The organism is Oceanisphaera psychrotolerans (genome assembly GCF_001870485.1).
In the GTDB taxonomy this organism is placed as follows: domain Bacteria; phylum Pseudomonadota; class Gammaproteobacteria; order Enterobacterales; family Aeromonadaceae; genus Oceanimonas; species Oceanimonas psychrotolerans.
In genome coordinates, this window is record NZ_MDKE01000020.1 from 1 (window position 1) to 50,528 (window position 50,528).

Annotated in this window: 42 protein-coding genes, 1 tRNA gene and 4 pseudogenes; 18 read left to right on the plus strand and 29 right to left on the minus strand. The window is 59.0% G+C overall.

All coding sequences use genetic code 11. The features are described from left to right. On the plus strand, positions 1–356 hold a 356-nt coding region (locus tag BFR47_RS08220; RefSeq protein WP_139215134.1), incomplete at its 5' end, for an FAD-dependent oxidoreductase. Between the two features lie 21 nt (positions 357–377). Here the strand turns inward: BFR47_RS08220 and BFR47_RS08225 are convergent. Next, positions 378–1,031 carry a GntR family transcriptional regulator gene (locus BFR47_RS08225; protein WP_071472613.1) on the minus strand — a complete coding sequence of 218 codons (654 nt, stop codon included), beginning with the start codon at positions 1,029–1,031 and terminating at the stop codon, positions 378–380. A 312-nt stretch (positions 1,032–1,343) separates the two neighbouring features. Between BFR47_RS08225 and mtnN the strand changes: the two genes are divergently transcribed. From mtnN to BFR47_RS08250, 5 genes and pseudogenes are all read left to right on the plus strand, one after another. Next, positions 1,344–2,042: a 5'-methylthioadenosine/S-adenosylhomocysteine nucleosidase gene (gene mtnN, locus BFR47_RS08230; RefSeq protein WP_071472614.1), complete on the plus strand. Its 699-nt coding sequence runs from the start codon at positions 1,344–1,346 to the stop codon at positions 2,040–2,042. 5 nt (positions 2,043–2,047) lie between these two features. Beyond that, positions 2,048–2,992: a cobalamin biosynthesis protein gene (locus tag BFR47_RS08235; protein ID WP_071472615.1), complete on the plus strand. Its 945-nt coding sequence runs from the start codon at positions 2,048–2,050 to the stop codon at positions 2,990–2,992. After that, positions 2,985–3,815, plus strand: coding sequence for a cobalamin-binding protein (locus BFR47_RS08240; protein ID WP_071472616.1), 831 nt, complete (start codon positions 2,985–2,987; stop codon positions 3,813–3,815). Before BFR47_RS08235 ends, BFR47_RS08240 begins: the two co-directional genes overlap by 8 nt. A gap of 64 nt (positions 3,816–3,879) precedes the next feature. Continuing rightward, positions 3,880–4,508, plus strand: a pseudogene (locus BFR47_RS08245) (trimeric intracellular cation channel family protein). Between the two features lie 948 nt (positions 4,509–5,456). Then, positions 5,457–7,121 carry a cytochrome-c peroxidase gene (locus BFR47_RS08250; RefSeq protein WP_071472617.1) on the plus strand — a complete coding sequence of 555 codons (1,665 nt, stop codon included), beginning with the start codon at positions 5,457–5,459 and terminating at the stop codon, positions 7,119–7,121. A 98-nt stretch (positions 7,122–7,219) separates the two neighbouring features. Here BFR47_RS08250 and tyrS read toward each other — a convergent pair whose 3' ends face one another. Continuing rightward, positions 7,220–8,416: a tyrosine--tRNA ligase gene (gene tyrS / locus BFR47_RS08255; protein ID WP_071472618.1), complete on the minus strand. Its 1,197-nt coding sequence runs from the start codon at positions 8,414–8,416 to the stop codon at positions 7,220–7,222. Between the two features lie 168 nt (positions 8,417–8,584). On the opposite strand from tyrS, the gene BFR47_RS08260 reads away from it, so the two are divergent. After that, positions 8,585–9,874 (plus strand): peptidoglycan DD-metalloendopeptidase family protein, encoded by a 1,290-nt coding sequence (locus BFR47_RS08260; protein ID WP_071472619.1) that lies wholly within the window; start codon positions 8,585–8,587, stop codon positions 9,872–9,874. A 13-nt stretch (positions 9,875–9,887) separates the two neighbouring features. On the opposite strand, the gene BFR47_RS08265 is transcribed toward BFR47_RS08260, so the two are convergent. Genes BFR47_RS08265 through BFR47_RS08280 form a run of 4 tightly spaced genes read right to left on the minus strand, consistent with a single transcriptional unit; the run spans position 9,888 to position 11,689 of the window. After that, the gene (locus tag BFR47_RS08265) at positions 9,888–10,313 is read right to left on the minus strand and encodes an HIT domain-containing protein (protein WP_071472620.1); all 426 of its coding nucleotides are present in this window, start codon (positions 10,311–10,313) and stop codon (positions 9,888–9,890) included. Next, positions 10,310–10,633, minus strand: a complete 324-nt coding sequence (locus BFR47_RS08270; protein WP_083399066.1) for a glutaredoxin family protein — start codon at positions 10,631–10,633, stop codon at positions 10,310–10,312. Before BFR47_RS08270 ends, BFR47_RS08265 begins: the two co-directional genes overlap by 4 nt. A 17-nt stretch (positions 10,634–10,650) precedes the next feature. Beyond that, on the minus strand, positions 10,651–10,995 hold the full coding sequence (erpA, locus tag BFR47_RS08275; RefSeq protein ID WP_071472621.1) for an iron-sulfur cluster insertion protein ErpA: 345 nt from the start codon (positions 10,993–10,995) through the stop codon (positions 10,651–10,653). Positions 10,996–11,050: 55 nt separating this feature from the next. Next, positions 11,051–11,689: a DUF6776 family protein gene (locus BFR47_RS08280; protein WP_071472622.1), complete on the minus strand. Its 639-nt coding sequence runs from the start codon at positions 11,687–11,689 to the stop codon at positions 11,051–11,053. Positions 11,690–11,868: 179 nt separating this feature from the next. Between BFR47_RS08280 and hemL the strand changes: the two genes are divergently transcribed. Further along, complete coding sequence (gene hemL, locus BFR47_RS08285) at positions 11,869–13,155, plus strand: glutamate-1-semialdehyde 2,1-aminomutase (RefSeq protein WP_071472623.1); 1,287 nt, start codon at positions 11,869–11,871, stop codon at positions 13,153–13,155. A gap of 6 nt (positions 13,156–13,161) precedes the next feature. On the opposite strand, the gene BFR47_RS08290 is transcribed toward hemL, so the two are convergent. The 3 genes from BFR47_RS08290 to hrpB all read right to left on the minus strand — a co-directional run bounded on the left by BFR47_RS08290 (position 13,162) and on the right by hrpB (position 18,480). Further along, entirely contained in the window at positions 13,162–13,587 is a 426-nt protein-coding gene (locus tag BFR47_RS08290; protein WP_071472650.1) for a VOC family protein, read from the minus strand. A 130-nt stretch (positions 13,588–13,717) separates the two neighbouring features. Then, positions 13,718–16,045, minus strand: coding sequence for a penicillin-binding protein 1B (gene mrcB / locus BFR47_RS08295; RefSeq protein ID WP_071472624.1), 2,328 nt, complete (start codon positions 16,043–16,045; stop codon positions 13,718–13,720). A gap of 2 nt (positions 16,046–16,047) precedes the next feature. Then, positions 16,048–18,480 carry an ATP-dependent helicase HrpB gene (hrpB, locus tag BFR47_RS08300; RefSeq protein WP_071472625.1) on the minus strand — a complete coding sequence of 811 codons (2,433 nt, stop codon included), beginning with the start codon at positions 18,478–18,480 and terminating at the stop codon, positions 16,048–16,050. A gap of 64 nt (positions 18,481–18,544) precedes the next feature. Here hrpB and thpR point away from each other — a divergent pair, with 64 nt between their 5' ends. Further along, positions 18,545–19,072 (plus strand): RNA 2',3'-cyclic phosphodiesterase, encoded by a 528-nt coding sequence (gene thpR / locus BFR47_RS08305; RefSeq protein WP_071472626.1) that lies wholly within the window; start codon positions 18,545–18,547, stop codon positions 19,070–19,072. Positions 19,073–19,096: 24 nt separating this feature from the next. Here the strand turns inward: thpR and sfsA are convergent, their stop codons facing one another. Next, on the minus strand, positions 19,097–19,825 hold the full coding sequence (gene sfsA, locus BFR47_RS08310) for a DNA/RNA nuclease SfsA (protein WP_071472627.1): 729 nt from the start codon (positions 19,823–19,825) through the stop codon (positions 19,097–19,099). A 282-nt stretch (positions 19,826–20,107) separates the two neighbouring features. On the opposite strand from sfsA, the pseudogene dksA reads away from it, so the two are divergent. The 7 genes and pseudogenes from dksA (at position 20,108) to panD (ending at position 25,633) form a co-directional block, all read left to right on the plus strand. After that, a pseudogene (dksA, locus tag BFR47_RS08315) lies at positions 20,108–20,561 on the plus strand (RNA polymerase-binding protein DksA). Between the two features lie 15 nt (positions 20,562–20,576). Further along, a complete protein-coding gene (gluQRS, locus tag BFR47_RS08320; protein WP_071472628.1) occupies positions 20,577–21,500 on the plus strand; it encodes a tRNA glutamyl-Q(34) synthetase GluQRS in 924 nt (307 codons plus the stop codon). A 72-nt stretch (positions 21,501–21,572) separates the two neighbouring features. Further along, positions 21,573–22,931 (plus strand): polynucleotide adenylyltransferase PcnB, encoded by a 1,359-nt coding sequence (pcnB, locus tag BFR47_RS08325; RefSeq protein ID WP_245748859.1) that lies wholly within the window; start codon positions 21,573–21,575, stop codon positions 22,929–22,931. Further along, on the plus strand, positions 22,928–23,416 hold the full coding sequence (folK, locus tag BFR47_RS08330) for a 2-amino-4-hydroxy-6-hydroxymethyldihydropteridine diphosphokinase (RefSeq protein ID WP_071472630.1): 489 nt from the start codon (positions 22,928–22,930) through the stop codon (positions 23,414–23,416). The genes pcnB and folK overlap by 4 nt, the downstream gene beginning before the upstream one ends. A 12-nt stretch (positions 23,417–23,428) precedes the next feature. Beyond that, positions 23,429–24,223, plus strand: a complete 795-nt coding sequence (gene panB / locus BFR47_RS08335) for a 3-methyl-2-oxobutanoate hydroxymethyltransferase (RefSeq protein WP_071472631.1) — start codon at positions 23,429–23,431, stop codon at positions 24,221–24,223. A 9-nt stretch (positions 24,224–24,232) separates the two neighbouring features. Then, complete coding sequence (gene panC / locus BFR47_RS08340) at positions 24,233–25,078, plus strand: pantoate--beta-alanine ligase (RefSeq protein WP_071472632.1); 846 nt, start codon at positions 24,233–24,235, stop codon at positions 25,076–25,078. A gap of 168 nt (positions 25,079–25,246) precedes the next feature. Further along, positions 25,247–25,633 (plus strand): aspartate 1-decarboxylase, encoded by a 387-nt coding sequence (gene panD, locus BFR47_RS08345; RefSeq protein WP_425433998.1) that lies wholly within the window; start codon positions 25,247–25,249, stop codon positions 25,631–25,633. A gap of 60 nt (positions 25,634–25,693) precedes the next feature. Here the strand turns inward: panD and BFR47_RS08350 are convergent, their stop codons facing one another. The 5 genes and pseudogenes from BFR47_RS08350 to mpl all read right to left on the minus strand — a co-directional run bounded on the left by BFR47_RS08350 (position 25,694) and on the right by mpl (position 30,071). Next, positions 25,694–26,467: an ABC transporter permease gene (locus BFR47_RS08350; RefSeq protein WP_071472633.1), complete on the minus strand. Its 774-nt coding sequence runs from the start codon at positions 26,465–26,467 to the stop codon at positions 25,694–25,696. After that, positions 26,464–27,384: an ABC transporter ATP-binding protein gene (locus BFR47_RS08355; protein ID WP_071472634.1), complete on the minus strand. Its 921-nt coding sequence runs from the start codon at positions 27,382–27,384 to the stop codon at positions 26,464–26,466. Before BFR47_RS08355 ends, BFR47_RS08350 begins: the two co-directional genes overlap by 4 nt. Before the next feature lie 84 nt (positions 27,385–27,468). Then, positions 27,469–27,999, minus strand: coding sequence for a hypoxanthine phosphoribosyltransferase (gene hpt / locus BFR47_RS08360; protein ID WP_071472635.1), 531 nt, complete (start codon positions 27,997–27,999; stop codon positions 27,469–27,471). An 83-nt stretch (positions 28,000–28,082) separates the two neighbouring features. Further along, positions 28,083–28,714 (minus strand): annotated as a pseudogene (locus BFR47_RS08365) (flavin prenyltransferase UbiX). Beyond that, the gene (gene mpl / locus BFR47_RS08370) at positions 28,707–30,071 is read right to left on the minus strand and encodes a UDP-N-acetylmuramate:L-alanyl-gamma-D-glutamyl-meso-diaminopimelate ligase (protein ID WP_071472636.1); all 1,365 of its coding nucleotides are present in this window, start codon (positions 30,069–30,071) and stop codon (positions 28,707–28,709) included. Before mpl ends, BFR47_RS08365 begins: the two are co-directional and overlap by 8 nt. Before the next feature lie 195 nt (positions 30,072–30,266). Here mpl and ppa point away from each other — a divergent pair, with 195 nt between their 5' ends. Then, entirely contained in the window at positions 30,267–30,797 is a 531-nt protein-coding gene (gene ppa / locus BFR47_RS08375) for an inorganic diphosphatase (protein WP_071472637.1), read from the plus strand. A gap of 336 nt (positions 30,798–31,133) precedes the next feature. Then, positions 31,134–31,925 carry a TIGR03899 family protein gene (locus BFR47_RS08380; protein ID WP_071472638.1) on the plus strand — a complete coding sequence of 264 codons (792 nt, stop codon included), beginning with the start codon at positions 31,134–31,136 and terminating at the stop codon, positions 31,923–31,925. Between the two features lie 64 nt (positions 31,926–31,989). Here BFR47_RS08380 and cysG read toward each other — a convergent pair whose 3' ends face one another. From cysG to BFR47_RS08450, 14 genes and pseudogenes are all read right to left on the minus strand, one after another. Beyond that, positions 31,990–33,387: a siroheme synthase CysG gene (gene cysG, locus BFR47_RS08385; RefSeq protein ID WP_071472639.1), complete on the minus strand. Its 1,398-nt coding sequence runs from the start codon at positions 33,385–33,387 to the stop codon at positions 31,990–31,992. 162 nt (positions 33,388–33,549) lie between these two features. Continuing rightward, complete coding sequence (locus BFR47_RS08390) at positions 33,550–34,317, minus strand: phosphoadenylyl-sulfate reductase (protein ID WP_175514082.1); 768 nt, start codon at positions 34,315–34,317, stop codon at positions 33,550–33,552. After that, entirely contained in the window at positions 34,307–36,010 is a 1,704-nt protein-coding gene (gene cysI, locus BFR47_RS08395) for an assimilatory sulfite reductase (NADPH) hemoprotein subunit (protein ID WP_071472641.1), read from the minus strand. The genes BFR47_RS08390 and cysI overlap by 11 nt, the downstream gene beginning before the upstream one ends. Continuing rightward, positions 36,010–37,809, minus strand: coding sequence for an assimilatory sulfite reductase (NADPH) flavoprotein subunit (locus tag BFR47_RS08400; RefSeq protein ID WP_071472652.1), 1,800 nt, complete (start codon positions 37,807–37,809; stop codon positions 36,010–36,012). Before BFR47_RS08400 ends, cysI begins: the two co-directional genes overlap by 1 nt. 239 nt (positions 37,810–38,048) lie before the next feature. After that, positions 38,049–42,260, minus strand: a complete 4,212-nt coding sequence (rpoC, locus tag BFR47_RS08405) for a DNA-directed RNA polymerase subunit beta' (protein ID WP_071472642.1) — start codon at positions 42,258–42,260, stop codon at positions 38,049–38,051. An 85-nt stretch (positions 42,261–42,345) separates the two neighbouring features. Then, positions 42,346–46,373, minus strand: a pseudogene (gene rpoB, locus BFR47_RS08410) (DNA-directed RNA polymerase subunit beta). Positions 46,374–46,597: 224 nt separating this feature from the next. Then, positions 46,598–46,960 carry a 50S ribosomal protein L7/L12 gene (gene rplL / locus BFR47_RS08415; RefSeq protein ID WP_071472643.1) on the minus strand — a complete coding sequence of 121 codons (363 nt, stop codon included), beginning with the start codon at positions 46,958–46,960 and terminating at the stop codon, positions 46,598–46,600. Positions 46,961–47,014: 54 nt separating this feature from the next. Continuing rightward, positions 47,015–47,518 (minus strand): 50S ribosomal protein L10, encoded by a 504-nt coding sequence (gene rplJ, locus BFR47_RS08420; protein WP_071472644.1) that lies wholly within the window; start codon positions 47,516–47,518, stop codon positions 47,015–47,017. 240 nt (positions 47,519–47,758) lie between these two features. After that, positions 47,759–48,457 (minus strand): 50S ribosomal protein L1, encoded by a 699-nt coding sequence (gene rplA, locus BFR47_RS08425; RefSeq protein ID WP_071472645.1) that lies wholly within the window; start codon positions 48,455–48,457, stop codon positions 47,759–47,761. 4 nt (positions 48,458–48,461) lie between these two features. Then, positions 48,462–48,890, minus strand: a complete 429-nt coding sequence (gene rplK / locus BFR47_RS08430) for a 50S ribosomal protein L11 (protein ID WP_071472646.1) — start codon at positions 48,888–48,890, stop codon at positions 48,462–48,464. A 128-nt stretch (positions 48,891–49,018) separates the two neighbouring features. Next, on the minus strand, positions 49,019–49,561 hold the full coding sequence (nusG, locus tag BFR47_RS08435; protein ID WP_071472647.1) for a transcription termination/antitermination protein NusG: 543 nt from the start codon (positions 49,559–49,561) through the stop codon (positions 49,019–49,021). A 9-nt stretch (positions 49,562–49,570) separates the two neighbouring features. Next, entirely contained in the window at positions 49,571–49,942 is a 372-nt protein-coding gene (gene secE / locus BFR47_RS08440) for a preprotein translocase subunit SecE (RefSeq protein ID WP_071472648.1), read from the minus strand. Positions 49,943–50,006: 64 nt separating this feature from the next. Then, positions 50,007–50,083: transfer RNA gene (locus BFR47_RS08445), tRNA-Trp, on the minus strand. A gap of 52 nt (positions 50,084–50,135) precedes the next feature. Continuing rightward, positions 50,136–50,528 (minus strand): EF-Tu C-terminal domain-related protein (locus BFR47_RS08450; RefSeq protein ID WP_483869862.1); only part of this gene is annotated, 393 nt, incomplete at its 5' end.

Genomic DNA, 50,528 nt, shown 5'->3' on the forward strand with positions numbered 1-50,528 from the left:
TCGACCATTCGAAAATTGTGCCCTACCTGCATCGCGCAGGAGAAGAGCTTTTCGGACATCTTGGCAGGCTGGAATGGTCCCATCAATGGAGCGGTTACTTTGCGGTGACGACTGACCACTTGCCTCATGTACACGAGCCGGAAAAAAACCTCCATATTGCTGTCGGTTGCAACGGTCGTGGCATTGCCGTATCCACCGCCCTGGGTAAACAATTGGCCAGTCGCGTGCTGGGGGCAACAGCGTCAGAGCTGGCCGTACCCGTGACATCAATACGGCCGGTTCCTTTCCATCTGTTTCGTGGTCTCGGTGTAAAGGCTGCCACCTGGTTCAAGCGACTCCAAGACAAGCTGGACTGAACCACAGCATCAGGGAGCCGGTTATTTCAGATGATGGCGGAAGTAACCTTGAACTTCACGACGTGTCTGCTCGATATGCTTGCGTAACAAGGAAACGGCCAGGCCGGTGTCTCCTTTTTCGCAAGCATCGAGGATCTGCACATGCTCATCATGGGATCGAGCATGCTCTGCCACCATCGAGATTTTCATGCGCAGGGTACGCCCCATATGATCCTGGGTCGCACGGATCATGGCAACCAGTCGCGGTCTGTCGGCCGGGGCATAGAGACACGCATGAAAACGCATATTGAGATCGCTCCATTCCTGCTGGGACATAGCCCGGTCATAGGCATCGAGTAACTTGCGAGCCTGTCTAATATCACTGGAAGCCATATTCGGCACCGCCAGCTCCAATGCGCGACACTCAAGCGCAATACGTATATCCAGCATTTCGATGTAGTCGTCTATCGTCAGGCTCACCACCGTCGCCCCGGCATTGGGCGTGATAACAACCAGACCTTCAGATTCCAGCCGACGCAGCGCTTCCCGCACCGGGATTTTGCTGATCCCCATACCCTGAGCAATATCATCCTGGCGAATAGGGGCCCCTTCGTGAAGCTCACCATCAAGGATCTGCCTCTTGATTTCCAGATAGGCTTTTTGGTTAGCGGTCATGGTTTTCTTGGCTGCGGGCATACAGATCCTGTTTTATATGTCTTTATTTTTAAATAGATACAAGGAACCCCTTAAGCCCGACAGTATACCATACAGGCGAAGCCGGAAGCGTGGTCGCGTGTATATTCACTTTCCGGAAAAGCTGAAAGATCATGACCTGCGGCTCCGCACCGGATGGGTCCCGGATTATATTCCAGAACCGACAGCAGCCCCTCCGTGCCGGGCTGCCACCGCAAGGTTGAAACTGAGGATATTTTCAAACCGATCCCCGATCGGCCTTTTGGGTTGATGATGATAAACTCCCCCATTATTTTCGTTACGAGAGAACCCCTTATGACTATCGGTATTATTGGCGCCATGGAGCAGGAAGTTGCCGAGCTGCGCGATCGGCTGGAAAACGCTCAGACCATCACGGTGGCGGGCTGCGAATTCTACCAGGGTACCCTGGCGGGCAAGAGCGTGGTCATTACCCGCTCCGGTATCGGCAAGGTCGCCGCCAGTGTCGCCACCACCCTGCTGCTGGAACGCTTTTCCCCCAAGACTGTCATCAACACCGGCTCCGCCGGCGGCTTCGATCCGGCGCTGCATGTGGGTGATGTGGTGGTGTCCAGTGAAGTCCGCTTTCACGACGTGGATGTGACCGCCTTCGGTTACGAAATGGGTCAGATGGCGCAGCAACCGGCGGCCTTCATCGCCGATACCGGGCTGATTGCCCTGGCACAAGACTGCCTGGCCGAACAGGATGATATCAACTCGGCCACCGGGCTTATCTGTACCGGCGATCAGTTCATGCACCGGGAAGACCAGTTGCAGAAAGCCGTTACCCAGTTCCCGACCATGAAGGCCTGCGAAATGGAAGCCGGGGCCATCGCCCAGGTCTGCCATCAGTTCCAGGTGCCGTTCGTGGTGGTGCGCGCCCTGTCCGACATTGCCGGCAAGGAACAGGCCGAATCATTCGAAGCCTTTCTGGAAGTGGCGGCCCGTCATTCCTCCGCCATGGTGCTGTCCATGGTCGAGCGCATGCCCGGCTGAATACGATGTCAGGCCTCTCGCTGCTCGAGCAGCCCCTTACCCAGCTCAGCATCGCCATACTGCTGAGCCTGCTGCTGCCAGCTTCCCGGGTGCAGCAGGTATTGACCCAGGGCCTGCAGCAACTGGGCAGCCGCCTCAACGGCGAACATTACACGGCCCGCTACCTGCATCTGGCCGGCGGGGCGCTGCTGCTCTGCCTGCTGCTGCCACTGGGGGCCACCTACTGGTCACTGTCGGTGCTGTCACCCTGGCCGGCCTTGCTGGAACCCTTGCTGCTGTGGTGCTGTCTTGATCTGGGTCGGCTCAGCCGGGCCCTGCCTCAGAGTCTGCAGCAAAGCCACGAACAACAACCGCTGGTCCGGTTGACGCTGGCTCCCCTGTGCCTGCGCCAGACCGACCCGCTGTCATCGCTGGGGCTGCACAAGACGCTGGCGGAAGTGGCGATACTGCGGCTGGCCGCCGATGCCGCCCTGTTGTGCTGGTATCTGTTCGGTGGCATCTATGTCGCCTTGCTGTTCACCCTGCTGCGCTACGCGGTGCAAGCCTGGCCGCTCAAGCTCGCGCACTGGCGCGCCTTCGGTTTGCTGCCGTCGGTGCTCTATCGCGCCATGGCCTGGTTGCCGTTCCAGCTGCTGGCCCTGACGCTGCTTATCTACCCTGGTTCCATCCGTGCCATCAAGGCCTGGCCCCAGGGCCGGCTGTGGGCCTATCCGGCCAGCGGTCGTCTGCTGGCGGTAGCGGCGGCCGGCGTGGATGCCGGCCTCGGCGGCCCCCGGCGCTATACCGACGCCACCGATTACTACCCCAAGCTCGGCAGCAAAAATTACCTGAATGCCGCCTCGACCCGGGCGCTGTTGTATCGCCTGGTCATCGCCCTGCTGTTCTGGCTGTCTCTGGCCTGGACCCTGGTGCTGGTGCCCCTGTTCAAAGGCCAGGTGTTACATGGCTAAACCGGCACCACTACTGCTGCTGGCACTGATGCTCGGGGCCATTTTCGGCCCCGGTCAGCCCCGTGCCGACGAGGCCAGACGCATCATCAGCCTGGCCCCCCATATCACCGAGATGCTGTTTGCCATCGGTGCCGGGGATCAGGTCATTGCGACAGATGACGCCAGTGACTACCCGGAGACGGCCAGTGCATTGCCCCGGGTCGCCAACTACCGGTCGCTCAACATGGAACAGATATTGGCATTGCAGCCGGACCTGATCGTGGCCTGGGGAACCGCCCAACAGCAGTTGGTACAACCCCTGGAGCAGCTGGGTGTGACCGTGTTTTATTCCGCGCCCGGGACCTTTGCCAGCCTGGCCGACGAGCTGACTCAATTGGGTGAGTTGACCGGCCACCGGCAAGAGGCAGCCGCCGTGGTCGCCGACTATCGGCGACAGCTGGCCGAGCTTGAACAAAGCTACCAGGACGCCAGCCCCGTCACCGTGTTCTATCAGATTGCCAGCGTCCCGCTAATGTCGGCGAATGGCAGCACCTGGATGGGCCAGGCGGTGACCCTGTGTGGCGGCATCAACATCATGGCCGACAGCCTGGCACCTTATCCGCCGCTGAACGCCGAGCAGGTACTGGCGCAAGACCCGCAGGTGATACTGGCAGACAGGCAATCCGAGCTGCAGCATTGGCGACAATGGCCCGCCTTGCAGGCGGTCGCGCAAGGTCATCTGCTGACTATCGACGCCAACCGCCTGCACCGTTTTACTCCCCGCTCTCCCGGCGGTATTCGCCAGCTATGCCGGCAACTGGATAAAGTCAGAGCCGCAGAGTAGCCGCAATTGTGTTCCCCTGAGGGCCTCTATACAATGGCGCCCTTTTTACATGAGGCGAAAAACAATGCAGCCCCTGGTTGAGTCGGTATTCTACTGGAGTGATCTGTTCGGCACGGCTGTGTTCGCCTTTTCCGGCGTATTGGTGGCGGGCCGGCTGCGCATGGACGGCTTTGGTGTCATCGTGCTGGCAGCGGTCACCGCCATCGGTGGCGGCACCATTCGTGACCTGATTATCGGTGCCGAGCAGGTGTTCTGGACCGCCGACAGCGTCTATCTGTGGGTGATACTGGTCACCGCACTGCTCGGGCAATATATTGCTCGGCTGCCCCGGCGGCTGCCTGGTATATTCTGCCGCTGGCCGATGCCTTCGGCCTGGCCATTTTCACCATTATCGGCACCGAAAAAGCACTAAACCATGGTACTTCCGGCATGGTGGCGGTGGTAATGGGGGTGATCACCGGCGTGGCCGGCGGCATGATCCGCGATGTGCTGGCACGAGAGATCCCCATGGTGTTGCAGCGGGAGATCTACGCCACCGCCTGTATTACCGGCGGCATTCTCTACACCGGTTCACTGGCGCTGGGCATCGCCCCTCTGCTGGCGACCCTGTTCGGCATGCTGGGCACCTTCATTCTGCGGGTCGCCGCCATTCGCTGGCATCTGTCACTACCTGCCTTTTCACTGAACCGCTGAAGCGCCGGCACAGACGGCATTCATCGGCCAAAGGGCCCGCTCCGCCGATCAGCTCAAGCACCTATATGGACACCTCGCTTTCTGCGACAGAGAACGTCTCCCACAACAATGGCATGCCAGAGCCGAAAAATGCTCATACCACTTCGACATTCCCGCCATCCCTGGCTGGCGGTCAGACGGCATGTCCGAGCTGACATGGCGCGAGCTTGTCTCGTCGTGACGAACGGTTTCATTTTCCAGTTGCATCTCGGGAGGGTCGGCTATGTAGCCTCTGGCGCTCCGCCCGAATATCTGCTCTGACACTGAATCTGGTGGGTATCCAGTAACAGAAAACAGGTGCAGAAGGACGTCTGTATGGACATAAAGTGTCTCTGTATGATGAAAACACATAAGAAATGGATGTGTAACCTATATGAAACACAAATTTGATGGTGAGGGTGTAACTTTATGATATCTAATTTTATTTCTTTGTTTGTTGTTGTATCTTTTTTATTACACCGTCATTTAAAAATGTCTCTCCTTTATCTTTAAACTCCTGCTTTTAATTGTTTTAAATTCATATCAATATCTTTACACAATATCCCCCCATATGACTCCACCAAATATTGTGCTGATGTTTTCTTGAAAACCGCTTGTTTTGAATCAACACTTAACTGACGACTGGACCGATTAGGTGATAGATAAGAGTGATTTAAACCCCGCCATTGATTCAATGAAAAATTATCACTCAGGGGGGGGGTGAAGAAGAAATAGTGAATCAACCGGCACGGGTAACTCCGCTTGTGTTTGTTGAATATACTTTTAATTCTTCAACTCAATAAAATAAAACTTTTCTAGTGACATAACTGTCATTCATATAACCGTAAATGCTAACCCTCATTAAATCTCATTACAGCCGCAAAAAGGATATTGTAAATATTATTTTTAAGGATTTAAGGAGCAGCAACGATGGCCACAACAACATTTCGAGCATCCGCGATGGCGGGAGCAGCGACGCTCGCCGTGCTTGCGAGTGGCTTGAGTCTGATAGCCAGTCAGGCCGAAGCCAAGAAAGTCGTTGTTTTAGATGACAGCGAGCGAGTTGAAGCCCTGACCGAGTTGGGTAAGAGGATATTCTTTGACCCCATATCCAAGCCCAAGGGCGAGCAATCCTGTTCCAGTTGCCACGATCCCGCGACCGGGTGGACCGGACCCTCATCGGAAATCAACAAGCTTGAGGTAGCTCAGCCGGGCGCAGCCTTCCACAAGAATCCGGAGGCCAGGGGAGGCTTGAGGCCGCCAACCAATGCCTATTCAACCCTTATCCCCCCGTTTCATGAAGTTGTTAATCGGTTCACCGGGGACACCGTCGCTGTTGGCGGGGCCTTCTGGGATGGCCGTGCCGAGGGTGGCGAGCCCATGTATCCGGGAGGTGCCACCGATCATGTCTACCTGGCCGATGTGATAATGGGGGTAAATAAAGATGTCTCTCCCCTGACCCTATTTGAGCAGGCGGTGAAAGATTCCCTGGGGCCGGTGGCCGATCAGGCGCTGAACCCCTTTCCCAACCCGGTCGAGCAGAATATCCGCGAAAAGGCGGTCTGCCATCATGTCGAGAAGGCAGGTTATGCCAATTTGTTTACGGACGCCTGGGGTGAGCGTATCAAGTGTAACGATGATATCTACCGCACCAACTTCAAGCGTATCGCGGTGGCGCTGGCGGCCTATCAGGGGTCTTCCGAGGTAAACTCATTCAGTTCCAAACGCGATAATGCACTGCGGGCAGAGCTGGCTTGTATGCCTTTAGCTGAGATAAAGGAGTTACCCTGGGCTGATGGTTTGGAGGAGGTAGAAGTTAAAAATATCTTGTCTAGATTCGGACTTGTACCCGATAAGTTAAACGGATCCTGTGATCAGTCTGATATCGTTGAGAAGCAAGGACCGTTAGGCCAGTTCCCGCTGACGAGGCTGAGTGATCAGGAAAACTGGGGCCACGACTTGTTCTATTCATTCAGAGTACCGGCAGGGGCTTTTGACACCTGTAATAAGACAGTAATCACAGCAGATAATCGTAAATCGGGTGCACGATGCGTTGCCTGTCATACTAATAATCGAGGGGATGATGGTAGCGAGCCATTACAGACCTATGCAGACCATTCCTATCACAATATCGGCACGCCGGTGAATTATGAGATTCCCGGAGTTGTTGAAGCGGCCCTTGGTCTGGCTGGGCATACCGGAGAGGAGAAGGATGTCGGGCTGGTTAAAACACCGACCCTGCGCAATGTAGCCAAGATCCCTGACGGCGAGTCGGATTTTGTAAAGGCCTACCCCAGCAACGGCTGGTTCAAGAGTCTGGAGAGCCTGGTGCATTTCTATAATACGTCAGATGTTGGCAGTAGTGGTGTTCCACGCTGTGTAGATGAGGTTGTAACCGAAGCGCAAGCGATGGGTGATGATGGTCTTCCTGCCTGCTGGCCTGCTCCCGGTAATACCAATGCGGTATCTATTGGTGGGCTGACGGGTGACCTGGGACTCAGCATCTGTGACGAGGAGGCGATCGTCGCCTACCTGAAAACCTTCAGCGATCAGCTAATTGTTGAGCATCCGGCACCAAATAAGAAATCCAAGTAGTGAGAGGCTGTGAAACTACACCGTAACCGAGAAATATCCTACGTTACCAAACAAAAAAGGCCTCTAGCGAGGCCTTTCCACATGGTCGATAACCGTCTTCAGGCTACGGTGACCTTGGCGAACTTGCGCTTGCCAACCTGGTAGACCGCCGCGCCGGTCTGGATCACCAGCTTGCCGTCTTCCAGCTTGTCGCCGTCTACCTTGACCGCACCCTGCTTGATCATGCGCAGCGCTTCCGAGGTCGATCCCACCAGACCGGCGTCTTTCAGCAGGTTGGCGATGGCGATACCCTCGGCACCGGCGTTCAGGGTCACTTCCGGCAGGTCGTCGGGAATGGCGTTTTTCTGAAAACGCTGTACGAAGTCCTGATGGGCCTGCTCCGCCGCCGCCTCGTCGTGATAACGGCTGATGATTTCCTTGGCCAACAGTATCTTGATATCCCGCGGGTTGGCGCCCTCAAGTACTTCTTGTCTGAGCCCGGCCAGCTCGTCCAGGCTGCGACGGGACAACAGCTCGAAGTAACGCCACATCAGCTCGTCGGACAGGGACATGATCTTGCCGAACATCTCGCCCGGGGCCTCGTCCACCCCGATATAGTTCGCGGCCGACTTGGACATCTTCTTGACCCCGTCCAGACCTTCCAGCAGCGGCATGGTCAGTACCACCTGCGGTGACTGGCCGGCGTCTTTCTGCAGCTCGCGGCCCATCAGCAGGTTGAATTTCTGGTCGGTGCCGCCCAGCTCGACGTCGGCCTTGAGGGCCACTGAATCGTAACCCTGCAACAGTGGATACATGAATTCATGGATGGCAATGGACTGGCCGGAACCATAACGCTTCTTGAAGTCGTCCCGTTCCAGCATGCGGGCAACCGTCAGCTTGGATGCCAGCTTGATCATGCCGGTCGCGCCCAGCTCACCGAGCCAGCTGGAGTTATAGACGATCTGGGTTTTTTCCGCGTCCAGTACCTTGAACGCCTGTTCGGCGTAGGTCTTGGCGTTATCGGCGACCTGCTCCGGCGTCAGCGGGGGACGGGTGCTGTTCTTGCCGCTGGGATCGCCCACCTGAGCGGTAAAATCACCGATCAGCAGCAAAACTTCGTGGCCCAGATCCTGAAACTGACGCAGCTTGTTGAGGATGACCGTGTGACCCAGGTGAATATCGGGCGCGGTGGGATCCATCCCCAGCTTCACTCGCAGGGGACGACCTTCCTTCAATTTAGCAACCAGCTCTTCTTCAACCAGTATCTCTTCGGCACCACGCTTGATTTCCGCTAATGCCGCTTCCAGCTGGGACATGACGACTCTACTCCTGTGCTGTGCACCTAAATGGCTGTTCCGAATACTGCCTGCTACTCGGAACAGCGATTTCGACGACCCAAACAAAATAAGGGAAGCATATTACTGGAATGGCGGATAAATTGGAAAGGCTGTAAAATTCGGAACTGATTCAGGGAAGAGTATCGCATGCCCGTTATTAACAGCCTCAAGTCATTGCCCCGCGGGCATAAAATCGCCCTCGCCCTCTTAAGCACCGCCATGGTGATGCTGATCATGATGCCAACCGAGCCGGCGGTGGCCAGCCGTGTTCAGCCTGATGCCCCTCCGGTACAGGACGAACGCCAGCCACTGAGACTAAAAGTGGAAGACCGGCCAGTGGTCGACGATCACCTTCCCGCACGGGAACTGGTGGTCAAGGTCAGTCGGGGTGACACCCTGTCATCGATTTTTTCCCGTCAGGGCCTGTCCTCGACGCTGTTGCACGATATCAGCCAGCTCGGCGGCCATGCAAAGTCGCTGCGGAAAATCCATCCTGGCGAGCACCTGACGTTTTCCTTCGACCGAAAAGGACGCTTTGTCGGCCTGAGCTACCCGCTGGACGCCGCTCGCACCCTGGACATCCGCCAGAACAGCAAGGGACTGCACAGCCGTATCATCAGCGTCCAGCTCGAGCATCGTACCCAGTACGCTCAGGCCTCGGTCAACTCCAACTTCTGGGGGGCCGGGGTCAGTGCCGGCCTGAGCCCGGGCCAGATCATGAGCCTGGCCGGCATGTTCGCCTGGGATCTGGACTTTGGCCTAGACATCCGTGCCGGCGATCGCTTCGCCGTGCTGTATGAGCAGCGCTACAAAGACGGCATTCTGGTCGACACCGGGCACATCCTGGCCGCCGAATTCATCAACCAGGGCAAAGTCTACCGGGCGGTACGCCACGATGATGGCAATTACTATTCACCCGAAGGCAGGGCCATGCGCAAAAGCTTTCTGCGTGCGCCGGTCAACTTCTCCCACATCAGCTCCAACTTCAACCCGCGCCGTTTGCATCCGGTTACCGGCCAGATCAAGGCGCACCGGGGCATCGATTACGCGGCACGCACCGGCACTCCGGTGGTCGCCGCCGGCAGCGGTGTGGTGGTGGAGTCTGGCTACAGCCAGTTTAATGGAAACTATGTAGTGATCCGTCACGACCGTACCTACCTCACCAAATATCTGCATCTGCATCAACGCATGGTGAAGAAAGGGGAGAAGGTCAAACAAGAGCAGCAGATCGGCACCGTCGGCGCCACCGGCCGGGTCACGGGGCCCCATCTGCATTACGAGTTTCTGGTCAACGGGGTGCACAAGGATCCCAAGAGCGTGGATTTGCCTCAGGCCGCCTTTCTGTCTCGGGGCGAGCTGGCCAGGTTTCGCCCCAAGGCAGACAAGCTGCTGGCGCAGCTGAACAAGGTCAGTGAGGTGATGCTGGCCAATAACTGAAACCCGCCAGGACTCAGCGGGCGCTGAAATCCTTAATAGCGGCGAGTCGCTGCCGCCATACCCGGGCAATCGACTCGAGGTCTTCGTAAGCTTGTGCCGGATGTTTGCCCCAGATGGGGCCTGGCCAGGCGGCGTCGCCGGTAAAACGGGCCACATGATGCAGGTGCAGCTGCGGCACCATGTTACCGAGGGCAGCCACGTTGATTTTATCTGCCGCCAGCTCGGCCTCCATCAGCCGAGCCACGGCGCAGGACTCCCGCATCAGCTGCTGCTGTTCTTCTTCGCTCAGCCAGTGGATTTCGCGGATATCATTCCGCTTCGGCACCAGTATCAGCCAGGGATAATGGCTGTCTTTGGCCAGCAAGACCAGGCTCAGCGGCAAATCACCCAGTATGACGGTATCCGCCGCCAGCTGAGGGTGCAACCGGAAGTCACTCACTTGTCCGCCCCGGCATGACGACGCAGGTAGGCGATGATGTCCGCAGACTCATACAGCCAGAAATACTGGCCCGGCTCCGGTTCGATACGCAGGCAGGGCACCATGCGCTGACCGCCACCGGCCATCAGCGCCTGCAAATGCTCCGGTTCGTTGGTATCGCATTCCCGGATATCGAGATCCAGCTCGCGGATCACCGCCTTGACCCGCTCGCAATAGGGGCACCAGGCTCGCTGATACAGCGCCAGCTTGTCGACGGAATCCACCTTTGGCGCCGGCGCGCGTTCTTCTTCGGCTCCATTGAGCCAGTCAAACAGGGACATAGGCGTCTTGTTATCCGTTAAACACTGAAGGATGAACCACAGCCACAGGTGCTGGTGGCATTGGGATTGGTGACCAGAAAACGGGAGCCTTCCAGGCCGTCGATATAATCGACGGTGCCGCCAATCAGGTATTGCAGGCTCATGGCATCCACCACCATGACCACGCCGTTCTTCTCAATCACGGTGTCGCCATCGTTGGTTTTTTCGTCGAAGGTAAAGCCGTACTGAAAGCCAGAGCAACCACCACCGGTGATATAGACTCTGAGCTTCAGCTCGGGGTTTTCCTCTTCGCTGATCAGGGCCTGAATTTTATTGGCTGCCGCATCGCTCATCTGGATCGGCAAGGGGATTGCATCGCTCATCACTACCTCTTGGATTAGTTATCGACCAAAATTATCTAATACCCGAGTAAACAGTTCAAGTATTGTCCGAGCCGGGCCAGTTGAGACTCAAGGTCCGGGCTGGCTTGCGGTCAAGCTCCAGCCTGAGTTCCAGCGTCTGCGCCCGGCTGCCCACGGGTAACTCCAACTGGCCGGTCAACACCTGAAAGTGACGAAAATCCAGGGTCACCGGTGCCACTCCCAGGGTTTCATCATTAAGCAGCACCGACTGTCCATTTTGCAGGGCACGGATTTGTACCCGGGCCCGGCCGGTGACCCTGGTCCCTTTATTGGTGGGTTGCAGCAACACCAGACGATAGGCAAAGTGCCCCGGCTCGGCCAGCGTGGTGATATCTTCCTGGGCCAGCAACAATTCGTTCCCGCCATCCGGTGCCAGCACCTGCCGATACAGCGCCAGCTGCTGCGCCTGCTCCGCCAGTTGCCGCGACTGCTGCTCCAGTTGGGCCAACTGGCTGCTTTCGGCGCTCAACAGCGTCTGCAGGTCGACCCGCAACGCCAGCATTTCCTGCCGACTGCGATCCGCCTGCAGCCGGTGCTGCTCCAGCAGGCGGGCCTGCTCCTGATTACGCAGCCCCAGATAACCGGTCATGGCCAGCAGCAACAGGCTGGCGACCAAGCATACCATCATTAAACGACGGCCCAGCGGCTGGCGCATAATACACTCCTGAACATAATAGTGACGGCGGGTGGGCCGGCGATTGCGGCGAATTGTGCCAAAGCCATGAGTCCGGCGCCAGCAGCAAAGCCTGCCATTCAAGCTCAGCCCGCTTTTTGTTATAGTCTGGCCACCTTGGCCGCAAACGCCACCGCTGACCCTATTCAAAGGATACTGACATGTCCAAGTCTGACGACTTATTTGCCCAGGCCCGCCGTTTCATTCCCGGCGGCGTGAACTCTCCGGTACGCGCCTTCAATGGTGTAGGCGGCACGCCACGCTTTATCGAGCGGGCCGACGGTGCCTATATCTTCGATGTGGACGGCCAGTCCTATGTGGATTACATCGGCTCCTGGGGCCCGATGATCCTGGGCCACAATGCGCCCGTGGTACGTGAAGCGGTACTGGAAGCGGTAGAACGCGGCCTGAGTTACGGCGCCCCCACCGGGGTGGAAGTGACCATGGCGGAAAAGGTCAACCAGCTGGTGCCCTCCATGGAGCAGGTACGCATGGTCAATTCCGGCACCGAAGCCACCATGAGCGCCATCCGTCTGGCCCGGGGCTTTACCGGCCGCGACAAGATCCTCAAGTTCGAAGGTTGCTACCACGGCCACGCCGACTGCCTGCTGGTCAAGGCCGGCTCCGGCGCCCTCACCCTGGGCCAGCCCAACTCGCCGGGCGTGCCGGCCGACTTTGCCAAACATACCCTGACTGCCACCTTCAACGATCTGGAGTCGGTCAAAACGGCCTTTGAGGCGGCACCCGCCGACATCGCCTGTATCATCGTCGAACCCATCGCCGGCAACATGAACTGCATTCCCCCGGCTCCCGGTTTTCTCGAAGGCCTGCGCGCCATCTGTGATCAATACGGCGCCCTGCTGATTTTCGACGAAGTGATGTGCGGCTTTCGTGCCTCACTGGGTGGCGCCCAGCAGCGTTTCGGCGTCAAGCCGGATCTGACGACGCTCGGCAAGATCATCGGTGGCGGTATGCCGGTCGGCGCCTTCGGCGGCCGCCGTGAGGTGATGGAATATCTGGCCCCGACCGGCCCGGTTTATCAGGCCGGCACCCTGTCTGGCAACCCGGTAGCCATGGCCGCCGGTCTGGCCACCCTCAACGCCATCAGCGCGCCGGGTGTCTACGAGCAGCTGGAACAAACCACCAAGCGTCTGGTGGACGGTCTGCAGGCCGCCGCCGACCGGCACGGCATCCCCTTCACCACCACCCAGGTCGGCGCCATGTTCGGTTTCTTCTTCACCGAAGAAAAGAACATCAGCAGCTATGACCAGGTGACGCGCTGTGACCTAGAGGCCTTCAAGCGCTTCTTCCACCTGATGCTGGAAGAGGGCGTTTACCTGGCACCCAGCGCTTTCGAGGCCGGCTTCATGTCCCTGGCCCACGGCGAGCAGGAAATCACCCATACCCTGGCGGCCGCCGACAAGGCCTTCGCCATCATGAAAGGCTGACACGGCCTACTCCGGCCGCTGGATCTCCACCAGCGGCCCTTCCAGCAACTCCACGCTGTTGCCATCCGGATCCATGATAAAGACGTAACGCAAACAGGTCTGCCCCGTGACCGGAGACGGCTTGTCGGCCAGTAACCCGGCACCGTGCAAGGCACTCAAGGCCCGATCCAGATCCTCTACCTGCAAGGCAAAATGACGCAGTCCCAGCCGGTAACCACTGGCCCAGGGGGGGAGCGCAGACAACTCCGTTTCGTCTTCGGGACGAAAGCAGTAAAGCTCCAGCAAGGCCTGGCCCAGTCGTAGATGGCAAATCTGCAGCTGTCCCGCATCGTCCTGCCAGCGATAGACCGACTCGAACCCCAGCCCCTTGTAGAAGCCTTCAGAAACAGACAAGTCACGCACACTCATGGTGACATGATGAAAAGAAAACATGGGCAGCACCTCCATCTCCATACTATTGAGCATATACGGAGACGGCGGCTTTCACCTTGCTATGACCGAAGTAACGGAATTCGTGAGGAGTAAAAAGCGTGAGGCGGCGGCCTCACGCTTTACGAACCTATCAGCGCGCGAAGTTGAAGATATCCCGCAGCCAGTCGCCGACCTGCTCTCCGGAAGGAGGCTGTATCGGTGTGATTTGCCGACAACTCCGGATCCCCGGCAAATCGGCGGCCCTGGCAGGCAACAGCCGGGTCTGTTCGCAACGCGGATCGGCGGGCTGGCCATCGCTGAGTGCGAAGTTGACCTGATCGATACCGGCGGGGGCCGCCAACTCCAGCGAGTCGACACCTCGCCCATCCAGATAACGGCTGTATACCCGCAGGGCGCCGCTGGCGCCGGTCAGGCCGGTCACGCCGTTGTCGTCACGCCCCACCCAGACACTGACCAGCTCTTCGTTATCCAGGCCCGCATACCAGGTATCCCGCAGGTCGTTGGTGGTACCGGTCTTGCCCGCCATCACCCGGTTGGGGAACCGCGCCGCCAGATGGGCGGCGGTCCCTCCCCCCACCACCTTGGTCATGCCATAAAGCGCCAGATAACCGGCTTCCGGCTCCAGTACCCGTACCGCCTTGGCACTGTGCTGATACAGTAATTCACCCTGATCATCCTGAATGGCGCGAATCGACGTCAGCGGCTGATAGAGCCCCTGATTGGCCAGGGTCAGGTACATCTGGTTGACCTCGAACGGGGTCAACTCCAGGGTACCAAGCATCAGCGACGGATAGGCGGGGATAGGCTGCTGCACCCCCAGCCGTTTGAGACCATCGATCACCTTGTCCAGGCCGATGGCCATACCCAGATTGACCGTCGGTACGTTCAGCGACTTGGCCAGGGCATCGACCAGCATCACCTGGCCCCGGAACTGGCGATCGTAGTTGTTGGGCCGCCATACCTGTCCCGAATCGCTGCGCAGGCTGATGGGCTCATCCTTGATCGCGCTGCCCAGGGTGTAGCCGTTGGCCAGCGCTTCTGCATACACCGGCGGCTTGATCAGCGAACCGATGGGCCGTCGTGCCGCCAGCGCCCGGTTAAAACCGGCAAAGCTGGGATCGGCACCGCCAACCACGGCGCTGACTTCTCCCTTACGCCAGTTGCTCACCACCATGGCCGCTTCCAGATCACTGCGTTTGGTGTTGCTGCGCAACTGCTGCAACTGCTCCACCACCGCCTGCTCGGCGCTGTGCTGGGCGATGGGATCCAAGCTGCTGAAAATCTTGAGGCCGTTCTGACGCAAAAAGTCGGCGCCGAACCGGTCCTTCAGCTCCTGCCGCAGCAATCCCATGAAGCCCGGCGTCCGGCCATAGCCCATGCGACCCCGCTCAATCAGCTGCAACGGGGTACTGCTGGCACGCTCGTAGGTCTGTCGGTCGATATGGCCTTCGTTGGCCAGCAGCCGCAACACCAGATCCCGCCGTTCCTGTGCCCGCTCGGCATTACGCCAGGGATCGTAATAGGAAGGTCCCTTCACCAGCGCGACCATCAGCGCGATCTGGTCCGGGTTCAGCTCGTTCAGCGGCAGACCGAAATAGAAATAACTCGCCAGACCAAAGCCATAGACCCCCTGAGCCCCGTTCTGTCCGAGGTACACCTCGTTGATGTAGGCTTCGAGGATCTCTTCCTTCTCGTAACGGAAGTCGATGATCAGGGCCATGTAGGCTTCCTGGATCTTGCGCCACAGGCTGCGATCCTGGGTCAGGAAGAAGTTCTTCGCCAGCTGCTGGGTCAGGGTGCTGCCCCCCTGCACCGTACGCCCGGCCTTGATGTTGACCACCAGAGCGCGCAGTATCGCCAATGGCGACACGCCGTCATGCTGATAGAAATCCCGATCTTCGACCGTCAGCAAGGCGGTGACCAGCAACGGGGGCACCTGATCCAGCCGCACCAGCAACCGATCTTCCCGTTTCTCGACGTTGAGCCGGTCGAGCAATACCGGATCCATGCGCGCATAACCCAGCTCGCGACCGTTACCCGGGTTCTGCATCCGTTGCAGCCGCTGACCGTCGAAGGTCAGCAGAATGGAACGGGCCGCCTCGGCGCCATCGGAGAAATTAAAGGCCCGACGATGAATTTCGATGCGGTTGTTCGCTACCGCGTATTCACCGGGCCGGCCGGGGCTGGCTACCTTCCGGTAGTTGAGCATCTGCAATTCCCGCAGCATCTGCGCATGAGACAGCTTCTGCCCCGGAAACAACTCCAGAGGGCGGCTATAGACCAGTGCCGGCAGCGCCCACTTCTGGCCCTCGAAGCGCTCCTTTACCTGGCCGTCCAGATAGATGCCGAAGATGCCCATCAGCACGGCGAACACCAGCGCCAGCTTGAACAGCAGGCCCCACCATGAACGCCGCTGCTTCACCGGCTTTTTTCTCGATTTTCGGGTCTTTTTTACCATAATCAGTGCTTTATATGCCTCTTGGTGTGCCGGGTCGGCGCCGTGTTGGCGGGATCATCGGGCCACACGTGTTTGGGATAACGTCCCTTCATCTCTTTCTTTACATCCAGATAGGATCCGGCCCAGAAGGCGGCCAGATCCCGGGTAATCTGTAACGGGCGCCGGGCCGGCGACAAGAGCTCCAGCACCAGCGTCACCCGACCCCGCGCCAGCTCGGGCGTGCCCGACTGGCCGAACATTTCCTGCAGCCGCACCGGCAACACCGGATCCTCGCCTTCCCGGTAGCGGATACCGGCTCGGGTGCCGGTGGCCAGCTCGATAGCGCCTGGCAGCAGAGTATCCAGCAATTGCTGTTGTGACCAGTCCAGCCGACTCCTGAAAATACCCTTCCAGTCGAGCCGGGACAGCTCTTCCCACCGCCCCAGCCCCGTCAGATAAGGCAGCAGCCAGTGTTCGGCCTCGGCCAGCCAGTCGGCTTCGTCACAAGGTTCGAAGCCGCAATCGGCCAGTTTTTGTCCGGCCAGCTTCAATCTGAACCAATATTGCCGGGCCCTATCATCCAGTGGCAGGGCCGACCAGCCGCGTCGCACCAGCTCCTCCAGCAGACAGCGGGCCCGTTGCTCCGGACTCACCTTATTCAGCGGGGAACGCTGCAACACCAGATTACCGAAACACCACTGACGCTCGGCTCGTACCCGGTTGGCGTCGCTATCCCACTCCAGGTGCTCGCGCTCGCCGAAACGCTCGGGCACAAACTGCTGCAATTGCTCCACCGTCACCGGCTCCGCTGCCTGGATGAAGACCCCCCGCTCACCCCGTCCCAGCGCCGCCATTGCCAGCATCGGCTTGCCGAGCAAGGGGCTGCCCTGCGGCAAGTCCGCGCTGAGGCCGCCAGCCAGCCCATAACGCCCCTGTTGGCGCAGCAACGCAACCCACTCGGGCCTGGCATTGGCCAGCAGCGGGCCCAGGTAATGGCCCGACGGTACACTCTCGCTCTGTTTCAGTCGTTTGAACCAGCGCTGGGCCGCCGGCTTCAGCCGCCCCTGCCGGGCCAGCAGTTGCCCGGACAGGGGGCCATTATCCCAGCGTCCCTCTTCCAGCAGGGCCACCAGATAAACCGCATCGGCCAGCGCCCCGCCGTGGCCCTTTCGCTGCCAGTCCTGCGCCGTCAACAGCAACTGCCCCAGCCAGGGCTCGGAACCCAGTTGCCAGACCCGTCGCCCGAGCGGGGTAAGCTGAGCGCCGTTCAGCAAGCCCAGGATCGCGAGCTGGCCGCGCGCCGCCGCCAGCAGGGTGGCGGGCGGCGGGGTCAGTAACGGCAACTGCTCGGGATCGGCGCCCCAGGCGGCACATTCCAGCACAAAGCTCGCCAGGTCGCTCTGTTCGATTTCCGCCGGGCGCCGGGCCGCCAGTCGTTCCTGCTGCTCCTGGCCCCACAGCCGCAGACAGGCGCCGGGCTGCAAACGTCCGGCCCGGCCGGCGCGCTGGGTGGCCGAGGCCTGACCAATCTGGCGGCTGTGCAGTCGGGTGATACCGGACTGGGGCTCGAACTGCGCCAGTCGCTCCAGCCCCGAGTCCACCACGATGCTGATGCCGTCGATGGTGAGCGAGGTTTCCGCGACATTGGTGGCCAGTACCACCTTGCGCCGGCCCAGGCCTGCCGGCGCGATGGCCGCCTGTTGTTCGGTCAGCGCCAGCCGGCCATAGAGCGGCCTGATCTCCACCTCCGCGCCTGTTTTGCCGTTCAACCAGTCCTGGGTACCGCGGATTTCCCGCTCACCGGGCAAAAAGGCCAGCACACTGCCATCAAAACGCTCCAGCGCCGCCAGTATGGCCCGGCCCATGGCTTCATCCAGCCGGCTGTGCTGATTGCGGGGCTGATATTCCAGCGTCACCGGAAAACTGCGCCCGGCGCTCTGCACCACGACCGCCTCGGGCAGCAGGCTGTCGAGCGCCAGCCCCTCCAGAGTGGCAGACATCACCATGATCTTGAGGTCTTCACGCAGCGCCTGGCATTCCAGGGCGAAAGCCAGCGCCAGATCCGCCTGCAGGCTGCGCTCGTGAAATTCGTCAAAGATCAGCAGTCCGACGCCGTCCAGCTCCGGATCGGCCTGCAGCATGCGGGTCAGCACCCCCTCGGTCACCACTTCCAGCCGGGTGTCTTTGCCGACCCGGCTTTCACCGCGCATGCGATAGCCGATGCGGCCACCCGGCGTTTCCCCCAACTGCGTTGCCAGATACTGGGCGATGGTGCGCGCGGCCAGCCGCCGGGGCTCGAGCATGATGATGCGCCCCCGGATCTCGGCCTGATCCAGTAACCACAACGGCAGCCAGGTGGATTTACCGGCGCCGGGTGGCGCTTCGATGATGATCTGGGATGCCGTCAGCGCCTGCTGCAACCGGGGCAGGGCCTCGACGATGGGAAGCTGGTTCACGTGATTACCTGACTGATCGAAAACGGCTATATTGTGCCAAAAGCCCCCGCAAAGGACTACGGTATTGAATAGAGAGACATCACGGCTGTTTCTGGCCTTTCCCGCCGAGGAGCTGGCACCGCCCCTGAGCCGACTGCAGGACCGCCTGGCGCTGACCGGTCGGCGGATCCCCCCTACCCAGTTTCACATGACCCTGCGCTTTCTCGGACCGCTCACCCGAGTTCAGACCGGCTCCCTGCTCAAACAGCTGCCGCAGATGAAGCTGCCCGCCTTCGAACTGGAACTGGACCGGCTCGGCTGCTTTCCGCGGGCCAGGGTGGTCTGGATCGGCCCTTCCCGGCTCCCCTCCGCCCTCACGGCGTTATCCGAAGAGCTGGACGCACGTTGTGCCTCCTTGAAGCTGGGTCCGCCTCACAGAGCCTTTCGGCCGCATATTACCCTGTTTCGTCACGACAACACCCCGACACTGCCACCGATAGCCCCGCTGGTTTATCGTCCCTCGCGGCTGTGCCTGTACAGCTCCACCCTGAGCGAGCAGGGCCCGAATTACCAGATACTGCAATCCTGGCCGCTGACCGATGGTGAGGAGTGAGTCGCTCCCCCTCACTCATCCCCCTCAGATGCCGTGTATTTCAAACGGCAACGCCTGCACCAGCGTCATACCTTCGGGGCTGATCTCGGCCCGCCAGGCCAGACACTCCACCCCCGCCCCCACCGCCTCTGCCACCAGGGCGCCGTAAGCCGGATCCAGATGACTGGCGGGACTGATCCGTTCGATACCGGTATGCAGCACACAAAACAGCAACACCGCCCGCTGCCCGCTATTGACGCAGTGAATCAACTCACGCACATGCTTCTGCGCCCGCTCACTTTTCGTGTCCGGAAAATACCCCTGTCCGGCCCGCTCACCCTCACGCTCTTCCAGCAAGGTCACGCTCTTGACCTCCACATAGCAGTCCGGCTCGTCGCCTCCGCTCAGCAGAAAATCGATGCGGCTACCTTCGTTGCCGTAGCGGACCTCGGCTTTGATATCGGCATATTGCGCCAGCTGGGGAATTCGCTGCAGCTCCAGCGCCTCGGCCACCAGTTGGTTGGCACGGGCGGTGTTGACGCAGATGAAATCTCCGTGATGGTTTTCGACCAGCTCCCAGGTATGGGCATATTTGCGCTTCGGATTATCCGAGGTAGAAAAATACACCGCCCACCCCGGCTCGGCACAGCCGGTCATCTTACCGGTGTTAGGGCAATGCAATGTCAGCGGATTATCCTGATAAATCACGTCGGCCAGGAAGCGCTTGTAGCGCCGGAGCAAGCGCCCGCGGCACAAAGAAGAGGAAAACTGCACAATTGTACCTATAGTTCATAAAGTAAGGCCTGATGATAATCGGCGTCGCAGCACCGACTCCACCCTTGAAAAGGCTGTACCCAACCCCCATATGGAGGGCTCAACAGGAAGCCGCCGCTCTTTTTGCCCCGCCCACGTAAAGAAACAGTGGCCAGGATCATGGTAAAAGAGCAATATCCGCATAAATCGCAATGCAAAATTGCCTTGCTAATATGCTTTCTGATATAGATAGCCGCTTCTTAAAATTGGTTGGCGCAATAATTGCTTTTTAGGAGATACGGAATGCCAGCAGTCGAAACCAAAAAATCTCTCGGTATTCTGGCCATTGCCGGTGTTAAGCCTTATCAGGCGAAACCCGACGAAGAATACATGAACGAAGAGCAAAAAAACGCACTTCCGCAAAATTCTGGGTGCCTGGCGCAATCAACTGCGCGAAGAAGTAGACCGCACCATGGGCTACATGAAAGATGAAGCGGCCAATTTCCCCGATCCGGTGGACAGAGCCGCTCAGGAAGAAGAGTTTGCCCTTGAGCTGCGCGCCCGTGACCGGGAACGCAAGCTGATCAAGAAAATCGAAAAAACCCTGCAGAAGATCGAAGAAGACGATTTCGGTTATTGCGAGCACTGCGGCGTTGAAATCGGCATCCGCCGGCTGGAAGCCCGTCCCACCGCCGACCTGTGCATCGACTGCAAGACCCTGGCCGAAATCAAGGAAAAACAGATGGCCGGTTACTAAACCGTCTCCCATACCATGAAAAAGACAGCGCCCGACCGCTATACAGGGCGCTTTGCTCCCTCCCCCAGCGGTCCCCTTCATTTCGGTTCCCTCATCGCCGCCCTCGGCAGCTACCTGCAGGCCAGGAGCAATCAGGGCCAGTGGCTGCTGCGCATCGAAGATCTGGACCCTCCCCGGGAAGTTCCCGGAGCGGCCGATGACATCTTGCGTACCCTGGATGCCTTTGGCCTGTATTGGGACGGTACGCCGGTTTACCAGAGCCAGCGCCATGACTACTACCGGGCAATACTGGACGACTGGGAAAAGCGCGGACTGACCTATCACTGTCACTGCACTCGCAAGATGATAAGCGCCAGCGGTGGCTTTTATAACGGCCACTGCCGGGAGCGGGCGCTACCGGCCAGGAACGCGGCGGTTCGCTTGCAGATGAATCAGCCGGTTTATGGCTTTCATGACCGGTTGCAAGGGACTGTCAGCGTGCCGCCGGCATTGGCAGAAGAAGACTTCATCGTGCGTCGGCGGGATGGTCTCTACGCCTATAACCTGGCGGTCACCGTCGATGATGCCGAGGCCGGCATAACCGAAGTGGTACGGGGCGCCGATCTGCTCGAACCCACGGTGCGCCAGATTGCATTGTACCGACTGTTGGGGTCGCCCGAGCCACACTGGCTGCACCTGCCGCTGGCGGTATATTCGGGTCACAAGCTGTCCAAACAAAACCATGCCCCGGCGTTGGATGCACGCCAGCCGGGGCCGGCACTCTGGCAGGCGCTGCATTTTCTCGGCCAGCACCCTCCCCCCGCACTTTTTGGCGCCGAGCCGGCCGAACTGCTGAGCTGGGCCTGCCAGTGCTGGCGGCTCGAACAGGTCCCGCCAGGACCCCATATAGAGCTGAATTGCGCAGATAGTTCGCATTTTCAGCGCCCTGCGCTATTATAGTGCGCCGATTTTTTATCTTAAGGCCTTGCGAGGTGTCCTATTTTTTCCCAGATTGCTGGCTTTTGTAAGAAGCTGCTCACCCGACAACAGGAGGCGTTGCCGTTGCAACCCGTGGTGCTGACGCGCGACCAACATGGTATTTCGCGCCAACAAATCAGTGAAAACGCCCTGAAAGTGTTGTATCGCCTGAACAAGGCAGGCTTCGATGCCTACCTGGTCGGTGGCGGCGTGCGTGACTTGCTGCTGGGCCGCCAGCCCAAAGACTTCGATGTCGCCACCAGCGCCACCCCTGAACAGGTCAAGCAGCTTTTCAGCAACTGCCGCCTGGTTGGCCGCCGTTTTCGTCTGGCTCATGTGCTGTTCGGTCGCGATGTGATCGAAGTGGCGACCTTTCGCGGCCATCACCACCAGGTGAACAACAACAAGAACATCTCATCCCAGTCTTCCGAAGGGATGCTGCTGCGCGACAACGTCTACGGCACCATCGAAGAAGACGCCGAACGCCGCGACTTTACCGTTAATGCGCTCTATTACAACATTGCCGACTTCAGCGTGGTCGGCTTTGCCAACGGACTAAAGGATCTGGAGGCACGCCGCCTGGAGCTGATCGGCGACCCGGAAACCCGCTATCGGGAAGATCCGGTACGCATGATCCGGGCGGTACGTTTCTCCGCCAAGCTGGGCCTGACCATCAGCCCCCGTACCGAGGCCCCAATCCAGGCCCTGGCGCCGCTGCTGTCCGATATCCCCGCCGCCCGTCTGTTCGAGGAAACCCTCAAGCTGCTGCTGGCCGGCCAGGGTCTCGAAACCTATCACCAGTTGCAGCACTATGGCCTTTTTGCCCAGCTGTTCCCGGAAACCGCCGAGGTGATGGGCCAGGGCAATAATCGCTATGGCCACTTCATCGAGCTGGCGCTGACCAACACCGACGAGCGTATCGCTCAGGATATGCGGGTCACCCCGGCCTTCCTGTACGCCGCCCTGCTGTGGGGGCCGGTAGAAACCCGCACCCAGGAATTCGTCAACGAAGGTGGTCTGGGTTATTACGATGCCTTTATGCTCGCCGCCGATGAAGTGCTGGGTCGTCAGGTGAAAACCGTGGCAATTCCTCGCCGTTTCAGCTCGGTAGTGCGCGATATCTGGCAACTGCAGGAACGCCTGCCCAAACGCAACGGCAAGCGCCCTCATCGTCTGCTCGAGCACCCCAAGTTCCGCGCCGGCTACGACTTTTTGCTGCTGCGTGCCGAGCTGGATCCTCGACTCAAGGAGCTGGCAGACTGGTGGACCGACTTTCAGGTCGCCAACCCGGTCTCTCGGCAACAGCCGGCTCGTGGTGCTCAGGAACGGCCCGCCAATGCCGCAAACGAGTCCGAACCGCGTAAACCTCGCAAGCGGCCACGCCGTCGTCCGCGCCGGAGAAAAGACGCGTGAGCACCGTATTTGTCGCTCTCGGCGCCAACCTCGGCGATCCGCTGGCACAAATCAGGGCCGCCCAGCAGGCTCTGGCTGCCCTGGCCACGCCGGGCAGCCTGCGGCATTCACCGCTGTACCACAGTATGCCCATGGGGCCGGCGGACCAGCCGCCCTATATCAATGGCGTGTCGACCTTCGACACCGAACTGGCTCCCCTCGCCCTGCTCGATGCGCTGCAGTCTATCGAGCTGACTCACGGCCGGGTGCGCAAGGAAGAACGCTGGGGGCCACGCACCCTGGATCTGGACATGTTGCTCTATGGGGAACGTCACATAGAGGAAGAGCGGCTGACCGTCCCCCACTACGGCATGAAACAAAGGGAGTTTGTACTCTATCCCCTGGCGGACCTGGCACCGGGCCTGGTACTGCCCTGCGGGACTCCCCTGGACCGGCTGTTGCACGACTGCCCGACCAATGGCATGACCCGACTGTCTCCGCAGTAACAGGAATACACCATGAGTAAAATCACCACGGCACGCCTGCTGGCGATGAAGCAGGCCCGGCAGAAAATCGCCATGATCACCGCCTACGATGCCACCTTTGCCACCCTGTTCGAACAGGCCGGCGTGCATGCCATTCTGATTGGCGACTCCCTCGGCATGGTACTGCAAGGCGAAGACAGCACCCTCAAGGTCACGGTGGCGGATATCGCCTATCACACCCGCTGCGTGGCCAATGGCAGCGAGAAGGCGATGATCGTCGCCGACATGCCGTTCATGAGCTACAGCAACCCGGAGCAGGCCTGCACCAGCGCGGCCGAACTGATGCGTGCCGGAGCCCATATGGTGAAACTCGAAGGCGGCGACTGGCTGACCGAAACCGTTACCCAGCTGACCCGTCAGGGTATTCCCGTGTGCGGCCACCTGGGGCTGACCCCCCAGTCGGTACATGTATTCGGCGGTTTCAAGCTGCAAGGCCGCGACACCGAGCAAGCCGACCAAATCAAGCGTCATGCCCGGGCGCTGGAAGCCGCCGGCATTCAGCTGCTGGTACTGGAATGTGTGCCAAGCCAGCTTGCCACCGACATCAGTCAGGCACTGTCCATTCCGGTGATCGGCATCGGCGCCGGCCCGGATACCGACGGTCAGGTGCTGGTGATGCAGGACGCCCTGGGACTGACGTCCGGCTATGTGCCCAAATTCACCAAAAACTTTCTCGCCGACAACGGCAATGTCGCTGCCGCCATCGAAGCCTACGTGGCCGAGGTGGCCGATGGCCGCTTCCCCGGCCCGGAACACAGCTTTAACTGAGGACAGAAGATGCAACTGGTCAGCACCCTCGACGAATTAAGAGCCGTCATCAACGGCTGGCGCCGCCACGGCGAGCGTATCGGCTTCGTGCCCACCATGGGTAATCTGCATCAGGGGCATCTGGAACTGGTCAAACAGGCCAGAGCCCGCTGCGAACGCGTCGTGGTCAGCATTTTCGTCAACCCGCTGCAGTTTGATCGGGCGGCCGACCTGGCCGCCTACCCGCGCACCCTGGAGCAGGACTGCGCCCGGCTGGGTGAACTGGCCGACCTCGTCTTTACGCCCACCCCCGACCTGATGTATCCCGGCGGCCAGCAGCAGCAAACCCGGGTTGTGGTTCCCGGCATCGCCGAGGTGCTGGAAGGCGCCCTGCGTCCGGGTCACTTCGACGGCGTCAGCACCGTGGTGTGCAAGCTGTTCAATCTGGTGCAGCCGGATCTGGCCTGCTTCGGCGAAAAAGACTACCAGCAGCTGGCGCTGATCCGTAAAATGACCGCCGATCTGAATATGCCGGTCGAGATCCTGGGCGTACCGACGGTGCGGGCCGACGACGGCCTGGCACTGAGCTCCCGCAACGGTTACCTGACCGACGCCGAGCGCGCGCTGGCCCCCGAGCTTGCCGCCACCATGAACTGGCTGGCCGGTCTCATGGCCGATGGCGAGCGGGATACGGAACAACTGGCCGCCGCAGGCAGTGCTCGACTCAACGACGCCGGTTTTCGTACCGACGGCATCGATATCGTCGATGCGGACAGCCTGTTGCCGTTGACGGCCCAGAGCCGGGCCGCGGTCATCCTGATGGCCGCCTTTCTCGGCAAGGCCCGATTGATAGATAACCGGGTAGTGACGCTGTAAGACACTACCCTCACTTTCGGCAGGACAGCCGGATGGGGTCACACCCACTCAGGGTAAACCCGTCCCCGGGGACTCGGACATGCCGTCACCGGCATGTCACGGTCGGTCTGAAGAGCCCCCATCCCGCCCTTACGCCTTGAAGGCAGTAATAACGGAGACAAGCTAAAGATGGACATGCAACGCATCATGCTCAGAGGCAAGCTGCACCAGGCCCGGGTAACTCACGCCGAGCTGAACTACGAAGGCTCCTGCGCCATCGACCAGGATCTGCTGGATGCGGTCAACATCCGTGAATACGAGCAGATCGACATCTACAACATCGAGAACGGCGAGCGCTTTCACACCTACGCCATTTCCGGTGAACGCGGCTCCAGGATGATCTCGCTGAACGGCGCCGCCGCCCGCAAGGCCGCCGTGGGCGACCGCATCATCATCTGTGCCTACGCGCCGATGAGCGAGCAGCAGATCGAAGGCTACAAGCCCAGCCTGGTGTACCTGGATGCGGACAACAACATAGTGCGCACCAGCAAGGACATCCCTCTGCAACTGGCCTGATCGCCGCCATTAGCAGCAGTTAGCATGAAAAAAGGCAGCCGGTTGGCTGCCTTTTTCAATTCAGTGGCGCAGTCCGCGCCCGGTGTGAATCAGGTACCAGGCAACCCCGTAGAACAGGGCGATGAAGCCGATGATGATGCCGTAGGCCACGGTCAGCGGCACATCACTGATGCCCAGAAAACCGTAACGGAAGGCGTTCACCATGTAGAGCACCGGATTACCGTGTGAAATGGTTTGCCACACATCGGGCAGCAGTTCGATGGAGTAAAACACCCCGCCCAGGTAGGTCAGCGGCGTCAGCACAAAGGTCGGAATGATGCTGATATCGTCGAAGGTGCGGGCGAAAATCGCATTGAGCAGCCCGGCCAGCGAAAACAGCACCGAGGTCAGAAAGACGGTGAAGATCACGCTGAACAGGTGGCTAATCTGCAGGTCGACGAAGAACAGCGACACCAGGCTGACGATGAGCCCGACCAGCAGACCCCGTACCACGCCGCCGCCCACATAGCCGGCGATGATCACATAGGTCGGCACCGGCGCCACCAGCAATTCTTCCACGTTGCGCTGAAACTTGCTGCTGAAAAACGACGACGCCACATTGGAATAGGAGTTGGTGATCACCGACATCATGATCAATCCCGGCACGATGAAGGCCATGTAGGAATAGCCGCCCATCTCGCCGATACGGCTGCCGATCAGGTTGCCGAAAATCACGAAATACAGGGTCATGGTGATCGCCGGCGGCACCAGGGTCTGTACCCAGATCCGGGTAAAACGCACGATTTCCCGGTGTAATATGCTGCGAAAGGCGATGTAATACTGCTTGGCGCTCATGCTTTTCTCCCCTGCTCCACCAAAGTAACAAACAATTCCTCCAGCCGGTTGGCCTTGTTGCGCATGCTCAGCACCCGCACCCCCTGCTCGTTCAGCTGGGCAAACACCCCGTTCAGCCCCTGCTCCTTCTTCACTTCCACTTCCAGGCTGTGATCATCCAGCATCTGCCAGTTGAAGCCGGACAAGAACGGCTCCCGGCTGTCGGCGGCCAGATCCAGAATAAAGGTTTCCACGTTGAGCTTGCCGAGCAGTCTCTTCATGCTGGTATTTTCCACCAGCCGACCCTTGTCGATGATGCCGATGTTGCGGCACAGCATCTCCGCTTCTTCCAGATAGTGGGTCGTGAGGATGATGGTGATACCCTGTGCGTTGATATCCTTGAGGAAGTCCCACATGGCCCGGCGAATTTCGATATCCACCCCGGCGGTCGGCTCATCCAGGATCAGCAGTTTCGGCTCATGCATCAGTGCCCGGGCTATCATCAGCCGGCGCTTCATGCCGCCGGACAGGGTACGGGCCGGCACATCCCGTTTGTCCCACAGATCCAGCTGCTTCAGATAACGCTCGGCGCGCACCTTGGCTTCCGACCGCTCAACCCCGTACAGACCGGCCTGATTGACCACGATCTGCTGCACCTTCTCAAACTGGTTGAAGTTGAATTCCTGGGGCACCAAGCCGATCTGGGACTTGGCCAGCTCCAGATCGGTGTCGATATCGAAGCCGAAGACCTTTACCTTGCCGGCACTCTTGTTTACCAGCGACGAGATAATGCCGATGGTGGTCGACTTGCCGGCCCCATTGGGGCCGAGCAGGGCGTAAAAATCACCCTGGTTCACGCTCAAATCGATACCCTTGAGGGCCTCCACACCACCATCATAGGTTTTGCGCAGGCCCTCAATCTCCAGTGCTTTGGTCATGTTTGGCTCCAGATAAAAAACATATGCCTGGGCTGAGACCAGGCATATGGCAGTGCATGAGAAGAGGGGATGGCTAAGCCGGTATTATTCCAGCGGTATCACCTTGCCGATGTAGGGCAGGTTGCGATAAAGCTGGGCATAATCGATGCCGTAGCCTACCACGAACTCGTCGGGGATGGTAAAGCCGACCCAGTCTACCGGCACCTGTACTTCCCGCCGATCGGGCTTATCGAGCAGCGAGCAGATGGCGAGTGAAGCCGGGCTGCGCAGCGACAGAATTTCCTTTACCTTGCTCAGGGTATAGCCGGTATCGATGATGTCTTCGACGATCAGCACGTGCTTGTCGTGGATCTCGTCGTCCAGATCCTTGAGGATGCGCACGTCGCGGTTACTTTCCATGCTGCTGCCGTAGCTGGAGGCGGTCATGAAATCGAGCCGCACCGGCAGATCAAGCTGACGACAGAGATCGGCCATAAATACACAGGATCCGCGCAGCAATCCGATCATGACCAGCTCGTCAACGCCCTGATAATGGGTGTTGATCTGCTCACCCAGGGCCCGGATCCTGGCATTGACCTCATCGGTGCCGATCAGGACGTCCACTCTGTGTTTCATTTTTTAGCTCCGTTCGGGCCAGAAACGCCCGACTGTGATTAAAGCGGTATTCTAGCGGAATTCTCGATTATCTGCATTCCGGGTCAAGTTTCCGGGCTGCCGTAACCCCAGCGCGGCACCAGCGCCTGCTCGACGTCGAGATGATCCAGGATCCGCGCCACCATGAAGTCGACCAGATCCTCGATCGAACGCGGCTGGTGATAGAATCCCGGCGAAGCCGGCATGATCGTGACCCCGAGGTTAGCCAGCTTGAGCAGGTTTTCCAGATGCAGGGCCGAAAACGGCGTCTCGCGCGGAACCAGGATCAACTGACCCTTTTCCTTGATCACCACATCGGCGGCCCGTTCGATGAGATTGTCCGATGCGCCCATGGCGATGGAGGCCACCGTGCCCATGGAACAGGGGCAGATCACCATGCGCCGAGGGGCGCCCGACCCCGAGCCACCGGCGAAAACCACTCTTCCTTGCCATAGACCCTGAGCTGCTCCGACGCCGCCTGATAACGCTCGGTCAGCAGGGCCGCCAGTGCCGCCGGCTTGCCCGGCCACTGCTCGCCCTGTTCGGTGGCCAGCACCACCCGGGCGGCACTGGACACCAGCAGGTGCACCTGGATGCCGGCAGCCAGTAAACGTTCGAGCAGCGCCAGCGCGTAGGGCGCGCCGGACGCGCCCGACAGGGCCAGGGTGATCTGGCGATGACGCGGATACTCATGCATCGACATTAACTTCCTCCAGCGCCTGCAGCAGACGGCCGTGAATGCCGCCGAAGCCACCGTTGCTCATCACCAGGATCTGATCCCCCGGTTGTGCCGCCTCGACCAGGGCCGCGATCAGCGCCTCCAGCTCCCCGAACACCCGCCCCTGCGGGCAGGCTCCAGCCACCGCCGCCAGATCCCACTGCAGGTCGGCCGGCCGGAACAGATAGGTCTGATCTGCCAGTTGCAGCGAGTCCGTCAACGGCTGCTGGTGCACCCCCATCTTCATGGTGTTGGAGCGAGGCTCCAGCACCGCCAGTATCCGCTTGCCGGCGGCCCGGGCCTTGAGCCCGGCCAGGGTGGTGGCGATGGCGGTCGGATGATGGGCGAAGTCATCCCAGACCCGAATACCGGCCACTTCGCCCTTGAGCTCCATCCGCCTTCTGGGTGATACGAACAGGCACAGCGACTTGATGGCCTCGGCCACCGGCACCCCGGCATGGCGGGCCGCGGCCAGCGCCATCAGGCCGTTGTGCACGTTATGCAGGCCGATACAGCCCCAGCGCACCTCGCCCACCGGCTTGCCGTCGAGCAGCACGGCAAAGTGACTGCCATCGGCTTGCAGGGGCTCGGCCTGCCACAGGCCGTCTTCACCCAGGTACTCCACCTCGCTCCAGCACCCCATGGCCAGCACCTGATCCAGGGCCGGCGTCCGGGTCGGTACCAGCACCCGGCCATGGCCGGGCACCATCCGCAACAGATGATGGAACTGCCGCTGGATCGCCGCCAGATCATCGAAGATATCCGCATGATCGAACTCGAGGTTGTTGAGGATCACCGTGCTGGGCCGGTAGTGCACGAATTTGGAGCGCTTGTCGAAGAAGGCGCTGTCGTATTCGTCGGCCTCGATCACGAAGAAGGGCGCCTCCCCCAGCCGGGCGGACACTTCGAAATTGCCGGGGACACCACCGATCAGAAAGCCGGGCGCAAGGCCGCAGTCTTCCAGGATCCAGGCCAGCATGCCGGCGGTGGTGGTTTTGCCGTGGGTGCCGGCCACCGCCAGCACCCAGCGATCCTGCAGCACATGCTCCAACAGCCACTGGGGACCCGAGGTATAGGGAATGCGACGGTTGAGCACCGCCTCCACGCAGGGGTTGCCCCGGCTCATGGCGTTACCCACCACCACCAGATCCGGCACCAGATCCAGCTGGGCCGGGTCGTAGCCTTCGATCAGCTCGATGCCCTGCTGCTCGAGCTGGGTGCTCATCGGCGGATAGACGTTGGCGTCGCTGCCGGTAACCCGGTAGCCCAACTGTTTGGCCAGTACCGCCAGCCCGCCCATGAAGGTGCCACAAATACCCAGTATATGAATGTGCATAAAATGCCCTTGGCTGCTGTATTGAACGCATTCTAACAATCCGCCGCCGCTTTGGGCACTTGTATGGTGATCCCTGCGACAGCGGTTATAATATCCGCCCCGGTAACCGTTACCCATTTGTATAACAGATGTCTCCCGGTAAGGGTGGTAAACTCGGTTATCAACCCCGTCACAGACAACACTAAAGGAAACGTCATGAGCCTGAACCAGGTACCGGCCGGAAAGAGCCTGCCCGAAGATATCTATGTAGTGATCGAGATCCCGCAGAACGCCGATCCCATCAAATATGAAGTAGATAAAGACACCGGCGCGATCTTCGTCGATCGTTTCATGTCTACCCCCATGTTCTATCCCTGCAACTACGGCTACGTGAACCAGACCCTGTCTCTGGACGGCGACCCGGTTGATGTGCTGGTACCGACTCCGCACCCGCTGGTGCCCGGCTCCGTGATCCGCTGCCGCCCGGTTGGCGTGCTGAAGATGACCGACGAGTCCGGTGAAGACGCCAAGATCGTGGCTGTACCGCACAGCAAGCTGACCAAGGAATATGACCATATTCAGGACGTCAACGACCTGCCCGAGCTGCTCAAGGCCCAGATCAAGCATTTCTTCGAGCGCTACAAGGAACTGGAAGCCAACAAGTGGGTGAAAGTGGAAGGCTGGGAAGACAAGGCGTCAGCCGAAGCCGAGATCCTCAGCTCTGCCGAGCGTTACAACAACGCCTGATACTGGCGGGCAGATGCTAAAAAAGAGCACTTCGGTGCTCTTTTTTTATGCCGGCGGCAGACTCCAGAAAGCCAGCCTGTTCGGCCTCAACACGGCCTGCATCAGCCTTATATCTGGTTGAGGCTTACTCTATGATGGTGATGATGGTAGCCAGTATTCCCAGGCTTGAAAAATAGCACGCCAACAGGAGCAGCCAGGCCACTCTGGGTTTACCTTTCTCGATTTGTCGCAATTGCAGCATTTGCATCCGGCGCTCCGGTTAACATCAGACCTTGACTTTAACATTGCAACAACATTATTAACACTTAAAAAGCCGACCAGGATGACATCCAGCCCATGACAGCAGATCATAAAATAAAAAACAGCCGCTCCCTGCTGTTAAGCCTGGCCGAGCAACGGGGATTGGCCGGTTTGCTGCATGGGGACTCTCCCCTGAGTTTCGGCGATCGTTTCGAAATCCGGCACCAGCTGGATCAGGCCGCCCGGCAGAAGAACCTGGAAAGCATCGTCAGCCTGGCGAGCGAGAATTGCAACGATGAAGTCGGCAACGACCCCGACCCGGACTGGCTGAGCCGCTATCTGGAACTGGCCGAAAATATTCGCCATCCTGCCATGCAGCACTTCTGGGCCAGCATACTGACCCAAGAGATCCGCAGCCCCGGCCATTGCTCCATTCAGTCCCTGAGCTGCCTGCGCCAAATGACCCAGAAGGATGCCCTGCTGTTGCAGAAAGCCAGCGCCCTCGGCTGCCATTTCGGTGACGACAATCTGCGCCTGCTGTTCGGCTACCAATACCGGACCCTGTTGCAGGGCCGGCGCCAGCAAAAGCTGAATCTGGGCCGCCATCGCCTGCCCTATGCCGGCTTGTTGCAGTTGTTTGAACTGGGGTTGCTGCACCAGGCCGAGCTGGAGTCGGGAGAGTTATCGGTAGCGACACCGCTACGGCTGGAGTTCAACTCGCAGCAAATGACGCTGCACCCGCACAAGAAAGGCGTCCGCCTGCTGTATTATCGCTTCACCACCATCGGCAACGAACTGGCCAGTCTGATGACGGAAAGCACCCCGGCCGATTACCGGAGCGAATTGCAGGAATTGCTGGCGCCGCTGGGGCAACTGAGTCAGAAGTGACTGAGGTATGAGGCGTGAGGCAAAGCCGGTTTACCCTGCTTCCTCACACCTTGATTCATGATGTTCAGGCGTATTGCGCTTGCCCGATCTCGGTTTCGGGTTGGGAGTTGAACCAGGCCAGGGAGTCGGCCAGTGCCGCCACTTCTCCGATCACCATCAGCGCCGGACTTTCCACCTGCTCCGCCAGTACGCCCAGCTCCCTGAGCTCACCACGTACCACCCGCTGCCGAGCCGTGGTGCCGCGTTCGATTAGCGCCACCGGAGTAGCTTCATCCAGGCCGTGTTCGACCAGTCGCTGCTGAATATGAGCCGAGCGCATCAGCCCCATGTAAATCACCAGGGTCTGACGGCCCCGGGCCAGTGAAGCCCAGTCCGGCTCCTTGCCGTCCTTTTTGGTGTGACCGGTGATAAAGACCGCACTCTGGGCGTGATCCCGATGAGTCAGCGGGATCCCCGCATAGGCGGTAGCGCCGGCGGCGGCGGTGATGCCCGGCACCACCTGATAGCGAATACCGGCGGCTTTCAGGATTTGCAGCTCCTCGGCGCCACGGCCGAACATGAAGGGATCGCCGCCTTTAAGACGCACTACCCGCTTGCCGGCCTGCGCCTGTTCCAGCAGCAGCTGGTTGATCTGGTCCTGGGGCACACTGTGATGACCGGCCTTTTTGCCCACCGAAATCAGCTCGGCCTCGGGGCGGATCAGCGCCAGTATTTCTTCCGACACCAGTTGATCGAACAGCACCACCTCGGCTTTCTGCAATTCGTTCAGTGCCTTGATGGTCAGCAGGTCCGGATCACCGGGGCCCGCGCCCACCAATATCACTTCACCGCTCTGGGGCTTTTCCAGCTCCTGCTGCAACCAGAGCTCGGCACCGGCCAGGTTGCCCTGTTTCAGAAAGGCATGCAGGGTGGTGTCGTCCTGGGTCCGGGCCCAGAACCGCCGCCGCGCATCACCGCTGTCCAGGGTACGCTTGACCTTTTGCCGCAGTTTTCCCGCCACCTGACTGAGCTGACCCCAGTGCTTCGGCAGCAAGGCATCCAGCCGGGCGCGCAGCAGCCGTGCCAGCCAGGGCGCATCGCCCCCGGTACTGAAGGCCACCTGTATCGGCAGACGCTCGACAATGGACGGAAAGATCACCGCCGAGCGCTTGCTGTCGTCGGCCTTGTTGACCAGCAGCCCGCGAAGATTGGCGAGCTGATAGACCCGGGCATTGACCTCGGTGTTGTCAGTCGCCGCCACCACCAGAAACTGGTCGTCGAGGTAACTTTCGGAAAACACATCGTTCTGCCAGACAAACTCTGCCTGCAGTCGCTGCAGCTCGGGGGAAAGCTCGGGGGCCACCACCGTGACCCGGGCGCCCCGCGCCAGCAGAACCCGAACCTTGCGAGCCGCCACGGCACCGCCACCCACCACCAGACAAGGGCGGTGCTTGATTTTGATAAACAGGGGCAGATGCTCCATGGCCGGTTCCACTGAATGTGTTGAGATAGACCGACTATAAACAGAAATAACTAACGCACAAAAGAATATAAAATGATTTTTTATTCCAAATATGAATTAGTAGAGGGGAACAAGAAGAAAGGAAAGCAGCACGGCCGAGCGGCGTCGGCCCGTGCTGTCTGGTCAGATACCGCTGCCGTCGGACTCGGGGACTTCATGCAGGCCGCACTCCCGCTTCAGGCCATTGAAACGGGTATCGGCTTCGCTCATGCCCGGTTCCCACTTGGTGGTGGTGTGGACATCGCCGACCGAGACATAGCCCTGCTCCCACAAGGGGTGATAGGGCAGATCGAATTCCTTGAGGTAGTAGTGAACGTCCTTGTTGCTCCAGTCGATGATCGGCAGAAACTTGAACAGACCATTCTGCAGCCCCAGCACCTCGAGCCTGCCGCGGGTATCGGACTGGCTGCGGCGCAGGCCGGAGAACCAAGTACTGGCCTGCAGTTCGCGCAGGGCGCGCTGCATCGGCTCAACCTTGTTGATCTGGTTGTAACGGCTGATGCCCTCTACCCCCTGCTCCCACAGCTTGCCGTGGCGGGCTTCCTGCCAGGCCGCCGAGGTCTGAGCCCGATAGATCCTGAGGTTGAGTGACAGCCGCTCGCTCAGCTCATCGATAAAACGATAGGTCTCGGGAAACAGGTAGCCGGTATCGGTCAGGATCACCGGAATATCGGCCTGCTCCCGGGTCACCAGGTGCAGCATCACCGCCGCCTGAATTCCGAAGCTCGAAGAGAGGACCGGCGTCCCCTCCAGGTTTTCCAGTGCCCAGCGCACCCGCTCGGGTGCGCTCATCGACGCCAGTTTCTGATTAAGCGGGGCCAGGGCCTCCGCTTGATCGAGTCGCGACAGGCTGTTCAGCTCTTCCAGGCTGGGTAACAGACTAGATGTCATAGTTGCTGGCATAAAAATCCCTCGCGGAGTCCACTACCGGCGCTATGATGCCGGCCCGGATCACGAAATCACCGAAGGCTTCGCCTGCTTCCCGCTCGGCCGACCAGCGGCCGATAAGGGTATCCAGCTCTTCCAGGATCTGGGCGTCGGTGATGTTCTCCTTGTACATGCGCGGAATGCGGGTACCTTCCCGATTGCCGCCCAGGTGCAGGTTGTAGCGTCCCGGTGCCTTGCCCACCAGGCCGACTTCGGCCAGCATGGCCCGACCACAGCCGTTGGGACAACCGGTGACCCGGAAAATGATGGCGTCGTCGGCCATGCCGTGCTTGGCCAGCAGGCCTTCGATGTCGGTGACATAGGCTGGCAGCATGCGCTCCGCCTCGGCCATCGCCAGCGGGCAGGTGGGCAGGGCCACACAGGCCATGGAGTTCTTGCGCTGCTCGGTGACGCTGTCTTCGAGCAGGCCGTGTTCACGCGCCAGCTGCTCGATATGGGCCTTGTCCTCGGCGGCGACGCCGGCGATGATCAGGTTCTGGTTGGCGGTCAGGCGGAAGTCGCCCTTGTGTACTTTGGCTATCTCGTTCATGCCGGTTTTCAGCTGCTTGCCCGGATAATCCAGAATTCGACCATTTTCGATAAACAGAGTCAGGTGATGCTTGCCATCGATGCCTTCGACCCAGCCGAAGCGATCACCACGACCGGTAAACTCGTAAGGGCGGCTGTCGGCAAACGCGATGCCGGCCCGCTTCTCGACTTCGGCCTTGAACACCTCGATGCCGACCCGCTCCAGGGTGTACTTGGTCTTGGCGTTCTTGCGGTTGCTGCGGTTACCCATGTCGCGCTGGGTGGTCACCACGGCGGCGGCCACTTCCAGGGTGTGCGACAGCGGAATGAAGCCGAAGTCGGTGGCCTTGCGCGGATAGGTCGAGTTGTCGCCATGGGTCATGGCCAGCCCCCCCCCCACCAGCACGTTGAAGCCCACCAGCTTGCCGTTGTCGGCGATGGCCACGAAGTTCAGATCGTTGGCGTGCACGTCCACATCGTTCTGCGGCGGGATCACCACCGTGGTCTTGAACTTGCGCGGCAGATAGGTGGAGCCGAGGATCGGCTCTTCGTCCGGAGTGTCCAGCCGCTCCCCGTCCAGCCACAGCTCGGTATAGGCACGGGTCTTCGGCAGCAGGTGCTCGGAGATCTTCTTGGCCCACTCGTAGGCTTCCTGATGCAGCTCGGACTCGACCGGGTTGCTGGTACACAATACGTTGCGGTTGACGTCGCCGGCGGTGGCGATGGAGTCGATACCGGTGCTGTTCAGCACCTGATGCATGTGTTTGATGTCACGCTTGAGCACGCCGTGAAACTGGAAAGTCTGGCGGGTAGTCAGGCGAATGCTGCCGTAGATGCTGCTCTCTTCCGCAAACCGGTCGATCACCAGCCACTGCTCGGGGGTGATGATGCCACCGGGCAGACGGGCGCGCAGCATGACGTTGTGCAGGGGCTCCAGCTTCTGGGCGGTACGCTCGTTGCGGATGTCGCGGTCGTCCTGCTGATACATGCCGTGGAAGCGGATCAGCTGGAAGTTGTCGCCGTTGAAGCCACCGGTCAGTTCGTCCTGCAGATCCTGCTCTATGGTGCCGCGCAGGAAATTGCTCTCGCGCTTGAGGCGCTCGTTGTCGGACAGTTTTTGTTCGCTCATCAGTAAACATCCCTTTGGTAACGCTTGGCGCTGCGCAGCGCATCTACATATTCTTCAGCCTGCTCACGGCTCTTGTTGCCGTGCTCGGCTACCAGCTCGACCAGTGCCTCCTGTACGTCCTTGGCCATCTTGTTGGCATCGCCGCAGACATAGAAGTGGGCACCCTGCTCCAGCCAGGCATAGACCTCGGCACCCTGCTCCTTGAGCTTGTGCTGCACATAGACTTTCTCGGCCTGATCCCGGCTGAAGGCCAGGGAGACCTTACTCAGCAGACCGCTTTTGACGTAACGCTGCCACTCGGTCTGATAGAGGAAGTCCTGGGTAAAGTGCGGATTACCGAAGAACAGCCAGTTCTGGCCGGCGGCATCCTGGGCTTCCCGCTCCTGCATGAAGGCGCGGAAGGGCGCGATGCCGGTACCCGGACCCACCATGATCACCGGCGTGTCACCATTGGCCGGCAGACGGAAGTTATCGTTATGTTCGATGAAGACCCGTACCTGACCGCCTTCTGCCACCCGGTCGGCCAGGAAGGAAGAAGCACCACCGTTGCGTTGCTCGCCCTTCTGCTCGAAACGCACCACCCCCAGGGTCAGGTGCACTTCTTCGTCCACTTCGGCCTGAGAAGAGGCAATGGAATAGAGACGCGGTGTCAAACGGCGCAGGGCAGCCTGCAGCTGTTCGGCGGTCAGTTTGGCTTTCTTCTCCCGGGCGATATCCAGGATCTGATGGTTGGCACAGTACTCGCGCAGGGCGGCCTTGTCTTCCACCAGTTTTTGCAGCTTCTTGGCACCGGACAGTTCGGCGTAGGCCTGTACGAAACTGGCATAGCCCTGGGTCAGCTCATAATGGTTGATCAGCGCCTCGCGAATCGACAGCATCTCGTCATCCACCTTCACCTTGACCTCGGCGTCGATACCGAGCTGCTCCAGCAGCGCATCCACCAGGGCTGCGTCGTTGGCAAACCAGACGCCCAGTGCATCGCCGGGCTGGTAGGTCAGACCCGAGTCTTCCAGAGAAATCTCGATATGGCGGATATCCTTGTCGGAATCCCGGCCGGTGATCTTCTGGTTGGTAATCAGTTCGGCGGTGAACGGACGCTTCTTGCTGTAGAGGCTGGCGCTCCCCTGGGTCAGGCTGGTCACCGGGGCCGCATGATTGGCCGCCTCCACCTGCAACGCGTCTTTCAACAGCGCCACTGCAGACTGGCTCCAGCCCTGGGCGTCACCTTCGTAATCCACGTCGCAGTCGAGCCTGCCCAGCAAGGGCGTGGCACCGGCCTTCTGCAGATACTCGTCGAAGTCCTTGCCGGTCTGGCAGAAGAATTCGTAGGAGGAATCCCCCAGTGCCAGCACCCCGTAGTGCAGGCCGTCCAGCTTGCCGACCTTGCCGGCTTTCAGCTGCTTGTGGAACTCGATGGCATCATCGGGCGGCTCACCCTCGCCGTTGGTGCTGGTGACAATCAGCACATGCGTCTCTTTCTTGAGCTGCTTGACCTTGTAATCGGCCACGTTGAACAGATCGACGGCCACACCAGCCGCTCCGGCCTGCGCCTTGAGCTCCTCGGCCACGCCCTTGGCGTTACCGGTCTGAGAGGCATAGAGGATGGTCAGCTTGCCCGCCGACTGGGCGCCGGCGGCAGGCGCCGCCGTGACAGCCTGGCCCTGCTGGCTGATACCGTAGAAATAACCGCTGACCCAGGCCAGCTGGGTGGCACTCAGCTCGGCAGCCACCTGAGTGAGTTTATGGACTTGCTGTTCATTCAGCGGGCTGGCTGCCGCCGCGAGTTCCTTTAAAAGCATGACATTCACTTCCACTTTTCCAGATAACCGACAGCTTAAGCCAGGTCAGCGATAAAGAATAAAGAATAAAAGATGATTTTTTATACTTATAAGGAATATAAGTGAGATGAGGTGTGAGGTGAAACAAGCAAGCCTGGCGCGGAGATTGTTTTTCTCCTTACCCCTTCACGGCTCACTTCTCGCCAAATAAAAAAGGGCCCCTTGCGGGAGCCCTTGTCTTATCAGCGAGTCGAGATAACTTATTCTTCGTTGCCGCCAGCCGCGTTCAGCAGGTTGGCCAGGTTCTGTTCGGCTTCATCTGCCGAAATCTGAACCGGCTGCTCCGGATTGCGGTTGGCGTGACGGCCCTGATGGTAGGCGAAACCGGTACCGGCAGGTACCAGACGGCCCACTATCACGTTCTCTTTCAGACCGCGCAAATCGTCTACCTTGCCGGAAACGGCTGCTTCGGTCAGCACTCGGGTGGTTTCCTGGAAGGACGCCGCCGAGATGAACGATTCGGTGCTCAGAGACGCCTTGGTGATACCCATCAGTACGTGACGGAAGCTGATAGGCTGCTTGCCCTCGGCTTCCAGCGCACGGTTGGCCTGACGGATACGAACCACTTCGGCCTGTTCACTGGTGATGAAATCGGAGTCACCGGCATTCAGGATCTCGGCACGACGCAGCATCTGACGAACGATGGTCTCGATGTGCTTGTCGTTGATCTTAACGCCCTGCAGACGGTAAACCTCCTGCACCTCGTTGACGATGTAGTTCGCCACCGGGCTGATACCGCGCAGACGCAGGATATCGTGCGGAGATTCCGGACCATCGGCCAGGACTTCGCCTTTTTCGACCTTTTCACCTTCGAACACGTTGAGGTGACGCCACTTCGGAATCATCTCTTCGTAGGCATCGCCACCTTCCAGCGGAGTAATGACCAGACGGCGCTTGCCTTTGGTCTCTTTACCGAAGGAAATGGTACCGGATACCTCGGCCAGAATGGCCGGCTCTTTCGGCTGACGCGCTTCGAACAGGTCGGCAACCCGCGGCAGACCACCGGTAATATCCTTGGTACCGCTGGACTCCTGCGGGATACGCGCAACCGCGTCACCCACGTTCACCATGGCACCATCTTCCAGGCTGACGATGGCACGGCCAGGCAGGAAGTACAGCGCGGACAGGTCGGTACCGGGGATGAACACATCCTTGCCGGCATCGTCGACCAGTTTCACGGTCGGACGCAGCTCTTTACCGGCGCTGGGACGTTCGTTGACGTCCATCACCACGATGCTGGACAGACCGGTCAGTTCATCGGTCTGACGGCTGATGGTCACTCCATCGATCATGTCGATGAACTTGATGCGACCGGCCACTTCGGTAACGATCGGGTGAGTGTGCGGATCCCAGGTTGCAACAACCTGACCAACCTGCACGGTTTCACCGTCGGCTTTATCCAGCAGCGCACCGTAAGGCAGCTTGTGGTTTTCCCGGGTCTGACCCATCTCGTCGATGATGGTCAGTTCGGAAGAGCGCGACACGATAACGGTCTTGCCGTCGGCATTGGTAACGAACTTGGCGTTCTGCAGCTTGACGGTACCGGCGTTCTTCACCTGGATACTGTTTTCTGCCGCCGCCCGCGACGCCGCACCACCGATGTGGAAGGTCCGCATGGTCAGCTGGGTACCGGGTTCACCGATGGACTGGGCGGCGATAACACCGACCGCCTCACCCTGGTTCACCAGGTGGCCACGCGCCAGGTCACGACCGTAACAGTGGGCACAGACGCCGTGGTCGTTATCACAGGTGATAACGGAGCGTACCTTGACCCGGTCGACGGAATTCTCTTCCAGCTCGTCACACCACTTCTCGTCGAGCAGGGTGTTACGGGCAACCATGATTTCGTCTTCGGTACCCGGCTTGATCACGTCTTCCGCAACCACTCGGCCCAGCACCCGCTCACGCAGGGGCTCAACCACGTCACCGCCTTCGATCAGCGGGGTCATCCACAGACCTTCGCGGGTGCCACAGTCATCGGTGGTGATCACCAGATCCTGAGCCACATCCACCAGACGACGAGTCAGGTAACCGGAGTTCGCGGTCTTCAGTGCGGTATCCGCCAGACCCTTACGAGCACCGTGAGTCGAGATGAAGTACTGCAGTACGTTCAGACCTTCGCGGAAGTTCGCGATGATGGGCGTTTCGATGATGGAGCCATCCGGCTTGGCCATCAGACCACGCATACCCGCCAACTGACGGATCTGGGCGGCACTACCCCGGGCGCCGGAGTCGGCCATCATGAAGATGCTGTTGAACGAGTCCTGCAGCTCTTCCTTGCCGTCACGGTTGATCACCACGTCTTTCGACAGGTTTTCCATCATCGCCTTGGACACCCGCTCGTTAGCGCTGGCCCAGATATCGATAACCTTGTTGTAACGCTCGCCGGCGGTAACCAGACCAGACTGGAACTGCTCCTGAATCTCGGTTACTTCCGCTTCGGCTTCGTCGATGATGTCTTTCTTGGCATCCGGGATCACCATGTCGTTGATACCGACAGATACGCCGGACAGGGTGGCGTAATGGAAACCGGTATACATCAGCTGGTCGGCGAAGATAACGGAATCTTTCAGACCCAGACGACGGTAACAGCCGTTCAGCAGCTTGGAGATCTGCTTCTTGCCCATGGCCTGATCGATCATTTCGAAGGGCAGACCCTTGGGCACGACCAGAGACAGGATGGCACGACCGATGGTGGTGTCGCGAATGGCAGTACGCTTGACCACTTCACCGTCTTCCATTTTCTCGAAGTCGGTGATCCGTACCTTGACCCGGGCGTGCAGCTCGGCGTGGCCGGCACGATAGACCTTTTCGGCCTCTTTCGCGCTGGTAAGCAGCATGCCTTCGCCCTTGGCGTTGATCTTGTCGCGGGTCATGTAATACAGACCCAGTACCACGTCCTGAGAAGGAACGATGATAGGTTCGCCGTTGGCCGGTGACAGGATGTTGTTGGTGGACATCATCAGGGCACGGGCTTCGAGCTGGGCTTCGATGGTCAGCGGTACGTGGACCGCCATCTGGTCACCATCGAAGTCGGCGTTATAGGCCGCACACACCAGGGGGTGCAGCTGAATCGCCTTACCTTCGATCAGCACGGGTTCGAACGCCTGGATACCCAGACGGTGCAAGGTCGGCGCCCGGTTCAGCAGTACCGGGTGTTCGCGGATGACGTCGTCCAGGATATCCCAGACCACGGCTTCCTCGCGCTCGACCATCTTCTTGGCCGCCTTGATGGTGGTGGCCAGGCCGCGGGCTTCCAGCTTGCCGTAGATGAAGGGCTTGAACAGCTCCAGCGCCATCTTCTTGGGCAGACCGCACTGATGCAGACGCAGGGTCGGACCCACGGTAATAACGGAACGACCGGAGTAGTCGACGCGCTTACCCAGCAGGTTCTGACGGAAACGACCCTGTTTACCCTTGATCATGTCGGCCAGGGACTTCAGCGGGCGCTTGTTGGAGCCGGTGATGGCACGGCCACGACGACCGTTGTCCAGCAGGGCATCCACCGATTCCTGCAGCATCCGCTTTTCGTTGCGCACGATGATATCGGGTGCAGCCAGGTCCAGCAGGCGCTTCAGACGGTTGTTACGGTTGATGACACGACGATACAGATCGTTCAGATCCGAGGTCGCGAAACGACCGCCGTCCAGCGGTACCAGCGGACGCAGGTCCGGCGGCAACACGGGCAGCACTGTCATGACCATCCACTCGGGCTTGTTGCCGGAGAAATGGAAGGCTTCCATCAGCTTGAAGCGTTTGGTAATTTTCTTGCGCTTGGTTTCGGAGTTGGTCTGACCCAGCTCTTCGCGCATGGTGTTGATTTCGCTTTCCAGATCGATGTCGCGCAGCAAGGCCAGTACGGCCTCGGCACCCATCTTGGCGTCGAATTCATCACCCCATTCTTCCAGCGCGTCCAGGTACTGTTCTTCAGACAGCATCTGGCCCCGCTCCAGGTTAGTCATACCCGGCTCGATCACCACGAAGGATTCGAAGTACAACACCCGCTCGATATCGCGCAGGGTCATGTCCATCAGCAGACCGATACGGCTGGGCAGGGACTTCAAAAACCAGATATGGGCAACCGGGCTGGCCAGCTCGATGTGACCCATGCGCTCGCGGCGCACCTTGGTCTGGGTAACTTCAACGCCGCACTTTTCGCAGATAACACCGCGATGCTTGAGGCGCTTGTACTTACCACACAGACACTCATAGTCCTTGACCGGACCGAAAATCCGGGCACAGAAAAGGCCGTCACGCTCCGGCTTGAAGGTACGGTAATTGATGGTCTCAGGCTTCTTGACTTCGCCATAGGACCAAGAGCGGATCATGTCGGGCGAAGCCAGACCGATTTTGATACCGTCAAACTCTTCAGTCTTACTCTGCGCTTTCAAAAACTTAAGCAAGTCTTTCACGTTAGTCTCCTGTGAGGAGTTCTACCTGGGCGCCCCAGTTCCCAAAAGAAAGGGGGCGCCGTTATTTCCGAGGCAGTCTGTCGCCTTAACTTTCGTCCAGCTCGATGTTGATACCGAGGGAGCGGATTTCCTTCAACAATACGTTGAAGGACTCGGGCATGCCCGGCTCCATGCGGTGATCGCCGTCCACGATGTTCTTGTACATCTTGGTCCGGCCGTTTACATCGTCCGACTTGACGGTCAGCATTTCCTGCAGAGTATAGGCGGCACCGTATGCTTCCAGTGCCCACACTTCCATCTCACCGAAACGCTGACCACCGAACTGGGCTTTACCGCCCAGTGGCTGCTGGGTAACCAGACTGTAGGAGCCGGTAGAACGGGCATGCATCTTGTCGTCCACCAGGTGGTTCAACTTCAGCATGTACATATAGCCCACGGTGACCGGACGCTCGAAGGTGTTACCGGTACGACCGTCGAACAGGGTGATCTGACCGGATTCCGGCAGATCAGCCAGCTTCAGCAGGCGTTTGATCTCGTGTTCGCGAGCACCGTCAAAGGCCGGCGTGGCAATCGGCATACCCTTGCGCAGGTTGTTGGCCAGCACCCGGACTTCTTCGTCGCTGAAAGTGGACAGATCCACTTTCTGCTGCACGTTGTCACCCAGATTGTAGACTTCCTGAATGAATTCACGCAGACGAGCCAGCTCCTGCTGTTCCTTGATCATGCGGTCGATCTTCTCACCGATACCCTTGGCCGCCAGGCGAGGTGCGTTTCGAGGATCTGACCGATGTTCATCCGCGATGGTACGCCCAGCGGGTTGAGCACGATATCAACCGGGGTGCCGTGTTCGTCGTGCGGCATGTCTTCCACCGGTACTATGGTAGAGATAACACCCTTGTTACCGTGACGACCGGCCATCTTGTCACCCGGCTGAATGCGACGCTTGACCGCCAGGTAAACCTTGACGATTTTCAGTACGCCCGGTGCGAGATCATCGCCCTGGGTGATTTTGCGACGCTTGTTTTCGAACTTCTTATCGAAGTCCGCTTTCAGCTCGGCATGCTGCTCGGCGAGCTGTTCCAGCTCGATTTGCTTGGCTTCGTCATCAATCGCCTGTTCCAGCAACTTGTTACGGGCAATTTTCTCGACCCGCTCGGCACTCTCGCCGGAGGCGATCAGCACGGAACGAGCCCGGGCGTAGATGCCGTCTTCGAGGATGTTGAATTCCTCGGTCAGGTCTTTCTTGGCCTGCTTGAGCTGCATGTGCTCGATGTCCTGAGCACGCTTGTCTTTTTCCACACCATCGCGGGTAAAGACCTGCACGTCGATCACGGTACCGTATACCGAGTTCGGCACCCGCAGGGAAGAGTCCTTAACATCGGACGCCTTCTCACCGAAGATGGCTCGCAGCAGCTTCTCCTCGGGGGTCAGCTGGCTTTCACCTTTCGGGGTTACCTTGCCGACCAGGATGTCGCCGGGCTGCATTTCTGCACCCACATAGACGATACCGGACTCATCCAGCTTGCTCAGCGCCGCTTCACCCACGTTGGGGATGTCGGCAGTGATCTCTTCCGGACCCAGCTTGGTGTCACGGGATATACAAGTCAGTTCCTGAATGTGAATGGTGGTCAGGCGATCTTCCTGTACCAGCCGCTCGTTCAGCAGGATGGAGTCTTCGAAGTTGTAACCGTTCCAGGGCATGAAGGCGACGCGCAGGTTCTGACCCAGCGCCAGTTCGCCCAGATCGGTGGACGGGCCATCGGCCAGTACATCACCGCCCAGTACCCGCTCGCCCGGCATCACGCAAGGACGCTGGTTGATACAGGTGTTCTGGTTGGAACGGGTGTATTTGGTCAGGTTATAGATGTCGATACCGGCTTCGCCCGGCAGCATCTCTTCTTCATTGACCTTGACCACGATACGGGAAGCATCGACATAGTCGACGATACCGCCACGCTTGGAGACCACGGTCACACCGGAGTCTACCGCTACCGCGCGCTCGATACCGGTACCCACCAGCGGCTTGTCGGCGCGCAGGGTCGGTACAGCCTGACGTTGCATGTTCGAACCCATCAGGGCTCGGTTGGCATCATCGTGCTCGAGGAAGGGGATCAACGAGGCGGCGACCGACACGATTTGCTGCGGGCTCACGTCCATGTACTGGACCTGATCGGCATTCATGTAGGTGGCTTCGCCCTTGTGACGGGACGGTACCAGTTCATCCAGCAGACGGCCGTTCTCATCGATGGCCGCGTTGGCCTGGGCGATCACGAAGTGACCTTCCTCGATGGCGGACAGGTAATCCACTTCGTCGGTGATCTGGCTGTCGACCACTTTACGATACGGGGTCTCGAGGAAACCGTATTCATTGGTACGCGAATAGCATGCCAGTGAGTTGATCAGACCGATGTTCGGACCTTCAGGCGTTTCGATAGGACACAGGCGACCGTAGTGGGTCGGGTGTACGTCTCGAACTTCGAAGCCGGCACGCTCACGGGTCAGACCGCCCGGGCCCAGGGCCGAAATACGGCGCTTGTGGGTCACTTCCGACAGCGGGTTGTTCTGATCCATGAACTGGGACAGCTGGCTGGAGCCGAAGAATTCCTTAACGGCAGCCGAAATCGGCTTGGCGTTAATGAGATCCTGCGGCATCAGGGTGTCCAGATCGCCCAGCGACAGACGCTCTTTGACCGCCCGCTCGACGCGGACCAGACCGACGCGGAACTGGTTCTCGGCCATCTCGCCCACGGAGCGGATACGACGGTTACCCAGGTGGTCGATATCGTCCACTTCGTCGTTACCGTTACGGATGGCGATCAACTGCTTCATCACGTCGACGATATCGGACTTGGTCAGGGTGCCGGCACCGTTTGATTCTTCACGGAACAGGCGACGGTTGAACTTCATCCGGCCCACGGTGGACAGATCGTAACGATCTTCGGAGAAGAACAGGTTCTCGAACAGGGTCTCGGCCGCTTCGCGGGTCGGCGGCTCGCCCGGACGCATCATGCGATAGATTTCCACCAGTGCCTCGAGGCGGCTGTTGGAAGAATCGATACGCAGGGTCTCGGACATGTAGGCGCCGTGATCCAGTTCGTTGGTGAACAGGGTTTCGAACTGCTTGATGCCGGACACAGACAGGTTGGCCAGGTTTTCCAGGCTCAGCTCGCTGTTGGCGGCAATGATCACTTCACCGGTATCGGCGTTGATGTAATCCTTGGCAGCCACTTTACCGACGGCATATTCCACCGGTACTTCAATCTGTTCAATGCCAGCTTTTTCGAGCTGACGGATGTGGCGAGCGGTAATACGGCGGCCGGTTTCCACCAGCACTTCACCATTCACCAGAATGTCGAAGGAGGCGGTGTCGCCACGCAGGCGCTCAGGCTTGAGCTCCATCATCAACTTGCCATCCATCACTTCGAAACGGGTGGTTTCGAAGAAAGTACCCAGGATGTCTTCGGTGGTGAACTCAAGCGCACGCAAAATGATCGACGCAGGCAGCTTGCGACGACGGTCGATACGAACGAACAGGTTGTCTTTCGCATCAAACTCAAAATCGAGCCAGGAACCACGGTAGGGGATCACGCGTGCGTTGTACAAGACCTTACCGGAAGAGTGGGTCTTGCCGCGATCGTGATCGAAAAACACACCCGGGCTGCGGTGCAGCTGGGAGACAATTACCCGCTCGGTACCGTTGATCACGAAGGTACCGTTTTCAGTCATGAGCGGGATTTCGCCCATGTAGACTTCTTGCTCTTTGATGTCCTTGACAGTACCGGCCGCAGCCTCTCTGTCATACAGGACCATACGCAACTTGACGCGCAGGGGCGCCGAGTAGGTCACGCCACGGATTTGACATTCCTGAACGTCAAACACGGGCTCACCCAGGCGGAAACTGACATACTGCAACTCGGCAGTGCCAGAATAGCTGGTGATGGGGAAAACGCTGCGGAAAGCCGCTTCCAGACCGTACTCGCCTTGCGGATCTGCTTCAATAAACTGTTTGAAGGAGTCAAGCTGGATTGATAGCAGGTAAGGCGTGTCCAAGACCTGGTCACGCTTACCGAAGTCCTTACGAATGCGCTTTTTCTCTGTGTAAGAGTAAACCATAGGGTTCCTCAGCTCGCTGATAAGTGACCCACTCTGTCCAAATGGGACAGCTCTAAAAACATCGTTTTTTGTCAGACCGGACGTCTCGACAACACCCGGTGGCTGGTACAACAAGAGGCACAAACGATGTGAAAATTCCTCTCATCCCACAGCGCAAAAGGGCCGGTGAATAAAGATTCACCAGCCCTAGCCTGATTACTCAGGCCGCTAAGCTATAGAATAGCTTATTTGAGCTCAACAGAAGCACCGGCTTCTTCGAGTTCTTTCTTCAGTGCTTCGGCTTCGCCTTTGCTCAGCTGCTCTTTAACAGCACAAGGAGCGGCTTCAACCAGACCCTTGGCTTCTTTCAGGCCCAGACCGGTAGCGCTACGAACGGCTTTGATAACGGCAACTTTGTTGGCGCCAGCAGCAGTCAGCATAACGTCGAATTCAGTCTGCTCTTCTACAACAGCAGCTTCGCCAGCAACGGCAACAGCAGCAGCGGCAGAAACGCCGAACTTCTCTTCCATTGCTTCGATCAGTTCAACAACTTGCATTACAGACATTTCTGCAACGGCTTCGATGATTTGGTCTTTAGTGATAGACATGACTCAAATTCCTAATGTTCTGAAGTTTTCGGTAATCAAGCAGCCAGAAACAGCTTAGGCGGCTTCGGCTTCTTTCTTGTCGCGCAGGGCAGCGATGGTACGAACCAGCTTGCCAGCAGAGGCTTCTTTCATGGTCGCCATCAGCTTCGCAATTGCTTCGTCGTAAGTCGGCAGTTTTGCGAGACGGTCAATATCGGCTGCGGGGATGAACTCGCCCTCGTATGCCAGACCTTTAACCTCAAACTCTTTCTGTTCTTTAGCAAAATCTTTGAACAGACGAGCGGCCGCACCGGGATGCTCGTTAGAGAAGGCGATCAAAGTAGGACCAACGAATACCTCTTTCAGGCACTCATAGCTGGTCTCTTCCACTGCCAGGCGAGCCAATGTGTTACGGACTACCTTGAGGTAGACACCGTTGTCACGGGCTTGCTTGCGCAGGGTGGTCATGGCAGCTACAGTAACGCCGCGAGAATCGGCAACTACTGCAGACAGGGCGCCCTTGGCAGCTTCGTTGACTTCAGCAACAATTGCTTTTTTGTCGTCGAGTCTTAATGCCATTGGCTAAACTCCTGGATCCACCTGGGATATACCCAGATTAAACACACGCCCCCGTTATCGGGAGCACCAAGGTGGCAGATTCCAGAAGAAAGGAATGCTTTCTAACTGGGTCCCGGCACCATCTACGCTGGAAAATTAAGACGATAAAGTCTCCAGCGGTCTTGGACGGGAGTCGAAGCCCCCAACCAAATTACAAGGCGCAAAATTCTACGAGAATCCGTGCGCCTTGTAAATGCTTAATTAAGCAACGTCCAGGCTAGCCTGTTCGATGGTCACGCCCGCACCCATGGTGGTGGACAGAGTAACCTTCTTGATGTACTGGCCTTTGGAGGAAGCAGGCTTGGCACGCTTGAGCGCGACCAGCAGGGCTTCCAGGTTGCCTTTCAGGTTTTCGGCGTTGAAATCAACCTTACCGATGGTGGTATGGATGATACCGTTCTTGTCGTTGCGGTAACGCACCTGACCGGCCTTGGCGTTTTTAACGGCTTCGGCAACGTTCGGGGTCACGGTACCCACTTTCGGGTTCGGCATCAGGCCGCGCGGGCCCAGGATCTGACCCAGCTGACCAACAACGCGCATGGCATCGGGAGAAGCGATAACCACGTCGAAGTTCATTTCACCTTTCTTGACCAGATCGGCCAGGTCGTCCATACCGACCAGCTCGGCACCGGCAGCCTTGGCGGCTTCGGCGTTTGCGCCCTGGGCGAATACGGCAACGCGAACGTCACGACCGGTGCCGTGAGGCAGTACGGTAGCGCCACGTACGTTCTGGTCGGATTTACGCGCATCGATGCCCAGGTTAACGGCAACATCAATGCTTTCTACGAATTTGGCAGTGGCCAGCTCTTGCAGCAGGGCAACGGCTTCGTTGATTTGGTACTCTTTGGTGGCGCTTACACGCTCACGGATAGTACGCATACGCTTAGTCAGTTTAGCCATCGTCTTAGCCCTCCACTACCAGGCCCATGGACCGGGCAGTACCTTCGATACAACGAACACGAGCGTCCAGATCGGCGCCAGTCATGTCCGGCTGCTTAACAGTTGCGATTTCTTCCAACTGAGCGCGGGTAACGGTACCAACTTTGTCGGTATTCGGTTTACCAGAACCGGACTTGATGCCGGCAGCCTTGCGCAACAAGAACGCCGCAGGCGGAGTCTTGGTTTCGAAGGTGAAGGAACGGTCGCTGTATACGGTGATGATAACCGGAGTAGGCGAGCCTTTTTCCAGGCTTTCTGTACGGGCGTTGAAGGCCTTACAGAATTCCATGATGTTAACGCCGTGCTGACCCAGAGCAGGACCAACGGGCGGACTCGGGTTAGCTGCACCGGCTGCAACCTGCAGCTTGATGTAGGCTTGTACTTTTTTAGCCATTTACAAATACCTCGTGATTGGGTAATAGCGCCTCGGAGTCTGGCTCCTTATCGGCTCCCCGGTGTTAAAAGGGCGGCAAATTGTAGTTTTATTTGCCGCCCCTCGCAAGTTTTATGGATGAATTTCGTTCAGGATTTTTCTACCTGTCCGAATTCCAGCTCCACCGGTGTAGAGCGACCGAAGATGAGCACCGATACCTTGACCCGGCTCTTCTCGTAGTCGACTTCTTCCACCACGCCGTTGAAGTCGGCGAAAGGACCGTCGGATACCCGGACCACTTCACCCGGTTCGAACAGGGTCTTCGGCTTCGGCTTGTCGATCGCATCCTGCAGGCGATTGAGGATGGCATCGGCTTCCTTGTCGGAAATCGGTGCCGGACGCTCGGGGGTGCCGCCGATAAAACCCATTACCCGGGGAATGCTGCGCACCAGGTGCCAGGTGGCGTCGTTCATCTGCATCTGCACCAGCACATAGCCGGGGAAGAATTTGCGCTCGCTTTTACGCTTCTGGCCAGCGCGCATTTCCACCACTTCTTCGGTGGGCACCAGCACTTCGCCAAACTGATCTTCCATGCCGTGCATCTTGATATGTTCACGCAGCGACTTGGAAACGCGGCCTTCATACCCGGAAAACGCCTGGACTACATACCAACGCATTCTTTGTTCTGACATGGCTAATCCTTAAACTCCGGTAACCAGATTGACCAACCATACCAGCAGGCCATCCAGCAAAAACAGAAAGAGGCCAACCAGAGCGGTGACGGCCAATACGATCAGGGTAGTCTGGATAGCTTCCTGGCGACTCGGCCAGACAACTTTGCGCATTTCCAGACGGGATTCTTTGGCAAAGGCAAAACTGCTCTTGCCTTTCTGGGTCTGATACGCCAGCAACCCGGCTACGCCCGCAGCCACCACCACGCCGGCAGCACGAATAACCACCGCCAGATCACTATAGAGATAATTGGCGACCACGGCCGCAATCAAAATAATGAAAACCAGCCCCCATAACAGGGTGTCTTTGGCCCCGCCCTGGCTCTCAGTGTTTGCACTCATAAGCTACCTGTCTAAAAACTTGAGTCTGTCACAGACGCGAAAACCCCGCTGTTGGCGAGGTAAGTGGCAGGGGCGGAGGGATTCGAACCCCCAACCGTCGGTTTTGGAGACCGCCGTTCTACCAATTGGAACTACGCCCCTAATACAAGAAAGCCCCTATTATAGGGGCTTTCCGATGCGATTGTAAGCGCAATTACTCGGTGATTTTGGCTACTACGCCGGCACCAACGGTACGGCCACCTTCACGGATGGCGAAACGCAAACCTTCTTCCATCGCGATGGGAGCAATCAGGTTGACGACCATCTTGATGTTGTCGCCAGGCATAACCATTTCAACGCCTTCCGGCAGTTCGATGGTACCGGTCACGTCAGTGGTACGGAAGTAGAACTGAGGACGGTAACCTTTGAAGAACGGAGTGTGACGGCCGCCTTCTTCCTTGGACAGCACGTAGACTTCGGATTCGAAGCCGGTGTGCGGCTTGATGGAACCCGGCTTGGCCAGAACCTGACCACGCTCGACGTCTTCACGCTTGGTACCACGCAGCAGAACACCTACGTTCTCACCGGCACGACCTTCGTCCAGCAG

Coding starts and splice junctions, on each gene's coding strand:
- BFR47_RS08225 (WP_071472613.1), bottom strand. CDS start 1,031: ATGCCCGCAGCCAAGAAAACCATGACCGCTAACCAAAAAGCCTATCTG.
- mtnN (WP_071472614.1), top strand. CDS start 1,344: ATGACTATCGGTATTATTGGCGCCATGGAGCAGGAAGTTGCCGAGCTG.
- BFR47_RS08235 (WP_071472615.1), top strand. CDS start 2,048: ATGTCAGGCCTCTCGCTGCTCGAGCAGCCCCTTACCCAGCTCAGCATC.
- BFR47_RS08240 (WP_071472616.1), top strand. CDS start 2,985: ATGGCTAAACCGGCACCACTACTGCTGCTGGCACTGATGCTCGGGGCC.
- BFR47_RS08250 (WP_071472617.1), top strand. CDS start 5,457: ATGGCCACAACAACATTTCGAGCATCCGCGATGGCGGGAGCAGCGACG.
- tyrS (WP_071472618.1), bottom strand. CDS start 8,416: ATGTCCCAGCTGGAAGCGGCATTAGCGGAAATCAAGCGTGGTGCCGAA.
- BFR47_RS08260 (WP_071472619.1), top strand. CDS start 8,585: ATGCCCGTTATTAACAGCCTCAAGTCATTGCCCCGCGGGCATAAAATC.
- BFR47_RS08270 (WP_083399066.1), bottom strand. CDS start 10,633: ATGTCCCTGTTTGACTGGCTCAATGGAGCCGAAGAAGAACGCGCGCCG.
- erpA (WP_071472621.1), bottom strand. CDS start 10,995: ATGAGCGATGCAATCCCCTTGCCGATCCAGATGAGCGATGCGGCAGCC.
- BFR47_RS08280 (WP_071472622.1), bottom strand. CDS start 11,689: ATGCGCCAGCCGCTGGGCCGTCGTTTAATGATGGTATGCTTGGTCGCC.
- hemL (WP_071472623.1), top strand. CDS start 11,869: ATGTCCAAGTCTGACGACTTATTTGCCCAGGCCCGCCGTTTCATTCCC.
- BFR47_RS08290 (WP_071472650.1), bottom strand. CDS start 13,587: ATGTTTTCTTTTCATCATGTCACCATGAGTGTGCGTGACTTGTCTGTT.
- mrcB (WP_071472624.1), bottom strand. CDS start 16,045: ATGGTAAAAAAGACCCGAAAATCGAGAAAAAAGCCGGTGAAGCAGCGG.
- gluQRS (WP_071472628.1), top strand. CDS start 20,577: ATGAAAAAGACAGCGCCCGACCGCTATACAGGGCGCTTTGCTCCCTCC.
- panB (WP_071472631.1), top strand. CDS start 23,429: ATGAGTAAAATCACCACGGCACGCCTGCTGGCGATGAAGCAGGCCCGG.
- panC (WP_071472632.1), top strand. CDS start 24,233: ATGCAACTGGTCAGCACCCTCGACGAATTAAGAGCCGTCATCAACGGC.
- panD (WP_425433998.1), top strand. CDS start 25,247: ATGGACATGCAACGCATCATGCTCAGAGGCAAGCTGCACCAGGCCCGG.
- BFR47_RS08350 (WP_071472633.1), bottom strand. CDS start 26,467: ATGAGCGCCAAGCAGTATTACATCGCCTTTCGCAGCATATTACACCGG.
- BFR47_RS08355 (WP_071472634.1), bottom strand. CDS start 27,384: ATGACCAAAGCACTGGAGATTGAGGGCCTGCGCAAAACCTATGATGGT.
- hpt (WP_071472635.1), bottom strand. CDS start 27,999: ATGAAACACAGAGTGGACGTCCTGATCGGCACCGATGAGGTCAATGCC.
- mpl (WP_071472636.1), bottom strand. CDS start 30,071: ATGCACATTCATATACTGGGTATTTGTGGCACCTTCATGGGCGGGCTG.
- ppa (WP_071472637.1), top strand. CDS start 30,267: ATGAGCCTGAACCAGGTACCGGCCGGAAAGAGCCTGCCCGAAGATATC.
- BFR47_RS08380 (WP_071472638.1), top strand. CDS start 31,134: ATGACAGCAGATCATAAAATAAAAAACAGCCGCTCCCTGCTGTTAAGC.
- cysG (WP_071472639.1), bottom strand. CDS start 33,387: ATGGAGCATCTGCCCCTGTTTATCAAAATCAAGCACCGCCCTTGTCTG.
- BFR47_RS08390 (WP_175514082.1), bottom strand. CDS start 34,317: ATGACATCTAGTCTGTTACCCAGCCTGGAAGAGCTGAACAGCCTGTCG.
- cysI (WP_071472641.1), bottom strand. CDS start 36,010: ATGAGCGAACAAAAACTGTCCGACAACGAGCGCCTCAAGCGCGAGAGC.
- BFR47_RS08400 (WP_071472652.1), bottom strand. CDS start 37,809: ATGCTTTTAAAGGAACTCGCGGCGGCAGCCAGCCCGCTGAATGAACAG.
- rplL (WP_071472643.1), bottom strand. CDS start 46,960: ATGTCTATCACTAAAGACCAAATCATCGAAGCCGTTGCAGAAATGTCT.
- rplJ (WP_071472644.1), bottom strand. CDS start 47,518: ATGGCATTAAGACTCGACGACAAAAAAGCAATTGTTGCTGAAGTCAAC.
- rplA (WP_071472645.1), bottom strand. CDS start 48,457: ATGGCTAAACTGACTAAGCGTATGCGTACTATCCGTGAGCGTGTAAGC.
- rplK (WP_071472646.1), bottom strand. CDS start 48,890: ATGGCTAAAAAAGTACAAGCCTACATCAAGCTGCAGGTTGCAGCCGGT.
- nusG (WP_071472647.1), bottom strand. CDS start 49,561: ATGTCAGAACAAAGAATGCGTTGGTATGTAGTCCAGGCGTTTTCCGGG.
- secE (WP_071472648.1), bottom strand. CDS start 49,942: ATGAGTGCAAACACTGAGAGCCAGGGCGGGGCCAAAGACACCCTGTTA.